Source organism: Microbacterium sp. JZ37 (genome assembly GCF_035188445.1).
In the GTDB taxonomy this organism is placed as follows: Bacteria; Actinomycetota; Actinomycetes; order Actinomycetales; family Microbacteriaceae; genus Microbacterium; species Microbacterium barkeri.
This window is the reverse complement of sequence record NZ_CP045253.1, coordinates 2844285-2901628: the sequence shown is the minus strand read 5'-3', so window position 1 is coordinate 2901628 and position 57344 is coordinate 2844285. Positions and strand designations below refer to the sequence as shown.

General features: G+C 71.1%; 50 protein-coding genes and 1 tRNA gene (2 of these 51 cut by a window edge). 38 read left to right on the top strand and 13 right to left on the bottom strand.

What is annotated here, in order from left to right; all coding sequences use genetic code 11:
- The 7 genes from GC092_RS13445 to GC092_RS13415 form a co-directional block, all read left to right on the top strand.
- Positions 1–484, top strand: the final stretch of a protein-coding gene (locus tag GC092_RS13445; protein ID WP_324012540.1) for a LacI family DNA-binding transcriptional regulator. 533 nt of this gene lie to the left of the window's left edge; 484 of the gene's 1017 nt are visible here — the last part of the coding sequence; the start codon falls outside the window, past its left edge; its stop codon occupies positions 482–484.
- Positions 481–1293, top strand: a complete 813-nt coding sequence (locus tag GC092_RS13440) for a DUF6807 domain-containing protein (protein WP_271173178.1) — start codon at positions 481–483, stop codon at positions 1291–1293. Before GC092_RS13445 ends, GC092_RS13440 begins: the two co-directional genes overlap by 4 nt.
- Positions 1290–2423: a Gfo/Idh/MocA family protein gene (locus GC092_RS13435; RefSeq protein WP_324012536.1), complete on the top strand. Its 1134-nt coding sequence runs from the start codon at positions 1290–1292 to the stop codon at positions 2421–2423. The genes GC092_RS13440 and GC092_RS13435 overlap by 4 nt, the downstream gene beginning before the upstream one ends.
- Positions 2424–2470: 47 nt before the next feature.
- On the top strand, positions 2471–3649 hold the full coding sequence (locus GC092_RS13430) for a Gfo/Idh/MocA family protein (RefSeq protein ID WP_324012535.1): 1179 nt from the start codon (positions 2471–2473) through the stop codon (positions 3647–3649).
- The gene (locus GC092_RS13425; protein WP_324012532.1) at positions 3646–4341 is read left to right on the top strand and encodes a ThuA domain-containing protein; all 696 of its coding nucleotides are present in this window, start codon (positions 3646–3648) and stop codon (positions 4339–4341) included. Before GC092_RS13430 ends, GC092_RS13425 begins: the two co-directional genes overlap by 4 nt.
- The gene (locus GC092_RS13420; protein ID WP_271173174.1) at positions 4320–5414 is read left to right on the top strand and encodes a Gfo/Idh/MocA family protein; all 1095 of its coding nucleotides are present in this window, start codon (positions 4320–4322) and stop codon (positions 5412–5414) included. Before GC092_RS13425 ends, GC092_RS13420 begins: the two co-directional genes overlap by 22 nt.
- A gap of 82 nt (positions 5415–5496) precedes the next feature.
- Complete coding sequence (locus GC092_RS13415) at positions 5497–6642, top strand: AI-2E family transporter (protein ID WP_324012529.1); 1146 nt, start codon at positions 5497–5499, stop codon at positions 6640–6642.
- A 6-nt stretch (positions 6643–6648) separates the two neighbouring features.
- On the opposite strand, the gene GC092_RS13410 is transcribed toward GC092_RS13415, so the two are convergent.
- The gene (locus GC092_RS13410; RefSeq protein ID WP_271173172.1) at positions 6649–7212 is read right to left on the bottom strand and encodes a TetR/AcrR family transcriptional regulator; all 564 of its coding nucleotides are present in this window, start codon (positions 7210–7212) and stop codon (positions 6649–6651) included.
- 92 nt (positions 7213–7304) lie between these two features.
- On the opposite strand from GC092_RS13410, the gene GC092_RS13405 reads away from it, so the two are divergent.
- Positions 7305–8147, top strand: a complete 843-nt coding sequence (locus tag GC092_RS13405; protein ID WP_282979027.1) for an alpha/beta fold hydrolase — start codon at positions 7305–7307, stop codon at positions 8145–8147.
- A 75-nt stretch (positions 8148–8222) separates the two neighbouring features.
- Here the strand turns inward: GC092_RS13405 and pgm are convergent, their stop codons facing one another.
- A complete protein-coding gene (gene pgm, locus GC092_RS13400; protein WP_324012527.1) occupies positions 8223–9866 on the bottom strand; it encodes a phosphoglucomutase (alpha-D-glucose-1,6-bisphosphate-dependent) in 1644 nt (547 codons plus the stop codon).
- A gap of 81 nt (positions 9867–9947) precedes the next feature.
- On the opposite strand from pgm, the gene pheA reads away from it, so the two are divergent.
- Positions 9948–10916: a prephenate dehydratase gene (gene pheA, locus GC092_RS13395; protein ID WP_282979023.1), complete on the top strand. Its 969-nt coding sequence runs from the start codon at positions 9948–9950 to the stop codon at positions 10914–10916.
- A gap of 383 nt (positions 10917–11299) precedes the next feature.
- Here the strand turns inward: pheA and GC092_RS13390 are convergent, their stop codons facing one another.
- The gene (locus GC092_RS13390) at positions 11300–12352 is read right to left on the bottom strand and encodes an LLM class flavin-dependent oxidoreductase (RefSeq protein ID WP_324012523.1); all 1053 of its coding nucleotides are present in this window, start codon (positions 12350–12352) and stop codon (positions 11300–11302) included.
- A 74-nt stretch (positions 12353–12426) separates the two neighbouring features.
- Positions 12427–14514, bottom strand: coding sequence for an acyltransferase family protein (locus tag GC092_RS13385; protein ID WP_324012521.1), 2088 nt, complete (start codon positions 14512–14514; stop codon positions 12427–12429).
- A gap of 95 nt (positions 14515–14609) precedes the next feature.
- Here GC092_RS13385 and GC092_RS13380 point away from each other — a divergent pair, with 95 nt between their 5' ends.
- Positions 14610–16382 (top strand): cation:proton antiporter, encoded by a 1773-nt coding sequence (locus tag GC092_RS13380; RefSeq protein WP_324012518.1) that lies wholly within the window; start codon positions 14610–14612, stop codon positions 16380–16382.
- A gap of 70 nt (positions 16383–16452) precedes the next feature.
- Here GC092_RS13380 and GC092_RS13375 read toward each other — a convergent pair whose 3' ends face one another.
- From GC092_RS13375 to GC092_RS13360, 4 genes are all read right to left on the bottom strand, one after another.
- Positions 16453–17847 (bottom strand): dicarboxylate/amino acid:cation symporter, encoded by a 1395-nt coding sequence (locus tag GC092_RS13375; protein ID WP_324012517.1) that lies wholly within the window; start codon positions 17845–17847, stop codon positions 16453–16455.
- Positions 17848–18077: 230 nt separating this feature from the next.
- Positions 18078–18311 carry a helix-turn-helix domain-containing protein gene (locus GC092_RS13370; protein ID WP_282979007.1) on the bottom strand — a complete coding sequence of 78 codons (234 nt, stop codon included), beginning with the start codon at positions 18309–18311 and terminating at the stop codon, positions 18078–18080.
- Positions 18308–18928, bottom strand: coding sequence for a hypothetical protein (locus GC092_RS13365; RefSeq protein ID WP_324012516.1), 621 nt, complete (start codon positions 18926–18928; stop codon positions 18308–18310). The genes GC092_RS13370 and GC092_RS13365 overlap by 4 nt, the downstream gene beginning before the upstream one ends.
- A complete protein-coding gene (locus GC092_RS13360) occupies positions 18928–19545 on the bottom strand; it encodes a hypothetical protein (protein ID WP_324012515.1) in 618 nt (205 codons plus the stop codon). The genes GC092_RS13365 and GC092_RS13360 overlap by 1 nt, the downstream gene beginning before the upstream one ends.
- A gap of 362 nt (positions 19546–19907) precedes the next feature.
- Between GC092_RS13360 and GC092_RS13355 the strand changes: the two genes are divergently transcribed.
- From GC092_RS13355 to GC092_RS13340, 4 genes are all read left to right on the top strand, one after another.
- A complete protein-coding gene (locus GC092_RS13355; protein ID WP_271173147.1) occupies positions 19908–22433 on the top strand; it encodes an ATP-dependent Clp protease ATP-binding subunit in 2526 nt (841 codons plus the stop codon).
- 97 nt (positions 22434–22530) lie between these two features.
- Positions 22531–23034, top strand: a complete 504-nt coding sequence (locus GC092_RS13350) for an amino-acid N-acetyltransferase (protein ID WP_271173146.1) — start codon at positions 22531–22533, stop codon at positions 23032–23034.
- 12 nt (positions 23035–23046) lie between these two features.
- Positions 23047–23700 (top strand): hypothetical protein, encoded by a 654-nt coding sequence (locus GC092_RS13345; protein ID WP_324012510.1) that lies wholly within the window; start codon positions 23047–23049, stop codon positions 23698–23700.
- Between the two features lie 251 nt (positions 23701–23951).
- Entirely contained in the window at positions 23952–24365 is a 414-nt protein-coding gene (locus GC092_RS13340) for an SseB family protein (protein WP_324012509.1), read from the top strand.
- Between the two features lie 22 nt (positions 24366–24387).
- Here GC092_RS13340 and radA read toward each other — a convergent pair whose 3' ends face one another.
- Positions 24388–25746: a DNA repair protein RadA gene (gene radA / locus GC092_RS13335; protein ID WP_271173143.1), complete on the bottom strand. Its 1359-nt coding sequence runs from the start codon at positions 25744–25746 to the stop codon at positions 24388–24390.
- A gap of 178 nt (positions 25747–25924) precedes the next feature.
- Here radA and GC092_RS13330 point away from each other — a divergent pair, with 178 nt between their 5' ends.
- The 14 genes from GC092_RS13330 (at position 25925) to GC092_RS13265 (ending at position 42221) form a co-directional block, all read left to right on the top strand.
- Positions 25925–27574, top strand: coding sequence for a TIGR04028 family ABC transporter substrate-binding protein (locus GC092_RS13330; protein ID WP_324012508.1), 1650 nt, complete (start codon positions 25925–25927; stop codon positions 27572–27574).
- 7 nt (positions 27575–27581) lie between these two features.
- Positions 27582–28544, top strand: a complete 963-nt coding sequence (locus GC092_RS13325; RefSeq protein ID WP_271173230.1) for an ABC transporter permease — start codon at positions 27582–27584, stop codon at positions 28542–28544.
- Entirely contained in the window at positions 28541–29380 is an 840-nt protein-coding gene (locus GC092_RS13320) for an ABC transporter permease (RefSeq protein WP_271173141.1), read from the top strand. The genes GC092_RS13325 and GC092_RS13320 overlap by 4 nt, the downstream gene beginning before the upstream one ends.
- Positions 29377–31026 (top strand): dipeptide ABC transporter ATP-binding protein, encoded by a 1650-nt coding sequence (locus GC092_RS13315; RefSeq protein ID WP_324012507.1) that lies wholly within the window; start codon positions 29377–29379, stop codon positions 31024–31026. The genes GC092_RS13320 and GC092_RS13315 overlap by 4 nt, the downstream gene beginning before the upstream one ends.
- Positions 31023–32090, top strand: a complete 1068-nt coding sequence (locus GC092_RS13310) for a putative FMN-dependent luciferase-like monooxygenase (RefSeq protein ID WP_324012505.1) — start codon at positions 31023–31025, stop codon at positions 32088–32090. The genes GC092_RS13315 and GC092_RS13310 overlap by 4 nt, the downstream gene beginning before the upstream one ends.
- Positions 32087–32689, top strand: a complete 603-nt coding sequence (locus tag GC092_RS13305; protein WP_271173138.1) for a CMD domain protein — start codon at positions 32087–32089, stop codon at positions 32687–32689. Before GC092_RS13310 ends, GC092_RS13305 begins: the two co-directional genes overlap by 4 nt.
- Entirely contained in the window at positions 32686–33309 is a 624-nt protein-coding gene (locus GC092_RS13300; protein ID WP_271173137.1) for an alkylhydroperoxidase domain protein, read from the top strand. Before GC092_RS13305 ends, GC092_RS13300 begins: the two co-directional genes overlap by 4 nt.
- Complete coding sequence (locus tag GC092_RS13295; RefSeq protein WP_324012503.1) at positions 33306–33953, top strand: VOC family protein; 648 nt, start codon at positions 33306–33308, stop codon at positions 33951–33953. The genes GC092_RS13300 and GC092_RS13295 overlap by 4 nt, the downstream gene beginning before the upstream one ends.
- Positions 33954–34059: 106 nt before the next feature.
- Positions 34060–36498 (top strand): glycoside hydrolase family 2 protein, encoded by a 2439-nt coding sequence (locus tag GC092_RS13290; protein WP_324012502.1) that lies wholly within the window; start codon positions 34060–34062, stop codon positions 36496–36498.
- A 200-nt stretch (positions 36499–36698) separates the two neighbouring features.
- Positions 36699–38402 (top strand): ABC transporter substrate-binding protein, encoded by a 1704-nt coding sequence (locus GC092_RS13285; RefSeq protein WP_324012501.1) that lies wholly within the window; start codon positions 36699–36701, stop codon positions 38400–38402.
- A 40-nt stretch (positions 38403–38442) separates the two neighbouring features.
- Positions 38443–39432 carry an ABC transporter permease gene (locus GC092_RS13280; protein ID WP_324012499.1) on the top strand — a complete coding sequence of 330 codons (990 nt, stop codon included), beginning with the start codon at positions 38443–38445 and terminating at the stop codon, positions 39430–39432.
- A gap of 1 nt (position 39433) precedes the next feature.
- Positions 39434–40447, top strand: coding sequence for an ABC transporter permease (locus GC092_RS13275; protein WP_271173132.1), 1014 nt, complete (start codon positions 39434–39436; stop codon positions 40445–40447).
- Positions 40444–41331, top strand: a complete 888-nt coding sequence (locus GC092_RS13270) for an ABC transporter ATP-binding protein (protein WP_324012497.1) — start codon at positions 40444–40446, stop codon at positions 41329–41331. Before GC092_RS13275 ends, GC092_RS13270 begins: the two co-directional genes overlap by 4 nt.
- Complete coding sequence (locus GC092_RS13265; RefSeq protein ID WP_282978989.1) at positions 41328–42221, top strand: ABC transporter ATP-binding protein; 894 nt, start codon at positions 41328–41330, stop codon at positions 42219–42221. The genes GC092_RS13270 and GC092_RS13265 overlap by 4 nt, the downstream gene beginning before the upstream one ends.
- Before the next feature lie 74 nt (positions 42222–42295).
- On the opposite strand, the gene GC092_RS13260 is transcribed toward GC092_RS13265, so the two are convergent.
- Positions 42296–44407, bottom strand: a complete 2112-nt coding sequence (locus GC092_RS13260; protein WP_324012494.1) for a glycoside hydrolase family 36 protein — start codon at positions 44405–44407, stop codon at positions 42296–42298.
- Between the two features lie 113 nt (positions 44408–44520).
- Here GC092_RS13260 and GC092_RS13255 point away from each other — a divergent pair, with 113 nt between their 5' ends.
- The 9 genes from GC092_RS13255 to GC092_RS13215 all read left to right on the top strand — a co-directional run bounded on the left by GC092_RS13255 (position 44521) and on the right by GC092_RS13215 (position 52845).
- Positions 44521–45672, top strand: a complete 1152-nt coding sequence (locus GC092_RS13255) for an ROK family protein (protein WP_324012493.1) — start codon at positions 44521–44523, stop codon at positions 45670–45672.
- A 79-nt stretch (positions 45673–45751) separates the two neighbouring features.
- Entirely contained in the window at positions 45752–47902 is a 2151-nt protein-coding gene (locus GC092_RS13250; RefSeq protein ID WP_324012491.1) for an alpha-galactosidase, read from the top strand.
- A 52-nt stretch (positions 47903–47954) separates the two neighbouring features.
- Positions 47955–48995, top strand: a complete 1041-nt coding sequence (locus GC092_RS13245; RefSeq protein ID WP_324012490.1) for an alpha-hydroxy acid oxidase — start codon at positions 47955–47957, stop codon at positions 48993–48995.
- Positions 48996–49040: 45 nt separating this feature from the next.
- A tRNA-Ser gene (locus tag GC092_RS13240) sits at positions 49041–49131 on the top strand.
- 113 nt (positions 49132–49244) lie between these two features.
- The gene (locus tag GC092_RS13235; RefSeq protein ID WP_324012488.1) at positions 49245–49460 is read left to right on the top strand and encodes a hypothetical protein; all 216 of its coding nucleotides are present in this window, start codon (positions 49245–49247) and stop codon (positions 49458–49460) included.
- A 102-nt stretch (positions 49461–49562) separates the two neighbouring features.
- On the top strand, positions 49563–50639 hold the full coding sequence (locus GC092_RS13230; RefSeq protein ID WP_324012486.1) for a DUF4238 domain-containing protein: 1077 nt from the start codon (positions 49563–49565) through the stop codon (positions 50637–50639).
- A gap of 230 nt (positions 50640–50869) precedes the next feature.
- A complete protein-coding gene (locus GC092_RS13225) occupies positions 50870–51685 on the top strand; it encodes a DUF6988 family protein (protein ID WP_324012485.1) in 816 nt (271 codons plus the stop codon).
- A gap of 388 nt (positions 51686–52073) precedes the next feature.
- On the top strand, positions 52074–52289 hold the full coding sequence (locus tag GC092_RS13220; RefSeq protein WP_324012483.1) for a hypothetical protein: 216 nt from the start codon (positions 52074–52076) through the stop codon (positions 52287–52289).
- 106 nt (positions 52290–52395) lie between these two features.
- A complete protein-coding gene (locus GC092_RS13215) occupies positions 52396–52845 on the top strand; it encodes a hypothetical protein (protein ID WP_324012481.1) in 450 nt (149 codons plus the stop codon).
- Positions 52846–53082: 237 nt separating this feature from the next.
- Here GC092_RS13215 and GC092_RS13210 read toward each other — a convergent pair whose 3' ends face one another.
- The 3 genes from GC092_RS13210 to GC092_RS13200 form a co-directional block, all read right to left on the bottom strand.
- Positions 53083–54378, bottom strand: coding sequence for a type II toxin-antitoxin system HipA family toxin (locus GC092_RS13210; RefSeq protein WP_324012480.1), 1296 nt, complete (start codon positions 54376–54378; stop codon positions 53083–53085).
- Positions 54375–54986, bottom strand: coding sequence for a helix-turn-helix transcriptional regulator (locus GC092_RS13205; RefSeq protein WP_324012479.1), 612 nt, complete (start codon positions 54984–54986; stop codon positions 54375–54377). The genes GC092_RS13210 and GC092_RS13205 overlap by 4 nt, the downstream gene beginning before the upstream one ends.
- A gap of 929 nt (positions 54987–55915) precedes the next feature.
- On the bottom strand, positions 55916–56908 hold the full coding sequence (locus GC092_RS13200; RefSeq protein ID WP_324012477.1) for a LacI family DNA-binding transcriptional regulator: 993 nt from the start codon (positions 56906–56908) through the stop codon (positions 55916–55918).
- A 100-nt stretch (positions 56909–57008) separates the two neighbouring features.
- Between GC092_RS13200 and GC092_RS13195 the strand changes: the two genes are divergently transcribed.
- On the top strand, positions 57009–57344 hold the beginning of the coding sequence (locus GC092_RS13195) for an MFS transporter (protein ID WP_324012474.1). It continues 1002 nt past the right edge of the window; only the first 336 of its 1338 coding nucleotides appear in the window; it begins with the start codon at positions 57009–57011; its stop codon lies off the right edge, out of view.

The following is a 57344-nucleotide window of genomic DNA, read 5'->3' as shown; positions in this document are numbered from 1 at the left end:
GCAGCACCTCGTCGACCTCGGGCACGAGCGGATCGCGTTCCTCTCCGGCCCCGAGGCGTCGCGATCGAACCACGAGCGCCTGCGCGGGCTCATCGCCTTCCGCGAGGCGCACCCCGACATCGAGATCCGGGAGCTCGCGTGCGGGTCGGGCTTCGAGGACGGCTACCGCGCGTGGGACGCCGTGCGCAGCAGCGGCGCGACCGCCGTGCTCGCCTTCAACGACATCGTCGCCCTCGGTCTCCTCGGCCGTCTCGACGAGGAGGGCGTTCGCGTGCCGGACGACCTCTCCGTGACGGGCTTCGACGACATCCCCTTCTCGCGGTACTCCGCGCCGCCGCTCACGACGATGACGGTCGACCTGCCCGGGGTGGGGGCGGCCGTGTGGCGCGAGCTGCACGACGAGATCGGCGGGGGGCTGCGCCGCGACCCCGTCGTGTTCACGCCGGCTCTGACCGTGCGCGCGAGCACGGGGCCCCGGCCATGATCGCCCTGCACGCGGGCGACGCGGCGGTCGCGCGGTACCGGGAGGGGCTCGACGTCGCTCCGCGCCTGTCGCCGCGCCCGTATCTCGAGGCCGTCACGCTCGGCGGCGAGGCCGTGACCGCGGTCGGGCCGGCCGACCACCTTCACCACCTGGGGGTGAGCCTCGCGATCCCCGACGTCTCGCGCGCCTCGTTCTGGGGCGGTCGCACGTTCGTCGCCGGGCGGGGCTCGACGATGCTCGACAACCACGGCGTCCAGCGCGTGCTCGCGCGGGATGCCGACGGCGACGGCGTCGAGGAGGAGCTCGCGTGGGCGGGCCCGGATGGCGCGGTGCTGCTCTCCGAGCGGCGCGCGCTGCGCATCGCCCCCGACCGCGACGGATGGCGGATGTCGTGGCGGTCGACCCTGACTGCGGGCGCCGGCGGAGCCGAGTTCGGCAGCCCGCACACGAACGGACGCGACGGCGCGTTCTACGGCGGGATCTTCTGGCGCACGCCCTTCGCCCGCGCGCACGCCGTGTGCGCCGACGGCGAGGGCACGGACATCGCGCACGGGTCCCGCTCGCCGTGGCTCGCGATCGTCGGCGACCGCGCGACCGTCGTCGCCGCGACGGACAGCGGGCTGCCGTGGTTCGTCCGCACCGGCGGGTACGTGGGATTCGGGCCGGCCGTCGCGACCGTGCGACGGCGCGTGCTCGCGCCATCCGAGACGCTCGAGCTCGACCTCTCCGCGGTCGTCCTCGACGGGCCGGTCGCCGCCGACGACGCGGCGCGCATCGCGGAGCGGATCCGCACGGAGGTGAGGGCATGACCGTCGAGACGCCGCGCCTCGGGATCGTCGGAATCCACGGCCACGGGGCATCGCACGTCCGCCGCGCGCTCGCGCTCGAGGAGCGCGGCGTCGCGCGCCTCGTCGCGGTCGCCGACCCGACGCCGCCCGCGCCGGGGGCGCTGCCCGCGCACGTCGTCCACGACGACGATGCGGAGGGCATGCTCGCGCGGGGCATCGTCGACGTCGCGATCATCTCGACGCCCATCCACACCCACGCCGCGATCGCGGCGGCCGCGCTCGATGCCGGGTGCGACGTGCTGCTCGAGAAGCCGCCGACCGCGACCTTCGACGAGTTCCACGCGCTCGCGGCCCACGCCGCGGCGCGGGGCGCGCGGGTGCAGGTCGGGTTCCAGAGCCTCGGGTCGGAGGCCGTGCCGTACGTGCGCGGCCTGGTCGCCGACGGCGCGATCGGCGAGGTGCTGCGCTACGGCGCGACGGGAGCGTGGGTGCGCGACGACCGCTACTACGCGCGGGCGGCGTGGGCGGGGCGGCGCCGCATGGGCGGCGTGGTCGTCGCCGACGGGGCGCTCACCAACCCGCTCGCGCACGCGTCGGCGACGGCGCTCGCTCTCGCCGGCATGCAGCGCGCGGACGACGTCGACGGCATCGCGCTCGACCTCTTCCACGCGAACGACATCGAGGCCGACGACACCTCGGTCGCGCGGTTCGCCCTGCGCGACGGGCGGACGCTCACGACGGCCGTCACGCTGTGCGCCGCGCAGCGCGAGGAGCCCTGGGTGGAGGTCGTGGGAGCGCAGGGCACCGTGCGCCTGTACTACACGCTCGACGTCGTGCAGCTCGTCCGCGGCGACGGGCGTCCGCCCGTCACGCGCGCGTTCGGCCGCGAGCCGCTCCTCGAGAACCTGCTCGACGCCCGCGCGGGCCGCGCGCCGCTCGCCGTGCCCCTCGCGGAGACGGGCGCGTTCATGCGCCTCGTCGACGCCGTGATGGCCGCTCCCGAGCCGCGCGCGATCCCCGCCGAGCACTGGATCGAGGCCGTCGACGATGCCGGCCGTCATCGCGTCGTCCGGGGCGTGGAGGCCGCGCTGCACGACGCCCTGCGCACGCAGCGGACGTTCACCGAGCTCGGCGCGCCCTTCATTTGTTGACAGCCCCGCTATATGGCACGATGGCTCCTGAATGGAGAGGAGACGCCATGACCTCGACGCTGCGGGTGGCACTCATCGGACACGCCTTCATGGGCCGTGCACACGCTCACGCCTGGAGGACCGCACCGCGGTTCTTCGACCTCCCGGCCCGACCCGAGCTGGCGGTCGTCGTCGGCCGCTCTGCCGAGCGCGCGGAGAGCGCCGCGCACGAGCTCGGAGCCGCGGAGTGGTCGGACGACTGGCGCGCCGTCATCGCGCGCGATGACATCGACATCGTCGACGTCTGCGCGCCGGGCGACGTGCACGCCGAGGTGTCGATCGCGGCGCTCGCCGCAGGCAAGCACGTGCTGTGCGAGAAGCCGCTCGCCCGCACGCTGCCGGAGGCCGAGCGGATGGCCGAGGCCGCGCGCACCGCGCCCGCGGGCACGCGCGCGATGTGCGGCTTCAGCTACCGCCGCACACCCGCGCTCGCCTACGCGAAGCGCCTCGTCGCGGACGGCCGCCTCGGCACCATCCGCCACGTGCGCGCGCAGTACCTCCAGGACTGGCTGACCGACGCCGACGCGCCCCTCACGTGGCGCCTCGACAAGGAGGTCGCGGGGTCCGGAACGCTGGGCGACATCGGAGCGCACATCATCGACACCGCGCAGTGGCTCCTCGACGAGCCGCTCGAGGCGGTCTCCGCGCAGCTGCGCACGTTCGTCGCCGAGCGCCCGGTGCTCTCGGAGCAACGCGGTCTCGGCGGACGCGCGGCGGCCGACGCCGAGCGCGGCCCGGTGACGGTCGATGACGCCGTCGCGTTCACCGCGTCGTTCGCGAGCGGAGCCCTCGGCGTGTTCGAGGCCACGCGCTTCGCGCTCGGGCACCGCAACGCGAACCGCATCGAGATCAACGGCGACCGCGGATCCATCGCCTTCGACTTCGAGCGGATGAACGAGCTCGAGTTCTACGACGCGGCCGACGCCGACGGCGAGCAGGGCTTCCGCCGCATCCTCGTGACCGAGCCGACCCATCCGTACGTCGACGCGTGGTGGCCCGCCGGCCACGGCCTCGGCTACGAGCACCTCTTCACGCACCAGGTCGTCGACCTCGTCACCGCCATCGCCGAGGAGCGCGACCCGTCGCCGAGCTTCGACGAGGCGCTCAGCGTGCAGCGCGTCCTCGACGCGGTCGAGCGCAGCGCAGCGGCCGACGCCGTCCTCACGCAGGTCGGGGGAGGCGCGTGACCCGGGCACTCGTCGTCCGCGGCGGATGGGACGGGCACAAGCCCGTCGAGTCGACGGACCTCTTCCTCCCCTTCCTCGAGGAGCGCGGCTACGACGTCCGCGTCGAGGAGTCGACCGCGGTCTACGCCGACGCCGATGCGATGGCGCAGACCGACCTCATCCTGCAGAGCGTCACGATGTCGACGATCGAGCCCGAGGAGCTCAAGGGGCTCATCGCCGCGGTGCGCGCGGGCACGGGCCTCGCCGGATGGCACGGCGGGATCGCGGACTCGTTCCGCAACAGCTCGGACTACCTGCAGCTCGTCGGCGGCCAGTTCGCGACCCACCCGAGCAAGGAGCCCGGCGAGCTCGTCGGCGACGCGAGCGACAACTACCTGCCGTACACGGTCGAGATCACCGAGCTCGGCCGCACGCACCCGATCACCGCGGGAATCGACGACTTCGCGCTCGAGACCGAGCAGTACTGGGTGCTGCACGACGACCTGAACGACGTGCTCGCGACCACGACGCACCCCGTGCGCCCGTGGCATCCGTGGCACCGGCCGATCACGTCGCCCGCGGTCTGGACGCGGCAGTGGGGCGAGGGGCGGATCTTCGTCGCCACGCCCGGCCACAGCCCGGACGTCCTGCAGGACGAGAACGTCCGCACGATCATCGAGAGGGGCCTGGTGTGGGCGACGCGCACGGCGTAGGCATCGTCGGACTCGGCAACATCTCGCGGCAGTACCTCGACGCGCTCGCGGGCCATCCCGAGATCCGCATCGTCGCGGTCGCCGACCTGTCGGAGGAGCGCGCGGCCGCGGTCGCCGCGGAGACCGGCGCGGAGGCGGTTCCGGCTGCCGAGCTCGTGCGGCACCCCGCGGTGCAGACGGTGCTCAACCTGACGATCCCGGCCGCGCACGCCGAGATCGCGCACGCCGCGATCGAGGCCGGCCGCGCCGTGTACGGCGAGAAGCCGCTCGCGGTCTCGGTCGACGAGGGGCGGGGGATCGTCGAGGCCGGCGCGCGCTCCGGCGTCGCGGTCGGCTCCGCACCCGACACGGTGCTCGGCACGGGTGTGCAGACGGCCCGCCGCGCGGTCGACGACGGCCTCATCGGGCGACCCGTCGCGGCGTCGGCGACGATGATCACGGCCGGCCACGAGCGCTGGCACCCGAACCCCGACTTCTACTACCAGCCGGGCGGCGGCCCGATGCTCGACATGGGCCCCTACTACGTCTCGGCGCTCGTGACGCTGCTGGGGCCGGTGGTCGCGGTGAGCGGTGCGGCATCGCGCCTCCGCTCCGAGCGCGTGATCGGATCCGGTCCGCGCGCGGGCGAGACCATCCCGGTCGACGTCGACACGCACGTGACGGGCATCCTCGAGCACGCGAACGGCGCGATCTCGACGATCGTGACGAGCTTCGACGGCACGACGACGACCGCGTCGCCGATCGAGGTGCACGGCACCGACGGCACGCTCCTCGTGCCCGACCCCAACCGGTTCGACGGCGACGTCGTGCTGCACCGGCCGGGCGCCGAGCCCGAGACGCTCGCCGTCTCGGGCGGCTACGACGGGGCAGGACGCGGCGTCGGCCTCGTCGACTTCGTGCGGACCGCCCCCGGGGTCGAGCCGCGCGCGGGCGGCGCGATGGCGCTCCACGTGCTCGACATCATGACCGGCATCCTGCGCGCGGCCGAGCAGGGCGGGCGCGTCGAGCTCACCACGACCACCGCGCGCCCCGAGGCCGTTCCCTTCACCGCGCGGGAGGACTGGCACAGCTGATCCGCAGGGTCAAGCTCCCGGGACTCGCGCGCGGCGTCCGGCAGGATGGTGACGACGCGTTCGCGACGACAGGGGGAGCACGATGTTCAGACGACGCACGCCTCAGGCGCCGGCGCCCGCGCCGGTCGTGACCGACGGCCGCACGCCGCGCCGGCTGTGGTCCGACGGGTTCGGCACGCTCGCGACGCGCGCGGTGCAGATCATCGCGGTGGTCATCCTCGCCGCGGGTCTCGTCTACGCGTCGCAGACGCTGTCGGTCGTCGTCATCCCCGTGCTCCTCGCGCTGATCTTCGCGTGCGCGTTCGAGCCCCTCATGGGGTGGTTGCGGCCGCGCCTCGGGCCGTCGTTCTCGACGGCGATCGTGCTCCTCGCGATCGTGCTCATCATCGGCGGACTCGGATGGGCGATGGTCTCGGCCGTGCGCAGTCAGTGGAGCGAGCTGTACGCGCAGGCGCAGGAGGGCTTCCTCCAGGTGGTCGCGTGGGTCAACACGCTGCCGTTCGCGCCCGACCAAGCGCAGATCGACGAGTGGATCGCGTCGGTGACCGACTTCTTCACGAGCGCGCAGTTCGGCTCTGGCGCGGTCGCCGGGGTCGGCGCCGTCGCGAACTTCGTGACGGGCTTCGTGCTCATGGTCGTCGTGCTGTTCTTCTTCCTCAAGGACGGCCCGCAGATCTGGTCCTTCCTCACGCGGCCTTTCGAGGGCGAGTGGTACGCGCGCGTGCAGCGCGCGGGAGCCAAGTCGGTGGACACGTTCGGCGCCTACGTGCGCGGAACGGCGGCCGTCGCCGCGGTGGACGCGATCGGCATCGGCATCGGGCTGTTCGTGCTCGGCGTGCCGCTCGCCTTCCCGCTGACGATCCTCGTGTTCCTCCTCGCGTTCATCCCCATCGTCGGCGCGACGGTCGCGGGCATCCTCGCCTCGCTCGTGGCGCTCGTGGCGAACGGTCCGATCGTCGCGATCATCGTCATCGCGATCGTCGTCGTCGTGAACCAGCTCGAGGGCAACCTGCTGCAGCCCATCCTCATGGGGCGGGCGCTCAAGCTGCACTCCCTCGTCGTCCTGATCGCACTGGCCATCGGAACCGTGCTGGGCGGCATCCTCGGCGCGATCCTCGCCGCGCCGTTCGCCGCCGTGGTGTGGGGCATCGTGCAGGTCTGGGACGGACCGGCCACGCCCGCGCGCTGGGCGCGGCGGAAGGACCGGAGGGTCGGCGCGCGGGCGTGAGCGCGCTCAGCGCGCCGTCGCGGCGTCGATGAGCACCTCGGCCGCAGCGCGCGCCTGAGCCGCGACCTGCGGGTCGCCCGAGATGGCGGCCGTGCTCTGCGCGCCCTCCGCGAGGATCGAGAGCTGCGCCGCGAGGGCGGCGGGGGCTCCCGACGCCGCCACGAGCGCCGCCATGTGCTCCTGGAACGACGCCTTGTGCTCGCGGACGATGCGGGCGACCTCGGGATGCGTTCCGCCGAGCTCGCCGAAGGCGTTGATGAACGCGCAGCCCCGGAAGTCCCCCGTGCAGAACCAGTCCTCGAGATAGCGGTAGACCGCGAGCAGGCGCTCGCGCGGATCGTCGCCGGCGGCGGCGATCGCCCCGTCGAGCGCCGACTCCCACTGGCGATGCCGACGGTCGAGCACGGCCGCGACGATGTCGTTCTTGGCGGGGAAGAGCGCGTACAGGCGCCGCAGCGACACGCCGGCCGCCGAGCGCAGCTCGTCCATGCCGACAGCCGCGTATCCCTTGCGGTAGTAGAGCTCCTCGGCCGCGGCGAGGATGCGCTCGCGTGCTTCTTCCTCGGTCATGCGCCCAGTCTACTTGACACGAGAACGATCGTTCTCTAGCGTGGACCTCACCAGCGAGAACGACCGTTCTCGGGGATCGAGAGGAAGAGATCATGGGCTACATCACCGTCGGCGACGAGAACAGCACCCCGGTCGAGCTGTACTACGAGGACCACGGGTCCGGGCAGCCGGTCGTGCTCATCCACGGCTACCCCCTGAACGGGCACAGCTGGGAGCGGCAGACGCGCGAGCTTCTCGCGCAGGGCTATCGCGTCATCACCTACGACCGCCGAGGGTTCGGTCAGTCGTCGAAGGTCGGGGCGGGCTACGACTACGACACCTTCGCCGCCGACCTGAACACGGTGCTCGAGACGCTCGACCTGCGCGACGTCGTGCTCGTGGGCTTCTCGATGGGCACGGGCGAGCTCGCGCGCTACGTGGCCCGCTACGGGCACGAGCGCGTCGCGAAGCTCGCGTTCCTCGCGTCGCTCGAGCCGTTCCTCGTCGCCCGCGACGACAACCCCGAGGGTGTTCCGCAGGACGTGTTCGACGGGATTGCGGCCGCCGCGAAGGGCGACCGCTTCGCGTGGTTCACGCAGTTCTACCGCGACTTCTACAACCTCGACGAGAACCTCGGATCCCGGATCAGCCAGGAGGCCGTGACCGCCAGCTGGAACGTCGCGATCGGCAGCGCTCCGGTCGCGGCCTACGCGGTCGTGCCCGCGTGGATCGAGGACTTCCGCGGCGACGTCGAGGCCGTCCGCGCCGCCGGCAAGCCGACGCTCATCCTGCACGGCACGAAGGATCAGATCCTCCCGATCGACGCGACCGCCCGCCGGTTCCACGAGGCCGTCCCCGAGGCGGACTACGTCGAGGTCGAGGGCGCTCCGCACGGTCTGCTCTGGACGCACGCCGACGAGGTCAACGCGGCGCTCAAGGACTTCCTCGCGAAGTAGCCCGCGCGCGACGACGGCCCGCCCCGATCGGGGCGGGCCGTCGTCGCGTGCGGTGCCGTCGTCTCGCGCGGTGCCTCAGCCGCCGAGGGCCGCGGTCACGACCGCGCGCGCCTCCTCCTGCACCCGGCGGAGGTGCTCCTCGCCCTTGAGCGACTCGGCGTAGAGCTTGTAGACGTCCTCGGTGCCCGACGGGCGGGCGGCGAACCACGCGTGCTCCGTCTGCACCTTGAGGCCGCCGATCGCCGCGTCGTTGCCGGGAGCGTGCGAGAGCTTGGCCGTGATCGGCTCGCCCGCGAGCTCGGACGCCGAGACGTCGTCGGGGGAGAGCGCCTTGAGGGCGGACTTCTGCTCGGGGGTGGCCGGGGCGTCGACGCGCTGGTAGGCCGACGAGCCGTACTCGGCCTCGAGTTCGGCGTAGCGCTGCGAGGGCGTCTTGCCCGTGACGGCGAGGATCTCAGCCGCGAGCAGGCACAGGAGGATGCCGTCCTTGTCGGTCGTCCAGACCGAGCCGTCCATGCGGAGGAACGACGCGCCCGCGGACTCCTCGCCGCCGAACGCGACCGAGCCGTCGAGGAGGCCCGGGACGAACCACTTGAAGCCGACGGGCACCTCGAGCAGGCGACGCCCGAGCGCCGCGGTCACCTTGTCGATCATCATCGACGAGACGAGCGTCTTGCCGACGGCCGCGTCCGACGACCATCCGGGACGATGCGAGAACAGGTAGTCGATCGCGACGGCGAGGTAGTGGTTGGGGTTCATGAGCCCCGCGTCGGGCGTGACGATGCCGTGCCGGTCGGCATCGGCGTCGTTGCCCGTGAGGATGTCGTACTCGTCTCGACGTGCGACGAGCGAGGCCATGGCCGACGGCGACGACGGATCCATCCGGATCTTCTCGTCCCAGTCGAGCGTCATGAACTTCCAGGTCGGGTCGACGTCGGGGTTCACGACGGTGAGGTCGAGGCCGTGCATCTCGGCGATGAGCGCCCAGTACTCGACGGACGCGCCGCCGAGCGGGTCCGCGCCGATGCGGACGCCGGCCTTGCGGATGGCCTCGACGTCGATGATCGTCGAGAGGTCGCGCACGTACGCCTCGCGGAAGTCGTACTGGCCGAGCGAGTCGAGGTCGATGTCGGCGTGCTTGACGCGCTTGACGGCGTCGAGGCCGCTCGCGATGAGCGCGTTCGCCCGGTCGGCGATCCAGCCGGTCGCATCGGTGTCGGCGGGGCCGCCGTGCGGCGGGTTGTACTTGAAGCCGCCGTCGGCCGGCGGGTTGTGGCTCGGCGTCACGACGATGCCGTCGGCGCGGCCCGGGTCGTCGGCGGCGCGGCCGCGGTTGTACGCGAGGATGGCGTGGCTCAGCGCGGGGGTCGGCACCCACGAGTCGCGCGCGTCGACGCGCACGTCGACGCCGTTCGCGACGAGCACCTCGATCGCGCTCCGCTCGGCGGGCAGCGACAGGCCGTGGGTGTCGCGCCCGAGGAAGAGCGGGCCGGCGATGCTCTGCTCGTTGCGGTAGTCGACGATCGCCTGGGTCGTCGCGAGGATGTGGTTCTCGTTGAAGCTCGTCGAGAGGCTCGAGCCGCGATGGCCGCTCGTGCCGAACGCGACCTGCTGCGCGGGGATCGAGGGATCGGGTGCGCGGTCGTAGTAGGCGGAGATCAGCTCATCGACGTCGATGAGGTCGGATGCTTCAGCGGGGAGTCCGGCACGGCTCGTCATAGGGCAAGTCTGCCCCGTCGAGGCCCTCCATGCACAGTTCTTCGTCTCGGAGTCGTCGCAGAGCCGTCTAGGCTGATCGTCATGTCGACGGATGCCCCCGAACGCCGGACGTACAGCTATCTGGGGCCTGCCGGCACCTTCACCGAGGCCGCGCTCGCGCAGGTCCCCGAGGCGCGCGGCCAGATCTGGCGCCCGGTGAGCAACGTCGGGCAGGCGCTCGCCGACGTCGTCTCGGGACGCAGCGACGCCGCCATGATCGCGATCGAGAACTCGATCGAGGGCGGCGTCTCGAGCGCGCAGGACGCACTCGCGACCATCCCCGGGCTCCGGATCGTCGGCGAGTACCTCGTGCCCGTGCGCTTCTGGCTCGTCGCGCATCCCGGGGCGTCTCTCGACGACATCCGCGCGCAGAAGCCGGTCGGCGTCGCGGGCCATCCGGTCGCCTACGCGCAGTGCCTCGGATGGCTGGCCGAGAACATCCCCGATCACGAGCACGTCGTCGCGTCGAGCAATGTGGCGAGCGCCGTGGGGATGCTCGACGGCTCGCTGCCCGCACAGGTCGCGATCGTCGCGCCGGGCGTCGCCGAGCACCACGACGTCGAGGTGCTCGCGAAGGACATCGGCGACAACCCCGAGGCCGTCACGCGCTTCGTGCTCGTCACGCGCACGGTCGCGCCGGCCGCGCCCACCGGAGCCGACAAGACGTCGCTCGTCGCCGAGCTGCCGAAGGACGAGCCCGGAGCTCTGCTCGAGCTGCTCGAGCAGTTCTCGACACGCGGGATCAACCTGAGCCTGCTCGAGTCGCGCCCGATCGGCGACGCCCTCGGGCGGTACCGCTTCGTCATCGACGCCGACGGGCACGTCTTCGACGAGCGGATGGCCGACGCGCTGATGGGCCTGCGGCGCTTCAGCCCGAACGTGGTGTTCCTCGGCTCGTACCCGCGCGCCGATCGCCAGGTCGTCCATTACCCGCAGCGCTATGGGGACGAGGCGTTCGTCGAGGCGCGGGACTGGCTCCGCGGCCTCCTCGCCGGCGAGCCCGAGGCGTAGCCCCCCGTTCTCGGCCGTCCGGGTCGCCGGGGCTGTTGGGGTCGTTCGGGTCGTCGGGTCGTTCGGGCCGGCTGTCCAGGTCGCGGTTTGCGGCCTTCCGGGGCCTCCGGAGGACGGTTTGTGCGACCTGGGCGGGTGGCCGGTTGGGGTCGGCTGTCCGGGTCGCGGTTTGCGGCCTTCCGGGGCCTCTGGAGGACGGTTTGTGCGACCTGGGCGGATGGCCGGTTGGGGCTCGGTGTCCGGGTCGCAGTTTGCGGCCTTCCGGGGCCTCCGGAGGACGGTTTGTGCGACCTGGGCGGATGGGCGATCGTTCGGGTCGCGGTTTGCGGCCTTCCGGGGCCTTCGGGGGACGGTTTGTGCGACCTGGGCGGATGGCGGTTCGTTCAGGCCAGCGCGGCAGCGAGCAGCTCGACCGTCTCGAGGCGACCGGGCGCCGCGTCCAGCGGGTCGGCGTCGTACGACCCGGCGGCGGGCGAGATCATGATCTCGTCGACACCGTGCTGAGCCGCGAACGCGCGCAGCTCGGCGGCCACGGTGTCGGGCGTGCCGACGAACCAGCGCGAGCGTGACTGCTGGATGAACGACTCCTCGAGCGCATCGGATGGCGCCGCGAGCGCCTCGTCGATCGTCTCGATCGGGCGCATGGGCTTGTTCGTGCGGAGGCGTGCGAACTGGCGCAGCTGGGGGAGTGCGCGCCGCTCGGCCTCCTCCGGCGTCTCGGCGACGACGACGTTGGCCGTGACGAACGACTTCGGTGCGTCCAACCACGCGCTCGGCTTGAACTGGCTGCGGTAGAGGGCCATCGCGCGCTCGAGTCCGTCGCCCGCGAAGTGGTTGGCGAAGACGTAGGGCAGTCCGAAGCTCGCGGCCAGCTGCGTGGAGTAGTCGCTCGAGCCGAGCAGCCACACCTCCGGAGCGCCGGTCGCGGCCGGCGTCGCGTGCACGGCGTACTCGCCGCCCGAGGTGAAGCGCACGGTCGCGCCCTCCGGGCTCATGATCGCGAGGATGTCGGTCACGTGATCGGGGAACCGCTCCGCCTCGCTCGTCGTGCCCGAGCGGCGCAGGAGCTGCGTGATGACCGGGTCGCTGCCCGGTGCGCGGCCGAGGCCGAGGTCGATGCGCCCGGGAGCGAGCGCCTCGAGGGCCGCGAACTGCTCGGCGACGATGAGCGGCGCATGGTTCGGCAGCATCACGCCGCCCGACCCGATGCGGATGCGCGCAGTGCGCGCGGCCGCCGCCGCGATGAGCACGGGCGGCGTGGTCGACGCGACCGCGGGCATGTTGTGGTGCTCCGCGAACCAGTACCGGCGGTATCCGAGCTCATCGGCGCGCTGCGCCATCTGCAGGGAGGCGGCGATCGCCTGGGAGCTGGACTGCCCCGTGCGGACCGAGACGAGATCGAGGATGGACAGAGCGGGAGCGGGTGCGTCGGACATCGCTCGAGACAACCGCGCCGTGGGCGAGCGTATTCCTCCGCCCGCCTCGGGCGCGGCATCCTCTCGTTACCGCCCTACAGTCCCCAGTCGTCCGCGACGCGCGGGGCGATGTGGCGGACCCAGGGCGTCGACAGGTGGCTGTCGTCCTCGTAGACCGGGTACTCGTCGACGACGAGCGGGCAGCGTCCGTCGAGGCAGGCGTACCTGACGACGTCGATGTACTCGGCGCCGACGTCGGCAGCCTCCACGGCGGCCTTCGTCAACGCGTTGCTGTCGTACTCGAGACCGCCCGGCGCCGAGATGCACGAGGCCTGCGTGGCGCCGGGTGCGGTCAGGCACTCGGCAGGGCCGGGGCGCGTGGGCACGTCGCCGAGCACGCGGATGTCATCGGTCACGCCGGCGAGCTCGGCGACCGACGCCTCGACCGCCGCGGACCACTGGTCGGGCGCGCTCACCCCTCCGCGGCCATCCTGCAGGAAGAGCATGCCGCGCGCGGTCGTGAAGATCGTGTCGGGTCGCAGCTCGGCGAGCTCCGCGCTCGTCCAGCTGCGGAAGGCGTCGCACTCCTCCTGCGTCATCGCCTTGGCGGCCTGGTAGACGGGGTAGTGCGCGCAGGCGAGCTTGGCGAACATCCGCACCTGGTAGCCGCGCTCGCGGCCGATCTCGTCGAACGCCGGCAGCCACATCGCCGCGTGCGAGTCGCCGACGAGGGCGATGACGCGGTCGGCGCTCTCGTCGCCGAAGACGCACTCGGGGGCGCTCGTCTGGCCATCCGCCGCGAAGCATCCCTCGCCGACCGCACCCCAGTTGTCCTTCGTGAGCGCCGAGCCGTCGATGGACGGAGGGATGGGCGCGCCCTCGTCGGCGAGGCGGAGTGCGGTCTCCAGCTCCCACGCCACGTCGGGGGTGCCGCCGAGCTGGGTGAAGCCGCTCGTCTCGCCGCTCTCGAACCACGCGGCCGCCGCGCGGTCCGCCGCCTGGTCGCGGTAGCCGGCCAGAGCCGTCGCCGTGAGCGCGCCGACGAGCACGACGGCGACGGAGGCGGGCCAGAGAGCGAGCGCGCGTCGCCCCTGCGAGATGAACGGGACGCGCCGGTGATGGAACGGCACCTCGACGAGGTGGTAGCTGACGGCCGAGAGAGCCACGGCGACGCCCACCGCGAGCGCCCCCGACGCGAGAGGCGGCGTTTCGTCGGGAAGGATGGCCGGCACGAGCAGGATCGCCGGCCAGTGCCAGAGGTAGAGCGAGAACGACACATCGCCGATCCATCGCAGGGGGCGCAGCGACAGCAGGCGCCCGACGAGGCAGCGCGGACCCGAGGCGAGCAGGAGCACGGTGCCGATCGTCGGCACGAGGGCCTGCCATCCCGGGAACGCCGAGCCGGCGTCGAACGCGACCGCCGCGACGGCGATGAGGATGGCGCCGAGCAGGCTCGTGAGGGCGCGCCACGGTGCGCGGAGGGTGGCGGGCAGCACGCACGCGAGCAGCGCGCCCGCGGCGAGCTCGTACGCGCGAGCCGGGGTGTTGAAGTAGGCCGCCGCGGGGGAGGAGGCCGTGTAGAGGAGCGACCAGGCGAGCGAGCCCGCGAACACCGCGGTCGCCGCGATCGTGAACGCCCGCCGCGACAGACGCGTGAGGACGAGCATCGCGAGCAGCGGCCAGACGAGGTAGAACTGCTCCTCGACCGCGAGCGACCAGTAGTGCTGCAGGAGCGACGGCTCGCTCGAGGAGAAGTAGTCCGTGCCCTGCGCCGCGAGGTGCGCGTTCGCGAGGAACACCGCCGACCACCGCGCGTCTGACGTCGTCTGCTCGACCTGCGTCGTGGGCAGGAGTGCGGCCGCGGCCGCGAGCACCGTGAGGATGACGACGGTCGCCGCGGGGAGGATGCGCCGCGCGCGCCGCACATAGAAGTCGGCGATGCTGATCCGACCCGTGCGCTCGTGCTCGCGCAGGAGAAGGCCCGTGATGAGGTAGCCCGAGATCACGAAGAACACGTCGACGCCGATGAAGCCGCCGTCGAGGCGCGGCACGCCCGCGTGCGCGAGGACGACGAGCCCGACCGCGATCGCGCGGAGCCCCTGGATGTCGGTGCGCCAGGTGCCGCGCCGCGCGGGCTGGCCGGTCGCGGGCACGCGCGTGTCGGGGGCGGCTGTCGTCTGCATCGCGAGAGACCATACGACGTCGAGCCGAGGAAGTCCGGCAAGCGCGGGCCGGCTCTGCCCGGGGTGTTCGCACGCGGGGAGATAGCCTCGGGAGTATGGGCGTCGAGGTGTTCGTGATTCTCGTCTGTTCCGTCGCGGTCGCGGCTTTCGCCCGATGGCGAGGATGGCCGGCGCCGCTGGTCGTGACCGCGGTCGCGCTCGCGGCCTCGCTGCTGCCGTTCGTGCCGACGGTCGAGATCGACGGTCACCTGCTGCTCAACCTCACCCTGCCCCCGCTGCTCTACTCGGCCGCGCTCGAGGTGTCGTTCGTGAGCTTCAAGCGATCGCTTCCGCACATCCGCCGTCTCGGCGTCGGCCTCGTCGTCGTGACGGCCGCGGCCGTCGGTCTCGTGGCGTGGCTCATCATGCCCGAGCTCACGATCGCCGGCGCGCTGCTGCTCGGCGCGATCGTCGGGCCGCCCGACGCCGTGTCGGCGGCCGCGATCGCCCGGAAGCTCGGGCTGCCTCGCCGCGTGATGACCGTGATGTCGGGTGAGAGCCTCATCAACGACGCGACGTCGCTCACGCTCGTGCGCGTCTTCGCGGCCATCGTCGCGGGAGCGACCGTGACGGTGTGGGATGGCGTCGTCGAGTTCGCGCTCGCGGTGGTCGTCGGCGTCGCGGTCGGCCTCGTGTTCGGCATCGTGCTGCACCAGCTGCGCCTGCGGATCAGCGACCCGGTCGTGACGGGGACCGTCGGCCTCCTCGTGCCGTTCGGCGCCTACGCGGTCGCCGAGCAGCTGCACGGATCGGGCGTCCTCGCGGTCGTCGCGATGGGGCTGTACGTCGGCTTCAACGCGCCGAAGACGCGGTATGTCACGCGGCAGCAGGATGGCCCTCTGTGGTCGTCGATGGACTTCCTCCTCGAGAGCTTCGTCTTCGCGTACATCGGCCTCCAGCTGCCCGACGTCGTGCGCGAGCTGGGCGGCGTCTCGGGCGTGCAGACGATCGTGCTCGCGCTCGCCGTGCTCGTCGTGGTCCTGCTCGTGCGCCCGGTGTTCGTGTACGCGAGCTATGCGTGGGGTCAGATGTGGCAGCGGCTCCGCCTGCTGCGGTGGAAGCACGCGGCCGAGGAGTTCCGCGCGAACCCCGACAGTCCGCGGGCGCGGATGGTCCGCCGGCAGCGCGAGCGCCTCGAGCGGCACGGTCGCCCCGTGACCGAGAAGACCATCCGCCAGCGGATCATCGAGCCCCCGATGTCGGTGCAGGAGCGGGCGGTCGTCTCGTGGGCCGGCATGCGCGGCGTCGTGACGCTCGCGATGGCGGCGGCCCTGCCCGACCTCACCGAGGGCGGGATGTCGCACGGGAACGTCGAGGTGCTCATCGTGTGCGCGTTCGTCGTCACGGTCGGGACGCTGCTGCTGCAGGGCCTCACGCTCGCGCCGCTGATCAAGGCGCTCGGCGTGAACGCCGACGCCGAGCGCGCCGCGGATGCCCGCCAGCTCGAGGCCATCCGCCGGCGCAGCGCCGAGGCCGGGCGCGAGTACCTGCGCGTCAAGCAGCAGGAGTGGGCGGAGCTGTACGGCGAGGACTCGATCGACAAGTTCAACAAGGTCGCCCGGTCGCTGCTGCGGGTCGAGAAGAACGCCGACAAGGCCGAGCGGGCGCTCGAGCGCGCGGAGGGGGCGCCGCCGATCCTCAAGCGCCCCAGTTACGAGAGCGTGCGCGACCTGTCGAAGGGGTGGCTCGAGGTGCGCCGCCAGGTGCTGCTTGAGGAGCGCGATCGCGGCAACCTCAGCGAGGAGGTCATGCGCGAGCTGATCACCGCCATGGACGCCGAGGAGCTCGCGCTCGACACCCGCGGGAACCTGCGCCCGCCGACCCGCTGACGCGCGACCATGGAGGACGACGAAGGCGGCCATCCGATCGGATGGCCGCCTTCGTGCGGAGATCAGGCGATCAGGCCTTGGCGCCGACGGGCTCGGCGTCTTCGCGCTCGGACTCGTCGATGAACGGCAGGCCCGCGCGCTCGGCGTCGTAGAGCTCCTCGTCGAGGATCCCTTCGCGCTTCGCGACGATCGCGGGGACGAGCGCCTGGCCGGCGACGTTGACCGCCGTGCGGCCCATGTCGAGGATCGGGTCGATCGCGAGCAGCAGGCCGACGCCTTCGAGGGGCAGGCCGAGCGTCGAGAGCGTCAGCGTGAGCATGACGGTCGCGCCGGTCGTGCCCGCGGTCGCGGCGGATCCGACCACCGAGACCACGACGATGAGCAGGTACTGGATCAGGGTGAGCTGGACGTCGAAGAACTGCGCGACGAAGATCGCGGCGATCGCGGGGTAGATCGCGGCGCAGCCATCCATCTTGGTCGTGGAGCCGAACGGGACCGCGAACGATGCGTACTCGCGCGGGACGCCGAAGTTGCGCTCGGCGACGCGCTGCGTGAGCGGCAGGGTGCCGATCGACGAGCGGCTGACGAAGCCGAGCTGGACGGCAGGCCACACGCCCGTGAAGAACTGCTTGATCGAGAGGCCGTGCGTCTTCACGAGGATCGGGTAGACGACGAAGAGGACGAGCGCGAGGCCGATGTAGATCGCGAGGGCGAACCACGCGAGCGACGTCAGGCGTTCCCAGCCGTACTCGATGACCGCGTTGCCGATGAGGCCGAGCGTGCCGATCGGGGCGATGCGGATGATCCACCACACGACGCGCTGGATGACCTTCAGAAGCGACTCGGTGAAGACGAGGAACGGCTCGGCCTTGCGGCCGGCGCGCAGCGCGGCGGCGCCGACGACAGCGGCGACCACGATGATCTGCAGGATGTTGAAGTTGACGCTCGAGGTGAGAGCGCCGTCCTCGGCGGCGTAGGTCGAGACGCTCAGACCGAGGAAGTTCTGCGGGATGAGGCCGAGGAGGAAGTCCCACCACGAGCCGACACGCGATGGCTCGGAGGTCTCCAGGCCCGCGCCCGCGCGGTTGCCCGGCTGGAGGAGGAGGCCGAGGCCGATGCCGATGACCACGGCGATGAAGGCCGTGATGGCGAACCAGAGGATGGTCTGGCCCGCGAGGCGCGCGGCGTTCTGCACGCGACGCAGGTTGGAGATGCTCGCGACGATCGCCGTGAAGACGAGCGGCACGACGGCGGTGCGCAGGATCGTGACGTACGAGCTGCCGATCGTGTCGAGGGTCGCGGCGAGCGGGTTCGGCTCGCCGTCTGCGCTCGCGCCGATCGAGCGGCCAACGAGGCCGAGCACGATGCCGACGACGAGGGCGGCGATGATCTGGAAGCCGAACGAGGTGTAGAAGGGGCGCTTCGCCTTGACGGGGCGCGCCGACGCGGTGCTGCTGCTGCTCATGATCTCCTGTGGCGGCGGGGATCTCCCACCCGGCACGAGGGTCTACTTTAAATCCGCCCGAATAGGTGAAGGGCCGATGAGGCGCAGGAAGTCGTCACGTGACGACATGTGTCGGGGATGGTGGATGGCGCGGGGCGCGACGGTCAGACCGCGCTGCGGCGAGTGACTATCGACTCGCGCTTCCCGGAGCCCCGGACGCTCTCGACTGAGGGCACGTCCTCGCGACGCGCTCAGCGGTCGGCGCGGACGAGCAGATCCCCGATCTCGCAGTCGAGCGCCTGGCAGATGGCGATGAGGGTCGAGAAGCGGATGGCCCGAGCCTTGTCGTTCTTGAGGATCGACAGATTGACGATGCTCACGCCGACGATCTCGCTCAGTCGTGTGAGCGTCATCTCCCGTTCGGCGAGGAGTTCGTCGAGTCGGCAGTGGACGCCGGTCTCCTCGTCGTCAGCGGCGGGCGTCACACGAGGCCTTCCGTGTCGCGCTGAAGCCGCTCGCCGACGGCGAAGGCGCGAGCGACAGCACCAAGTCCGAAGAAGAGGAACAGCTGCAGGAAGTCCATCGGCTCGTTGGCCGCGACGTACGCACCGTCACTGATCTGCTCGGTGGCGGCGGCTGTGATGTACGAGCGCAGGAACGACCCGGCGACGAGGTCGAGGCCGATGGCTCCCGCCATCACCACCAGCTGGACCGTGTTGTCGCGCGTGAAGGCCCTGCCGCGCGCGAGATTGAGGACGACGAATGCCGCGCATGCGAGCGCGCCGAGCAGGCTCAGTGCGTGGATCGACACCTCTGCGATCAGCGCGGCGTACGGCGCTGGGGGAAGCCCGCTCAGGAAGAGGGTCGCGCGGTCCACCGAGACATCGACGCCGGAGCCGTCAGGACCGAGCGGCAGTGTGGCCACCTCTTCGGGAAGTCGAACGGTGACCGGCACATCCGCGTTCGGGATGATCCGCGAGAGCCGCAGCACGGCGTCCACGATGACGCCGCACGCAAGTATGACGGCGAAGACGATGATCCCGAGGAACGTCCAGCGATCGCTCTGGGGGAAGAGCTCAGGACGGGAAGTCGAGACGCTCATCACACGAGTCCTTCTGTGTCGCGCTGAAGCCGCGCGCCGATCGTGAGCGCGGCAGCGAGGAGGAACAACAACGTCGGGGTCACCAGGGCGCCGGCGGGGAATTCGAACATGAGGATCGCGAAGCCGAAGTTGTGGAGCCCGAGTGCCTCGGTCGCGGCTGCCGCCGCGAGGCCGCGCAGGAGCGGCGTCAACAGAGCCGCCGCGAAGGACAGCAGTGCGGCGACGAGGGCGACAGTCGCGGTTCCGGGCAAGAGCGGGCGGTGGGAGGCGAAGCGCCGGCCGAGGATGAAGATGAGCACGCAGATCGCCAGAGCGGAGCTCGCCGAGAGAAGGACGCCGAGCGCGAGGGGGACGCGCACGGACCACGGGGCCCCGACGACCGTGACCTCAGCCTCCGTGAAGATCGAAGACGGCACCTGCTTGAGTCCGTCCTCGAAGAAGACCGCGTCGTCCGCGATCGGGACGTGCACCGGGATGGCGCGTGCGAAGACGCCGTTCACAAGCTGCCAGACCATCCAGACGATCGTGAGCGCGAGCGCACCCAAGCTCAGCCAGGCGACCAACGAGATGGCCCGACGGTCTCCGCGCGTGATCGGAGAATCCGAGTTCGACGGCATTCTGACTTCCCCTCGTAACGAAAATCGATAACAACGATAGTCGTTAAGGTGGGCGGGGTGCGCCAGGGGTGCGGTGTCATCGTGACCGTTCTGTGATGAGGGAGGGGTGGGGCATTTCGTCTCGGTCGCTTCGCTCCCTCGCTCAATGACCGGGAGAGGAGGGACGCTCACGGGCGCAATGCCCGGGAGTGGGCATTTCGTCTCGGTCGCTTCGCTCCCTCGCTCAATGACCGGGAGGTTGGTCAAGGCGCTATGCCCAGGGCGAACACGGCTCCTCGAGCGACGGGCGCTCGTTACGGTGGAACCACGACGCGTCGACCGTCCTTTATCGACGCGTCCTGGCCTCGGCCCTGAGGAGTGACATGTTCGAGAGATTCACCGACCGTGCCCGTCGTGTGGTCGTCCTCGCCCAAGAAGAGGCGAAGATGCTCAACCACAACTACATCGGCACCGAGCACATCCTGCTCGGGCTCATCCACGAGGGTGAGGGCGTCGCTGCCAAGGCGCTCGAATCGCTCGGCATCTCGCTCGACGCTGTGCGCGAGCAGGTGCAGGACATCATCGGCCAGGGGCAGCAGCAGCCGACGGGGCACATCCCGTTCACGCCGCGCGCCAAGAAGGTGCTCGAGCTGTCCCTGCGCGAGGCTCTGCAGCTCGGCCACAACTACATCGGCACCGAGCACATCCTCCTCGGCCTCATCCGCGAGGGCGAGGGCGTCGCGGCCCAGGTGCTCGTGAAGCTCGGCGCCGACCTCAACAAGGTGCGCCAGCAGGTCATCCAGCTGCTCTCCGGCTACCAGGGCAAGGAGCCCGTGGGCGTCGCGCCGAGCGGGCAGGAGTCGCAGCAGGCGGCACAGGGCGGCTCGCAGGTGCTCGACCAGTTCGGCCGCAACCTCACGCAGGCCGCGCGCGAGAACAAGCTCGACCCGGTCATCGGGCGCGAGAAGGAGATCGAGCGCGTCATGCAGATCCTGTCGCGCCGCTCGAAGAACAACCCCGTCCTCATCGGCGAGCCCGGCGTCGGCAAGACCGCCGTCGTCGAGGGCCTCGCGCAGGCGATCGTCAAGGGCGATGTGCCCGAGACGCTCAAGGACAAGCAGCTGTACTCGCTCGACCTCGGCTCGCTCATCGCCGGCTCGCGCTACCGCGGCGACTTCGAGGAGCGCCTGAAGAAGGTCACCAAGGAGATCCGCACGCGCGGCGACATCATCGTCTTCATCGACGAGATCCACACCCTCGTGGGTGCGGGCGCCGCGGAGGGCGCGATCGACGCGGCCTCGATCCTCAAGCCGCTCCTCGCTCGCGGCGAGCTGCAGACGATCGGCGCCACGACGCTCGACGAGTACCGCAAGCACTTCGAGAAGGACGCGGCCCTCGAGCGCCGCTTCCAGCCCATCCAGGTCGCCGAGCCCTCGCTGCCGCACGCGATCAACATCCTCAAGGGCCTGCGCGACCGCTACGAGGCGCACCACAAGGTGCAGATCACGGATGGCGCGATCGTCGCGGCCGCGAACCTCGCGGACCGCTACGTGAGTGACCGCTTCCTCCCGGACAAGGCCATCGACCTGATCGACGAGGCCGGCGCCCGCCTGCGCCTGTCGATCCTGTCGTCGCCGCCGGCTCTGCGCGAGTTCGACGAGAAGATCGCGAAGGTCCGCGAGGCGAAGGAGGCCGCGTCGGAGGAGCAGGACTTCGAGAAGGCCGCCGCTCTGCGCGACGAGGAGAAGGCGCTCCTGGGCGAGCGCTTGCGCCTCGAGAAGCAGTGGCGCTCGGGTGACGTCGCCGCGCACGCGGTCGTCGACGAGGGCCTGATCGCCGAGGTGCTGGCCCAGGCCACGGGCATCCCGGTGTTCAAGCTCACCGAGGAGGAGACCAGCCGCCTCGTCTTCATGGAGAAGGCGCTGCACCAGCGCGTCATCGGCCAGGAGGAGGCGATCGCTGCGCTGTCGAAGACCATCCGCCGTCAGCGCGCCGGCCTCAAGGACCCGAAGCGCCCCTCGGGCTCGTTCATCTTCGCCGGCCCCACGGGCGTCGGGAAGACCGAGCTCGCGAAGGCGCTCGCGGAGTTCCTCTTCGACGACGAGGGTGCGCTCATCTCGCTCGACATGTCGGAGTTCGGCGAGAAGCACACCGTCTCGCGTCTGTTCGGCGCCCCTCCCGGGTTCGTCGGCTTCGAGGAGGGCGGCCAGCTCACCGAGAAGGTCCGTCGCAAGCCGTTCTCGGTCGTGCTCTTCGACGAGATCGAGAAGGCGCACCCCGACATCTTCAACTCGCTCCTCCAGATCCTGGAGGAGGGGCGTCTGACGGATGGCCAGGGCCGGGTCGTCGACTTCAAGAACACCGTGATCATCATGACGACGAACCTCGGCTCGTCGGCGATCGCGGGCGGTCCGGTCGGCTTCCAGGTCGAGGGCAACACCCAGACGACCTACGAGCGGATGAAGGGCAAGGTCGACGAGGAGCTCAAGCGCCACTTCAAGCCCGAGTTCCTCAACCGCGTCGACGACATCATCGTCTTCCCGCAGCTGTCGAAGGACGAGCTCATCCAGATCGTGGACCTGTTCACGAAGCGTCTGGCGGAGCGCCTGCTCGACCGCGACATGACGATCGAGCTGTCGCAGGCGGCCAAGGAGCGTCTCATCGAGGTCGGCTTCGACCCGGCGCTCGGCGCCCGTCCGCTGCGTCGCGCCATGCAGCGCGAGGTCGAGGACCGGCTGTCGGAGCAGCTGCTCAACGGCCAGCTCGAGTCGGGCCACCACATCAAGGTCGACCTCGTCGACGGCCAGTTCACGTTCCACAGCGCACCCCGCGGCGAGAAGGTCGCGGTCGGCGTGAACACGGGCGGCGACATCTCGGCCACGCCCGACCTCGCGGCGCTCGGCGACTGACGGAGACGGCCAGGGGCGGAGCCTTCGGGCTCCGCCCCTTTCGCGTGCCCGCGGCGCGCTCAGCGGAGCCTGAGGTGCGCCGTCCTAGGGTGGGAGGATGACCGAGTTCACGGTGCGCGCGGCGCGAGCGGCCGACATGGAGCAGGTGCACCGGATGCTCGAGCCGTACGTCATGCGGCGGATCCTGCTCGGCAAGGACCTCGTCGTGCTCTACGAGGCGACGCAGGAGTTCCTCGTCGCGGAGGACGCGAGCGGGCGGGTCATCGGCTGCGGTGCGCTTCACGTCATGTGGGAGGATCTCGGCGAGATCCGCACCCTCCTCGTGGAGGACGGATGGCTGCACCACGGCGTCGGCCGCGCCATCGTCGACGGGCTCGAGCGCAAGGCGCGCGACCTCGGCCTCACGCGACTGTTCTGCCTGACCTTCGAGGTCGACTTCTTCCGCCGGCGCGGCTTCGAGCCGATCGGCGAGCAGGTCGTCTCGCCCGACGTGTACTCGCAGCTCGTGCGCAGCCCCGACGAGGGCGTCGCCGAGTTCCTCGATCTCGCCCACGTGAAGCCGAACACGCTCGGCAACACCCGGATGCTCAAGCACCTCTGAGAGGATGCACCCGTGAGCCAGCGTCGCCGCCCCTCGAAGGCCGTCTACCGACGGCGTCGTCTCATGGTGCTGCTGCTGGCCGTGCTCGTGATCGGCGGGATCGTCTGGCTCGCGATCGCGCAGCCATGGCAGGCGCTCTTCGCGGGCCCCGCGGCGACCCCTGCCCCCGCGGCGACGACCGAGGCGCCCGCCGCGGCCGAGCCGAGCGAGGAGCCCACGCCGACGTCGACGCCCACGCCGACCGAGCCCGCGGCACCGGGGGAGTGCGACCCCGCGAAGCTCGAGGTCGTCGGGCTCGCCGACCAGGGCGAGTACGCGGCCGACCAGCAGCCCCGCTTCTCGATCGAGCTCACGAACACGGGCGACGTCGACTGCGTGCTCAACGTCGGCACCACCACGCAGCGCTTCACGGTGACGAGCGGCGCCGACACGTGGTGGACCTCGACCGACTGCCAGAGCGAGCCGAGCGACATGGAGGTCACGCTCGCCGCGGGCCAGACCGTGACGAGCGCCGAGCCGGTCGTGTGGGACCGCACGCGGTCGAGCGTCGACACGTGCGACAGCGACGCGCGGCCGGCCGCTCCGGGCGGCGGCGCGTCGTACCACCTCGAGGTCGAGATCGCCGGAGTGACGTCGAAGCAGACGACCCAGTTCCTGCTGCGCTGACGGTCTCCGGCGGACACGCCCGAGGCGCGGTGTCCCCCGAAAGGGGGACATACAGGACGAAGCGCGCCGCGTAAAGTCGTACGTGACTCCGAAGATGATCCCAGAGCTGTCCCCAGCAGCTCGCCGCACATCGTGTCCCCAGCACGGCGGCATCGAATATCGGAGGGATCAGCCCCTCACCTCCCGGAACCCCGGAGGCGAGGGGCCCCTCATTTTCCCTCCTCACGGCGCGGCTCCGTAGGGTGGAGGGCATGGCCTCCTCGAAGCGCAAGAAGTCCGTCGCGGCCGACCCCTCGGCGTTCCGCTCCGAGGCGCTCGCGCAGGCTCTCGAGAAGCAGGACATGGCGGCGGTCGCCCTCGCCCTCCGCAACGGCAACACCGTCGTGCCGCTGCTCTCGCCCGGGCCGAAGGACGACCCGCTCGACGGCGGCGAGGTGTGGACGTACCGCGACGCCAGCACGGGCCAGGTCGCGCTGCTGCTCTTCAGCGATGCCCGGCACAAGCCCGCGAACCTGCCGCCCGCGGTCGGCGTCTACTCGCCCGCCTGGCTGCGCGCGTTCCTCACGCAGCACCGCCGCACGATCACGTCGGTGTTCCTCGACATCGCGGGCCCGCACCCCATGCAGGCGACCCCCGACGACCTGCTCGCGGCGCTCGAGGCCTGAGCGGGTGGCGCGGCGCGCCTGATCAGAAGTCGGCGAATCCCGTGTGCTGCGGGACGAGGTGCAGCGACCGCATGTCGTTGAGCGCCGATGTGAGCTTGCCCGAGCGGTCGTCGACCACGCGCGTGTAGCCGAGACGCGCCGCCTCGGCACGTCGCTGTGCGCCCTGCGTGACCGGACGCACGTCGCCCGCGAGGCTGAGCTCGCCGACGGCGGCCACGTTGCGGGCGATCGCATGGTTCCGCACCGATCCGGCCACGGCGATCGCGATCGCGAGATCGGCGGCGGGCTCGGTGAACTTCACACCGCCGACGGTCGACACGTACACGTCGAGCTCGCTCGTCTTGATGCCAGCGCGGCGCTCGAGCACGGCGAGCACCATCGCCACGCGCGACGGATCGACGCCGTGGACGACGCGGCGCGGGTTGTTCGCCGACGTCGGAACGGTGAGCGCCTGCACCTCGACGGGGAGCGCCCGCCGCCCCTCGAGGGCGATCGAGATGCACGTGCCGGGCTCGGGGCTGCCCTGCGAGAGGAACAGCGCACTGGGATCGGGCACCTCGACGATGCCGTCGCCCGCCATCTCGAAGCAGCCGACCTCGTCGGCCGCGCCGAAGCGGTTCTTGAGCGCGCGGATGAACCGCAGGCTCGTCTGCCGGTCGCCCTCGAAGTGGCACACGACGTCGACGAGGTGCTCGAGGAGGCGCGGGCCGGCGACCTGGCCGTCCTTCGTGACGTGCCCGACGAGGATGACAGGGAGGTCGCGCTCCTTCGCGACGCGGATGAGCGTCGACGCGACCTCGCGCACCTGCCCCGGCATGCCCGCCGCGCCGTCCGACAGGGACGACGAGATCGTCTGCACCGAGTCGATGATGACGAGTGCGGGCTGGACCGCGTCGATGTGCCCGAGGATCCGCGCGAGATCGGTCTCGCTCGCGAGGAACAGCTCGTCGTGCAGCGCACGGGTCCGCTCGGCGCGCAGGCGCACCTGCCCGGGCGACTCCTCGGCACTCACGTAGAGCACGCGGCGCCCCTCGCGCGCCGACTGCGCCGCGACCTCGAGCAGCAGGGTCGACTTGCCGACGCCGGGCTCGCCGGAGAGCAGGATGGCCGCGCCCGGCACGATGCCGCCGCCGAGCACACGGTCGAACTCGCCGACGCCGCTCGCGCGGCGCGGCGTCTCGGCCGTGCTGATCGACGTGATCGGACGCGCGGACGCGGTGGGGATCATCGGCGCGACGCGGCGGCCCGCGTCGGCGGGCGCCGCCGCCTCGGACACGGTGTTCCACTGCTGGCACTCGCCGCAGCGCCCGACCCACTTGGGGCTCGTCCAGCCGCACTCGCTGCAGACGTAGGCGGGCGGGGCGGGGCGCTTCGAGACCATGCTCCTCAGCGTACGAGGGGGCACCGACATCCGATCGACCGGCGCGTGCGGGAATCCCTACCGGATCGACAGACTTTACGCTGCATGAAGCGCGTCAGCGCCCATCGGCTCCGCCTGTGGTGGACTGGATCCATCGGCCCCCGAGCCGATGCCCTTGCCCTGTCCCGAGGAGACTCCCATGTCCCGATTCCCCCGCGCCGCGCTCGCCGCGGCATCCGTCGTCACGGCAGCAGCGCTTCTCGCCGGCTGCTCGGGCGGCACGGCCCCCACGGAGTCCGCCGGCTCTGGCGAGCCCCAGCAGGGCGGCACGCTCACGTACCTCGAGCCGCAGACGTGGCTCACCCTCTACCCGCCGGCCGGAGGCTTCTACCCCAACGGCGGCATCATCAACAACATCACCGACCGCCTCCTCTACCAGAACCCCGAGACGCTCGAGCTCGAGCCGTGGATCGCGGAGGACTGGGAGGTCAACGAGGACGCGACCGAGTACACCTTCACCCTGCGCGAGGGCGTGACGTACTCCGACGGGTCGCCGCTCGACGCCGAGAACGTCGTGCGCAACATCGACCTCTTCGGAAAGGGCGACCCCGACCGCGCCCTCACCGTGTCGGAGGCCATCAACAACTACGACCGCGGAGAGGTCGTCGACGAGCGCACGGTGAAGTTCCACTTCACGGCGCCCTCGCCCGGCTTCGCGCAGGCGGTCTCGACGATCAACTCGGGCCTGCTCTCGAACGAGACGCTCGAGCGCACGGGCGAGGAGTTCGGCCCGGGCAACGCGACCGAGATCATCGGCAGCGGCCCCTTCGTCGTCGCCGACGAGGAGATCGGCACCGAGATCTCGCTCGAGGCGCGCGAGGACTACGACTGGGCGCCGCCGTCGCTCGAGCACCAGGGCCGCGCGTACCTCGACGGCATCGACTACCTCGTCGTGCCCGAGGACAGCGTGCGCGTCGGCACCGTGACGGCTCAGCAGGCGCACATCGCCCGTCAGATCGAGGCGCCCGACGAGCCGCAGTTCGCCGCCGACGGCCTCTCGCTGCACGCCGCCGCGACGAACGGCGTCAACAACGGCCTGAGCTTCCGCTTCCGCGACCCGCTCCTCGAGGACATCCGCGTCCGCCAGGCGCTCATCGCGGGCATCGACCGCGAGGAGATCGTCGAGACGCTCTTCACGGACAGCTACCCGCTCGCGACCGGCGCGCTCGCCGAGACCGCGCTCGGCTACACCGACACCTCGGAGTACTACGAGTACGACCCCGAGAAGGCCGCCGACCTGCTCGACGAGGCGGGCTGGGAGCTCGGCTCCGACGGCGTCCGCGAGAAGGACGGCGAGAAGCTCAGCCTCACGTTCAACGAGGCGCTCCCGCAGCCGCGCTCGAAGGAGGTCGTCACGCTCATCCAGCAGCAGTTGGGCGAGCTCGGCGTCGAGGTGAACCTCCTGCCGGGCGACCAGGCAGCGCAGGACGCCGCTCGCGGCGAGGTCGGCACGCTGCAGGTGTACCACTCGATGGTCGGCCGCGCCGACTTCGACGTCCTGAAGTCGCAGTACCACTCGGGCAACCGCAACACGCTGCTGAACGGCTACCCCGACGGCTCGGTCGGCGACGAGGAGCTCGACGCGCTCCTGCAGGAGATCGCCTCGAGCCCCACCGAGGAGGGTCGCGCCGAGGCGTCGGCCGCGGCGCAGCAACGGATGGCCGAGCAGGCCTACATCCTGCCGATCTTCGAGGAGCCGCAGGTGTTCGGCTACGTCGACGCCGTGCAGGGCTTCCGCACCGAGTCGGTCGGGCGTCCGCTGTTCTACGACACGTGGCTCAGCAAGTAGTCCCTTGCTGACCTACGTCCTGCGACGCGCCGGGCAGGCGCTGCTGGTGCTCGTGCTCGCCTACACGGCGGCGTACGTGCTCCTCGCGGCCCTGCCCGGCGACGCCGTGCTCGCCCGGTACGGCAACCCCGATCTCGGCCTCACGCCCGAGCAGCTCGAGCAGATCCGCGCCGCGTACGGCGTGGACCGCCCGCTCGTCGTGCGCTACCTCGAGTCGGCCGCGGGCTTCCTCCGCGGCGACTTCGGCTTCTCGGTGCAGAGCGGCGCCGCCGTGTCCGACCTCATCGCCGTGAACCTGCCCGCGACGCTGACCCTCGCGGTGCTCGGGCTCGGCGCGGCGATCTTCCTCGCCGTCACGATCGCGTTCACGGCGACGTACGGCGGATGGCGGTGGCTGCGTCGCGCGTTCCGCTCGATCCCGCCGTTCTTCGTCTCGCTGCCGGTCTTCTGGGTGGGCATCATCCTCATCCAGATCTTCTCGTTCCAGCTCCGGCTCATCCCCGCGATCGGCGCCGACCCCGTCCAGTCGCTCATCCTGCCTGTCGCGACCCTCGCCATCCCGATCGCCGCGCCCCTCGCGCAGGTGCTCATGCGCAGCATCGACGAGGTGCGCGAGCGCCCGTTCGTGGCGGTGGTCCGCGCTCGCGGGGCGAGCACGTCGTGGCTGCTCTGGCGCAACGTCGCCCGCAACGCGCTCCTGCCGACCCTCACGATGGCGGGCCTGCTGTTCGGCGAGCTCGTCGGCGGCGCGGTCGTCACCGAGACCGTGTTCGCCCGCAACGGCATCGGCCAGATCACGGCGCAGGCCGTCGCGAACCGCGACACCCCCGTCCTCCTCGCGGTCGTCGTCATCTCGACGGTCACGTTCGTCGTGATCAACCTCGTCGTCGACCTGCTGTACCCCGTGCTCGATGCGCGGCTGCGCACGCGCGCGTCGGCGCGCCCCGCGCGGAAGGGAGCCGTCCGATGACCGCCATCGCCCCCGGCCGCGCGCGCCGCGGCCTCGGCCGGTCGCTCGCGCGCCCCGGCTTCATCATCCCCGTCGTCGTCCTCGTCGTCGCGCTCGCCTGGGCGATCGCGCCCGGCCTCTTCACGGGCATCAGCCCGACCGACACCGTCGCGCCGTCGCTGCAGGCGCCGAGCGCCGCGCACTGGTTCGGCACCGACGCGACGGGGCGGGATGTCTTCGCGCGCGTCGTGCACGGCGCCTCCCAGTCGATCAGCGGCGCGCTCATCGCGGTGCTCGTCGGCCTCGTCGTCGGCACCGCCCTCGGCGTCACCGCCGGCGCGACCGGCGGCGTCGTCGACGAGGTGCTCATGCGCATCGTCGACGTGCTGCTCGCCATCCCCGCGCTCCTGCTCTCGCTGAGCGTCGTCATCCTGCTCGGCTTCGGCACGACGAACGCCGCGATCGCCGTCGGCGTGACCTCGATCGCCGTGTTCGCGCGCCTCGCGCGGTCGGAGGTCGTGAGCGTGCGCGTGAGCGAGTTCGTCGAGGCCGCGTACGGCTCGGGCGGGACCTTCCTCAGCGTGCTGTGGCGGCACATCCTGCCCAACTCGCTCACGCCCGTGATCGCCCTCGCCGCGCTCCAGCTCGGCTCGGCCATCCTGCAGATCTCGACCCTCGGCTTCCTCGGGTACGGCGCCCCGCCGCCCACGCCCGAATGGGGCCTCCTCATCGCAGAGGGCCGCGACTACGTCGCGACCGCGTGGTGGCTGACCGTCCTGCCCGGCGCCGTCGTCGTCGCGGTCGTGCTCGCGACGAACCGGCTGAGCCAGGCCATCCGAGGAGGCGAGCCGGCATGACGGAACCGCTGCTGTCCATCCGCGACCTCGCCGTGCAGTACCGCACGGCGCACGGCCCGGTCGACGCCGTTCGCGGCGTCTCGTTCGATGTCGAGGCCGGCAAGGTCACGGCCCTCGTCGGCGAGTCGGGCTCGGGCAAGACGACCGTCGCCCAGTCGGTGATCGGCCTGCTCGCCTCGAACGGGCACGTCTCGCGCGGGAGCATCCGCCTCGCCGAGCGGTCGGAGGGCCCCACCGAGCTCGTCGGGCTGAGCGAGCGCCGGTGGCGCCATCTCCGCGGCCGCTGCATCGGGCTCATCCCGCAGGACCCGGGCAACTCGCTCAACCCCGTCGCGACGATCGGCGCCAGCGTCGGCGAGGCGCTGCGGATCCACGGCTGGCGCGATCGTCGCAAGATCGAGGCGCGCGTGCTCGACCTGCTCGAGCGCGTCGACATCGACGACCCCGAGACGCGTGCGCGCCAGTACCCGCACGAGCTGTCGGGCGGGATGCGCCAGCGCGTGCTCATCGCCGCCGCGCTCGCGCTCGAGCCCGAGCTCGTGATCGCCGACGAGCCGACGAGCGCGCTCGACGTGACCGTCCAGCGCACCGTCCTCGACCTCCTCGACCGCCTCCGCGAGGAGAGCGGAACGGGCATCCTCTTCATCACGCACGACCTCGCCGTCGCGGCCGACCGCTCCGACGACATCGTCGTCATGCGCGGGGGAGAGGTGCAGGAGGAGGGGCCGTCGGCGGCCGTGCTCACGGCGCCGCAGTCGCCGTACACGCGCACGCTGCTCGCCGACGCGCCGTCGCTCGCTCAGGTCGTCGAGCGCACGCCGCCCGCGGTCGACCCCGGAGCGCGTCCGCTCGTCGAGGTGACCGGTCTCCGCCAGGAGTTCGCCCGCGGGGCGGGGCGGGCGCCGCTCGTCGCCGTCGACGACGTGTCGTTCGCGATCCCGAAGGGGACGACGCACGCGCTCGTCGGCGAGTCCGGGTCGGGCAAGACGACCACGGGGCGCAGCATCGCCGGCTTCAACCGCCCGACCGCGGGGTCCATCCGCGTGGGCGACGTCGATGTGACCGCGCTGCGGTCGGCGCGGGAATTCCGCCGCACGACCCAGCTCGTCTACCAGAACCCGTACGGCTCGCTCGATCCGCGCCAGACGATCGCGAGCATCCTCGCCGAGCCGCTCGAGAACTTCGGCCTGGGCGACCGGGCGGAGCGCGCGGACCGCGTCGCGCACCACCTCGAGCTCGTCTCGCTCGCGCCGGAGATCGGACGCCGCCGGCCGCGCGAGCTCTCGGGCGGGCAGCGGCAGCGCATCGCGATCGCCAGGGCGCTCATCCTCGAGCCGGAGCTCGTCGTGCTCGACGAGGCCGTCTCGGCGCTCGACGTGACCGTGCAGGCGCAGATCCTGCGCCTGCTCGCGCGCCTGCAGAGCGAGCTCGGGCTCACCTACGTCTTCATCTCGCACGACCTCGCTGTCGTGCGGCAGATCGCCGACACCGTGTCGGTGCTGCAGCGTGGCCGGCAGGTCGAGCACGGCACGGCCCAGCAGGTGTTCGACGACCCGCAGGACCCGTACACACGGCAGCTGCTCGCCGCGATCCCCGGGACGACGTTCCGCGAGGCCGACGGGCACGCGCAGGAGGGAGCACGATGACCGGACCGCGTCTGGGATTCTTCTCGCGCCTTCTCGAGGAGGCACCGGCCGCGGACCGCTACCGGTTCGCGCTCGAGCAGATCGCGCAGGCCGAGGAGTCCGGCTTCGCGTCGGCGTGGATCGCGCAGCACCACTTCGGCGAGCACGAGGGCGGGCTCCCCTCGCCGTTCGTTCTCCTCGCGGCGGCGGCCGAGCGCACGACGCGCATCGGCCTCGGCACGGCCGTCCTCACCCTGCCGATCGACGACCCGGTGCGCGCCGCCGAGGACGCGGCCGTGCTCGACCGCCTGAGCGACGGGCGCGTGCAGCTCGGCGTCGCCTCGGGCGGCACTCCGTCGTCGTTCGCCGCGTTCGGGCAGGATGCGGCGCGCCGTCGCGAGATCTTCGCCGACCACTTCGCGGTCTTCCTCGATGCGCTCGAGGGGCGCGGCATCCGCGGCACCGCGTCGCGCATGTACCCCGACGGCGGCGATCTCGCGCGGCGCCTGTGGCAGGCGACGTTCTCGGTCGACGGAGGGCGCCGTGCCGGCGAGCGCGGCGACGGACTCATGCTCTCGCGCACGCAGCCGCGCACCGAGGGAGCGGCCGACGCGCCCCTGCACACGGTGCAGCTGCCGATCATCGAGGCGTACCGACACGCGCTTCCCGACGGCGCGCCCGCGCGCGTCCTCGCGTCGCGCACGGCGGTCGTCGTCGACCCCGAGAACCGCACGCGCGTGCTCGAGCTCGCGCAGGATGGCCTGCGCCGGCTCGCCGAGACCATGTTCGGCCTCGACGCCGGCCGGCTCGGGATCGACGAGCTCGTGCGCATCACCGACACCCACATCGGCACGGTCGACGAGGTCGTCGCGACGCTCGCGGCCGACGAGGCGATCTCCGCCGCGACCGATGTGTCGTTCCAGGTGCACTCGGTCGCGGCGCCCCACGAGCTCACGCTCCGCTCCCTCGAGCTCCTGGCGACCGAGGTCGCCCCGCGGCTCGGGTACGCGACCGGCGCCGACGCGGCGTCGTCGCTGCGCACCGCGCACCATCCGCTCGTCCCCGCAACCGAAGGAGCCTCATGAGCCAGAACGCGGACATCATCGATCTGCTCGCGGGCGTCGCCCCGGGCAGCGCGCTGTCGGCCATCCGAGACCAGCGCCCCCAGGCGCGCGAGAACGCGCAGCGCAGCTTCGAGGCGCTCCTCGAGCCGGCCGACCCCGGCACGTTCCCGCTCTCGGAGCGGTACGCGGTCGCCGCCTTCGTCGCCCGCCTGCACGGCTTCGACGCCGCGACCGACTTCTACGCCGATGTGCTCGGCGACGAGGCGCCCGAGCTCGTCGCGCCGGTCGACGCGGCCGCCGCGAGCGGCGCGACGACGGGTCCGTACGGGGTCTACCGCGAGCCCGGTCTCGCGGGCGAGAGCCGCGAGGGGCTCGTCTGGACGGCCGACGCCGGAGCACTCGGCGAGCGGCTCGCCGCCGCGCTCACGCACGCGCACCTGCTCGTCTTCCGCCCGCGCGAGGCGCGGCCGGAGGCGCTCCAGGCGCTCGTCGACGCGGGCTGGAGCGCAGACGACATCGTCACGCTCTCGCAGCTCGTCGCCTTCCTGTCCTTCCAGCTCCGCGCGGCCTGGGGCCTGCGCGTCCTGGCCGCCCACCCCGCAGAAGGGAGCGTCGCATGAGCGAGCTCGTCACCGCGTACCCCGACCTCGCCCGCCCCGAGGCGTTCACGCAGCAGGGCCTCGGCTGGGTGCCGTGGCTCCTGCCCGTCGCCGAGGACGAGCTGACCGACGCGCAGCGCGAGGCGCTCATCGAGCCGGCGCGCGCGAAGATGCCGTACTTCCGGCTGCTCGCGCGCGATCCCGAGGCGCTCAGGGCCCGCACGCTGACCGACCTCGACATCTTCTTCAACGTCTCGAGCGGCGTCGGCCGAGCCGAGCGCGAGCTCGCGGCGGCGGCCACATCGCGGCACAACGGCTGCGTGTTCTGCGCGCACGTGCACGCGGCAGCGGCGACGCGCGAGTCGGGCCGGGAGGACGACGTGCAGCGCCTCCTCGACGAGGGTGTCGGCGCCGATCTCGGCGACGACACCTGGAACGCGATCGTCGCGTCGTCGGTCGCGCTCGCCGAGACGCCGCTCGCGTTCGACGGCGACGACGTCGCCCGCCTCCGCGAGGCCGGCCTCGACGACGCCGAGATCGTCGACGTGATCAACGGCGCCGCGTTCTTCAACTGGGCGAACCGGCTCATGCTGTCGCTCGGCGAGCCCGAGGTGCCGGCCCGACGTCGCGGCGGCGCATGAGCATCCCGCGGCTCCTCGACCACGTCGTGATCGCAGGACCCGATCTCGACGCGCTCGTGCGGTGGTTCGCGCAGGAGACCGGGGTGAGCGCCGCGCCCGGCGGCGTGCATCCCACGGGCACCGCGAACGCGCTCGTCGCCCTCACGGTCGCCGGAGAGCGCGGCCCGCAGTACATCGAGCTCATCGGCCCCGACCCCGATCGGAAGGACGCCGCGCTCCCGACGAAGTTCGGCATCGCGGGCCTCACCGCGCCGAGCGTGCAGACGTACGCCGTGCACCCCGACGACCTCGACGCGACGGTGGCCGCGGCGCGCGGGCGGGGGTACGACCCGGGCCCGATCGAGCCGCTGTCGCGGCGCACACCCGACGGGGAGCTCCTCGAATGGCGCCTCACGCGGGGCGAGGACGTCCGGCTGGACGTGCCGTTCCTCATCGACTGGGGCGCGACCGCGCAGCCCGGACTGTCGGCCATCCCCGCGATCGAGCTCGTCTCGCTCGTCCGCGTGGAACCCGACCCCGCGCCCCTCCGCCGTGAGCTCGACGCCCTCGGCCTGGGCGACGGCGTCGCGGAGGTCGCGGAGGGCGCTCCCGCCGGCTACCGCCTCACGCTGCGCCGCGACGACGGGCGCGTGGTCGTTCTGTAGCGGGTCGTCCGCCGGGTTTCCCTCTCGCGTTGTGCGCCATAGTTTGTAAGACTATGGAACTAAGTACAGCGCTCCGCCGAGTGGGCGCCCGAGGCGAAGGAGCCGCATGACCGTCATCCCGCTGTCCGAATCCTGGACCGTGACCGCCCTCTCCGGCCCCGCGCCCGAGGGCGTCGCCGGCCGGGCCATCCCCGCGACCGTTCCGGGGTCGGTGCACCTCGATCTGCTGCGCGCGGGTCTCATCGACGAGCCGTTCGACGGCGACAACGAGACGACGCAGCAGTGGATCGGCGATGTCGACTGGCGCTTCGAGACGACGTTCCGGTGGCATGAGGACGGCTCGGAGCGCCGCGACCTCGTCGCCGAGGGGCTCGACACGCTCGCGACGATCACGCTCAACGGCGTCGAGATCGGCCGCACCGAGAACCAGCACCGCAGCTACCGCTTCGACATCGGCGCCGCGCTCGTCGAGGGCGAGAACGCGCTCCGCATCGACTTCGACGCGCCCGTGCCCGCCGCGCACGAGCGCTCGGAGCGGCACGGGGCGCGCCCGCACGTGAACCACCATCCCTACAACGCGCTGCGCAAGATGGGCAGCAGCTTCGGGTGGGACTGGGGCATCGACGTCGCGGCGTCGGGCATCTGGAAGCCGATCCGGATCGAGACGTGGTCGACCGCGCGCATCGCGTCCGTGCGCCCGCTCGTCGACGTCGAGGGCACGACCGGCGTGCTCGAGGCCCACGTCGCGATCGAGCGGGCCGACGGTCTCCGCCGCGGCCCGCTGCGGGTCGAGGTCGAGATCGCCGACCGCGTCGAGCAGGTCGAGGTCGCGCCGGGGGAGAGCTCCGCACGCGTCCGCGTCGAGGTGCCCGACGCCGACCTGTGGTGGCCCCGCGGCCACGGCGCGCAGCCGCTCTACGACGTCGCCGTGCGCCTCGCGGATGTCGACGCGTGGCAGGGGCGGGTCGGCTTCCGCACCGTGCACGTCGACATCGCTCCCGATGAGGACGGCAGCCCGTTCGCCCTCCACGTGAACGGCCGGCTCATCCACGTCCGCGGCGCGAACTGGATCCCCGATCACGCGTTCCTCACCGAGATCGACCGGGACCGGTACGCGCGCCGCATCGCCGACGCCACCGAGGCCAACATGAACCTCCTGCGCGTGTGGGGCGGCGGGATCTACGAGTCCGACGACTTCTACGACCTCTGCGACGAGCAGGGCGTGCTCGTCTGGCAGGACTTCCTCCTCGCGTGCGCCGCGTACGCCGAGGAGGAGTGGCTCTCGCGCGAGATCGAGGCCGAGGCGCGCGAGGCCATCACGCGCCTCTCGCCCCATCCGTCGCTCGTCGTCTGGAACGGCAACAACGAGAACATCGTCGCCTACGCCGACTGGGGGTGGCGCTCGAAGCTCGGCGGACTCACGTGGGGCGAGGCGTACTACCGCCGGATGTTCCCCGCGCTCCTCGCGGAGCTCGACCCGACGCGCTTCTACTCCGCGGGCAGCCCGTACTCGTTCTCGTCGTACCTCAGTCCGAACCTCGACCAGTACGGCACCGTGCACATCTGGGACGTGTGGAACACCAAGGACTACGCCGCATACCGCGAGTGGAAGCCGCGCTTCGTCGCCGAGTTCGGGTTCCAGGGGCCGCCCGCGTGGACGACCCTGACCGATGTCGTGCACGACGCGCCGCTCGACCCCCAGGGGGAGCAGATGCTCGTGCACCAGAAGGCGTGGCAGGGCAACATCAACCTCGAGCGCGGGTACGGGCCGCACCTGCCGGCCCCGAAGACGATCGACGACTGGCACTGGGCGACGCAGCTGAACCAGGCGGCCGCGCTGCGATTCGGCATCTCGTACTTCCGGTCGCTCGCGCCGTACAACACCGGGACGATCGTGTGGCAGCTGAACGACGACTGGCCCGTCATCTCGTGGGCCGCCGTCGACTTCGCCGAGCGGCGCAAGCCGCTCTGGTACGCGCTCAAGGCCGTCTACGCGCCGCGGTTCGCCACGATCCAGCCGGCTGAAGACGGGCTCGCGGCGGTGCTCCTCAACGACGCCGACGAGGCGTGGAGCGGCGACCTCGTCGTGCGCCGGCTCGCGTTCGACGGCACCGTGCGGGCCGAGGCGGTCATCGCCGCCGAGGTCGAGGCGCGCGGTGCCGCCACGGTCGCCCTGCCGGCCGAGGTCGCGGCAGCGGACGACCCGACCGGCGAGGTGCTCGTCGTCGATGCGCCCGGCTTCGGGCGCGCGCTGCACGACTTCGCCGAGGTGGTCGAGCAGTCGCTCGATCGCGCGCCGCTCGAGGTGCGCGCCGAGCGGGCGGATGGCGCGGTGCGGGTGCGCGTGACGGCGCGCTCGTACGTGCGCGACGTCTTCCTCCTGGCCGATCGCGGCCACCGCGATGCCGCCGTCGACACAGGGCTCGTGAGCCTGCTCCCCGGCGAGGAGCACGTGTTCACCGTGACCGGAGCGCCCGAGGACGTCGACCCTTCGGCGTTCACCGCTCCGCTCGTCCTCCGGCACGCGGGAGACCTCAGGGCCTGACACCGCGCCATCCCTCGCCCGCCCACGCCGCAGCTCTGCGGCGTGGGCGGGCTCTTTGTTCCATTCGTTACGAAACGCCCTTGACCGAGTTCGTTTCAGTGCGTAACAATGGTCGCAACGGGAGCCCGCCTCCCGGAACCCTGGTCTCCAGGGCTCGTCGACGCCGACGGCCTCCGCCGCGGCGTGAGGAAAGGACAACGATGTTTCTTCGCACAGCACGCGGACGCCGCGCCTCCCTGGCGCTCGCCGCAGGGGCCGCCGCCCTCGGCCTCGCCCTCACCGCCTGCGCGCCCTCGGGCGGCGCCTCGGGCTCCAACGGCGGCTCCGGCTCCGCCGACACCCTCGTCGCCTACACCGGCCAGTCCGGCGACTACCAGATCAACTTCAACCCGTTCTCGCCCTCGAAGATCGGCGGCCTCGGCACGATCTACGAATCCCTGTTCTTCGTCACCAACGCGAACACGAACGACTACGTGCCGCTGCTCGCGACCGAGTACGCCTGGAACGAGGACGGCACGCAGCTCGACATCACCCTCCGCGACGGCGTGACCTGGACCGACGGCGAGGCGTTCGACGCCGACGACGTCGTCTTCACCTTCGAGCTCATCCGCGACAACCCGGCGCTCAACACGGGCGGCTTCAACGGCGAGGTCACCAAGGTCGACGCGACGCACGTCTCGATCGCCTTCCCCGAGCCCGCGTTCGTCACCGGCCCGGAGTTGCTCGGCAAGACCTTCATCGTGCCCGAGCACCTGTGGGGCGACGTCGACCCCACGACCGACGTCATGGCCGAGCCGGTCGGCACGGGGCCGTACGTCCTCGGCGAGTTCAAGCCGCAGGCGTTCACGCTCTCGGCCAACGAGGACTACTGGGGCGGCGCTCCCGCCGTGAAGAACGTCCGCTACCTGTCGCTGTCGGGCAACACGGCCGGCGCCGACGCGCTCGCCGCGGGCACGATCGACTGGCAGACGGGCCCCGTGCCCGACATCGAGAACGTGTCGGAGAACTACCCCGGCTACGAGGCGATCACGGTGCCCATGAACCAGATGGCGCTCCTGTCGTGCTCGAACGCCGACCTCGGCTGCGAGGGCCCCCAGACCGACCCGGCCGTCCGTCAGGCCATCTACTACGCCATGGACCGCGACCAGCTCAACGCCCTCGCGTTCCAGGGCACGGCGAGCGAGATGTCGCCGACGTTCGCCCTGCTGCCCGCGCAGGAGCAGTTCATCTCGGCGGAGATCGACGAGAAGGTCGCGCCCGCGAAGGCCGACCTCGACAAGGTCGACGAGATCCTCACCGGCGCGGGCTACGAGAAGGGCTCGGACGGCATCTACGCGAAGGACGGCGTCAAGCTCGAGCTCACCGTCGAGGTCGTGACGGGCTGGACCGACTACATCACGGCGATCGACACGATGTCGCAGCAGCTGAAGGCGGCCGGCATCGGCCTCTCGGCCTCGCAGTCCTCGTGGAACGAGTGGACCGACAAGAAGAGCAAGGGCACGTACCAGCTCGCGATCGACTCGCTCGGCCAGGGCGCGGTGAGCGACCCGTACTACCTGTACAACAACTTCCTCTCGTCGGCGAACACCGCCGAGGTCGGCCAGGCGGCTCCCGTCAACGTGGCGCGCTTCAGCGACCCGGCCGTCGACGAGGCGCTCGCGGTCCTCAAGCGCACGAACCCGGACGACACCGCGACGCGGCAGGAGCAGTTCGACGTCATCCAGGCGGCGATCGTCGAGGACATGCCCTACATCCCGATCCTGACCGGCGGCACGACGAGCGAGTACAACGTCGAGAAGTTCAGCGGATGGCCGACCGAGGACGACCTGTACGCGTTCCCGGCCGTGTGGGCATCGCCCGACAACGCCGAGGTCTTCAAGGCCCTCGAGCCGACGGGCAAGTGACCGTGGCCGAGGAGGAGTTCGAGACGGGAGGCGCGACCTCATGAGCTATTTCCTGCGCAAGCTGGGCTTCTACCTCGTCGCCCTGTGGGCGGCGCTGACGCTCAACTTCCTCATCCCGAGGCTGCTCCCGGGCAACCCCGTCGACATCCTGCTCGCCAAGCTCCAGCAGCGCGGCGGCACGGTGACGGCGGAGACCCGGGCGGCCTACGAGCTCCTCCTCGGCGGCAACACGTCGGAGCCGCTCATCGTGCAGTACGGGAGCTACCTCGTGAACGTGCTGCGCGGCGACCTCGGCCTGTCGGTGACCTACTTCCCGGCGCCGGTCACGGAGGTCATCGGGCAGTCCCTGCCGTGGACGATCGCCCTCATCGGCATCGCGACGGTGCTCTCGTTCGTCATCGGCGTCGGCCTCGGCGCCCTCGTCGGGTGGAAGCCCGGCACGTGGCTCGACTCCCTCGTGCCGGCGACCACCCTGCTGGCCGCGGTGCCCTACTTCTGGCTCGCGCTCATCCTCGTCTACTTCTTCGCGACCCTGCTCGGGATGTTCCCCTCGCAGGGCGGGTACGACGTGGCGCTCAACCCGGGGTGGAGCGCCGAGTTCATCGGCTCCGCCGTCTACTACGGCTTCCTGCCGGCGCTGACGATCGTCATCGCCTCGCTGGGCGGATGGCTGCTGGGCATGCGCAACATGATGGTCTCGACCCTCTCGGAGGACTACATCCTCACCGCCCACGCGAAGGGCCTGCCGGCGTCGCGCATCCTGCGCAGCTACGCGGCGCGCAACGCCGTGCTGCCGTCGATCGCGGGCTTCGCGATCTCGCTCGGGTTCGTCGTCGGCGGGTCCGTCGTCACCGAGCAGGTGTTCTCGTACCCCGGGATCGGATCGAAGCTCCTGTCGGCGGTCACGAACAACGACTACGCGCTCATGCAGGGGCTGTTCCTCTTCATCACCCTCGCGGTGCTCGGCGCGAACCTCGTCGTGGACCTCTTCTACGGCCTCATCGACCCCCGCACGCGGGCCCGGAGCTGACATGACCAACATCGCCCCCAGGACAGAGCCCTCCGTCGCCGAGGCGACGGAGGCGATCGTCTCGCGCACCGCGCGCGAGCAGCGCGCCGACCGCGTGCGCCGCTCGCGCTCGGCGCTGCGGCAGATGCTCCCCACGATGACGCCCTGGCTCGCGCTCGGGCTCGCGCTCATCGGCGGCATCACCCTGTTCGGCCTCATCGCCCCCTTCTTCGTGGGCGACCCGAGCGCCATCCGCGACATCGGGCTCACGCCGCCATCCGCGGAGTTCCTCCTCGGCACGACCCAGACCGGCCAGGACGTCTTCGCCCAGCTCGCGATCGCGACGCGCGGGTCGCTCGAGATCGGCCTCATCGTCGGCGTGCTCGCGACCGTGCTGTCGGCCTTCTTCGGCATCCTCGGCGCGTACATCGGCGGCTTCGCCGACGAGGCCTTCTCGCTCTTCTCGAACGTGTTCCTCGTCATCCCGGGCCTCCCGCTCGTGATCGTCATCTCGGGCTTCGTGCCCGCCGAGGCGCGCGGGCTCTGGACGATCGCGGTCGTCCTCGCCGTGACGAGCTGGGCAGGGTCGGCGCGCGTCCTGCGGGCCCAGACCCTGTCCATCCGCAGTCGCGACTACGTCGCGGCGTCGAAGGTCGCCGGCGAGCGGGCGTGGCGCGTGATCGCGGTCGAGATCCTCCCGAACCTCCTGCCCGTGCTCGCGTCGCAGTTCGTCTTCGCCGTCATCGCGGCGATCCTCGGCGAGGCCGGCCTGTCGTTCCTCGGCCTGGGCGCGTCGAACTCGTCGACGCTCGGCACCATGCTCTTCTACGCGCAGAACGGGTTCGCCCTGCCGCTGGGCGCATGGTGGTGGTTCGTTCCGCCGGGCCTCGTCATCGCGCTGTTCGGGATGGGCCTGTCGCTCGTGAACTTCTCGATCGACGAGATCATCAACCCCAAGCTCAAGAACGTGCGCCTCCACGCGCGTCGCGAGCGTCGCGCGCGCCGTGAGGCCCGCAGGAAGGAGCGTGCGGCATGAGCGCGACGACAGCGCGCCGGCCCGTCCTCACCATCGACGACCTCTCGGTCGTGTACGAGGTGGAGCAGCCCGTGACAGCCGTGAAGGGCGCGTCGTTCGAGCTCGCGGCGGGGGAGATCCTCGGCCTCGCGGGCGAGTCGGGCTGCGGCAAGACGACCCTCGCCTACGCCGTGAACCGGCTGCACAAGCCGCCGGCCCGCATCGCGAGCGGCAGCATCGTGTTCCACGACCGAGAGGGCGGCGACGTCGACCTGCTCGCCCTCGCCGACGACGAGCTGCGCGCCTTCCGCTGGTCGAAGCTCTCCATGGTGTTCCAGGGCGCGATGAACGCGCTCAACCCGGTCATCAGCATCCGCGCGCAGCTCGAGGACGTGCTCGTCGCGCACCGACCGCGGATGTCGAAGGCCGAGCGGCGCGAGCGCGCGGTGGATGTCCTGCGCCGCGTGGGCGTGGATCCGTCGCGCCTGACGTCGTTCCCGCACGAGCTCTCCGGCGGCATGCGCCAGCGGGTCATGATCGCGATGGCGATGATCCTCGAGCCCCAGGTCATGATCATGGACGAGCCCACGACGGCGCTCGACGTGGTCGTGCAGCGCGACATCCTGCGCGAGATCGTGCGCCTGCGCGACGAGCTGGGCTTCGCGGTGATCTTCATCACGCACGACCTGCCGCTGCTGCTCGAGATCAGCGACCGCATCGCGGTCATGCTGCGCGGGGAGATCGTCGAGCTGCGCGCGGCCGACGACATGTACCGCGATCCTCACCACGAGTACACGAGGAAGCTCCTCGGCTCGTTCCCCAGCCTCAGCGGGTCGCGCGGGGCGTTCATCCGATCCGGCGTCGACGAGTCGCCGGTCGCCGACGGAGCGGAGGCTCGAGCATGACCACGGTGCGCGTCACGGACCTCGTGAAGGAGTTCAGCGTGCGGGAGGGCCTGCGCCGCAGGCGGTTCCGCGCGGTCGACCGGGTCTCGTTCGAGCTCGTGCCCGGGCGCACGGTCGCGCTCGTGGGCGAGTCGGGGTCGGGCAAGTCGACGATCGCGCGGATCCTCTCGAAGCTCGAGCACCCGACGTCGGGCGAGATCGACGTGCGGCAGGCGGATGGCCGACCGGTCGCCCCGGCCGAGTACCGGCGCCACGTGCAGATGGTCTTCCAGGATCCGTTCGCGTCGCTCAACCCGTTCCACTCGATCGAGCACCACATCGCGCGGCCGCTGCGGATCCACCGGCGCACGCGCGGCGCCGACGAGACGCACGAGCGCGTGATCGAGATGCTCGAGCGCGTGAACCTCGATGCGTCGTTCGCATCGCGTCGCCCGCACGAGCTCTCGGGCGGGCAGCGGCAGCGCGTGGCGATCGCGCGGGCGCTGGCCCCCGGGGCGCAGGTCGTGCTCGCCGACGAGCCGGTGTCGATGCTCGACGTGTCGATCCGGCTCGGGGTGCTGAACCTCCTCGGCCGGCTGCAGCGCGAGGACGACCTCGCGGTGCTCTACATCACGCATGACCTCGCGACCGCACGGCACTTCTCCGACGAGATCCTCGTGCTGTACAAGGGGCGCGTCGTGGAGCGCGGCCCGGCCGACGCGGTCATCCTCGACCCGCAGCACGACTACACGCGCCTGCTCGCGATGGCCGCGCCCGACCCCGAGCGGGTGGGCAAGGTCGTGAGCGGCGAGGCGGCGCCCGACCGGGCGAAGCTCGACAACTCCGTGTGCTTCAACCACTTCACGGGCGAGTGGGAGGGCGCGCGCACCGCTCCCGCCAACGCGGCCTGACAGACCCTGCATGTCTCGTTTTCCCTGGCTTTCCCGACCGGATGGCCGCGGGAAGCGAGACATGCAGAGGGGTGCTACGCGATCCAGACCTCGAGGACGCGCGCGGAGGGCTCGGACGTCGGGGCCGTCATCTCGAGAACGCCGGTCTCGGCATCCCAGCTCCACGACCATCCGCCCTCGCCCGACGGGAAGAACGGCGCGACCTCGAGGGCACGTCCGCGCGCCCAGGGCAGCGACAGCCGTGCCGACGCGTCGCCGCGCCGCCGCCACACCGAGACGTAGGCATGGCCGTCGAGCGCGAGGCCGAGGGAGACCCAGTCGTCCTCCCACGCCGGGAGGCCGAGCGGCCAGATCGGCCGGCGCGACCGGATGTCGCCGAGCACGGCCTTGTGCGCCGCGACCGCATCGCGGACCGCCGCGCGCTCGTGCGGGGCCATCCGGTTGAGGTAGCCCGACAGGTACATGCGGCCGAGCACTCCGTTCACCAGCGCGAACGTGCGCTCCTCATCGGTCATCCCGGCCTGCGGATAGGCCCAGTTGCCGGCCTGCTCGGGGAGGATGGATGCGGGCGCCGCCGCGGCGATCGACGCGTACGCCACGGGGTCCTGCTGGTCGGAGGTCGACTGCAGGTGCAGGCGCGAGAGCATCGCGTAGTCCATCCGCATGGCGCCCGACGCGCAGTTCTCGATGAGGAGATCCGGATGGCGCGCCTGCACGCCGTCGATCCAGTCGAGAACCGCGCGCGCGTGCTCGAGCAGCCCGTGCCCGGGCGCGAGGCCGTCGCGGTCGGTGCCGGGGCCGGTCATCGTGTTCTCGTCCATCTTGATGAACGCGACCCCGTACTCCCCGACGAGCCGGTCGACGACCGCGTCGAGGTGCGCGCGGGCCGCGGGGTGCCGCAGATCGAGCAGGTGCCGCCCGTGCTCGGCGATGCGCACGCCGCCGCGCGAGAAGAACGCGGCGTCGGGCAGCGTCTGCGCGAGCGGCGACCGCACGCCGATCACCTCGGGCTCGAGCCACAGGCCGGGGGTCATCCCGCGCGAGCGGATGTACGCGGTCGCCTCGCCGATGCCGCCCGGGAAGCGCGCGGTCGACGGCTCCCACGCGCCGACGCCGTCCCACCAGTGCCCGTCGGCGTACCAGCCGGCGTCGATGCAGAACGTGTCGGCTCCGGCCTCGGCCGCGGCGTCGATGAGCGGCAGGAGCTTCTCGGTCGTCGGGTCGCCCATGAGCGTGTTCATGTAGTCGTTGAAGACGAGGGGCAGCGCATCGTCGGCGTCGCGCGGGCGGCGGATGGCGCGGCGCTGGTCGGTGAGCGCCTGCAGCGCCGCCTCCACGCCGCCCTCGGCGACCGCGATCGACACCGGCGCGGAGGTGAACGTCTCCCCGTCGCGCAGCCGCACGGACCACTGGTGCTCCTGGTCCGTCGGGCCGGACAGCAGCAGGTAGGCGCCGTGCCCGTTCTCGCCGAGCTCGGCGACCCACGGTCCGTTGTGCTCGATCTGCCACGCGAGCGCGTAGTCGTCGCGCGCGGACGCGATGACCCCCGTGGGCGCCTTCTCGCCGCTAGACCACGACCCGCGGTTCCCGAGCGCGAGGCGCGTGCGGGGCGGCTGGTGGTTGTGCGCGGCGCGGCCCACGTCGACGAGGCCCGCCTCGCGCAGCGGCTGCACGCGCCACCTGCTCTCGGCGATCCAGTCGCTGTCGGCGTGCGCGACGACGATGTCGTCGACGGATGCCGCGCGCGCGTCGGCGAGGAACGAGCCGGTCGCGAAGCTCGACACGAAGTCGACGACGAGGTCGCCGTCGACCGCGACCTCGGTCCACGCCCGCAGCGCCGGTGCGGACGCGTGCGCCGCGAGCACGCTCGTGACGCGGAGCCCCCGCGACGCGTCCTCCTGTCGCACGCGCAGCTCGCGCCATCCGTCCTGCTCCGACTCCTCGTGGCCGACGTAGCGCAGCGCGTGCCCGATCACGGTGTCGACGTGACGGAAGCTGCCGGGGAACCGGCCGTGGCCGAACGCCGACAGCTCGACGAGAGGCTGCTCGCCGTGCCCCTCGGGCAGCACGGGAGCGGGCGCCGGAGACCCGGATGGCCGGATCGCGAGCACCGAGACGGGCCCGTCCTCGGGCAGGGCGAGGGCGACGTGGACGCGCTCGGCGCGCCAGTGCAGGGTCTCGGGCACGACGGATCCTCCGTGATCTCGGGTGTCGCGGCGGGGCGCGGCCGCGTGTGTACTGTGATCTTTCCAGCGCGGGTGGCCGAGCACAAGCGAGTATGTTCAGAAGGGTGACAAACATGGACGTCGAGGACACGGCGCTCGCGGGCGGCGAGATCGGCGAGATGTCGCCGGCGATGCGGGCGGCGCTTCTCGAGGTGCTCATCCACGGCGAGCTCCCGCGCGCCGAGATCGCGCGCCGTCTCCACCTCTCCCGGGCGAGTCTCACCCGCATCACGCGCTCCCTCGTCGACGCCGGTCTGCTCACCGAGGGCGGCACGCGCCTCATGGCGCAGACGGGGCGTCCGTCCGAGATGCTGCATCTGCGCGCGTCGGCTCGCCACTTCCTCGGGATCAAGCTCACCGGCGACACGCTCTACGCGGTCGTCACCGACCTCTCGGCGTCCGCCGTCGAGAGCACCGAGCGTCCGCTCGCATCGCGCGAGCCCGCGGATGTCGTCGCCGAGATCGCCGACGTGGCGCGCGGATACGCGGCGGACTACCCGACGCTGACGTCGGTGGGGATCGCGATCGCGGGCCGCGTGAGCCAGGGCGCGGACGGGGCGCTCGTCGAGCGGTCGTTCTTCCTCGACTGGACCGACGTGCCGCTCGGGGCGCTCGTGCGCGACGCGACCGGGCTTCCGTGCGCCGTGGAGAACGACGTGCAGGCGCTCACGGCGACCGAGCACTGGTTCGGGGCGGGGGCGGGCATCGACGACATGGTGCTCATCACGGTCGGCGCGGGCATCGGCTGCGGACTGGTCGTGAACGGCCGGCCGGTCGACGGCGCGCACAATCGCGCGGGCCAGATCAGCCACCTCATCGTCGACGAGGCCGGGCCGCGGTGCGGCCTCGGCCACCGCGGCTGCGCGTCGAGCCTGCTCGTGAACAGCGCGATCGTGAACGCCTACCGGCGCCCGGGTGTCGAGTACGAGGGCGTCGTCGAGGCCGCGCGCGCGGGCGACGAGCTCGCGCTCGCGGCGTTCGCCGACGCGGGTCGCGCGCTCGGCGTCATGATCGCGACGGTGGCGAGCCTCGTCGACCCCCAGAAGGTCGTCGTCACGGGAGACGGCATCGCCGTGGTCGAGCTCGCGGGCGACGCCCTGCGCGCCGCGCTCGACGAGCGGCTCGACAAGGACGCCGCTCCGGTCGATCTCGACGTGCGGACGTGGGACTTCTCGGAGTGGGCGCGCGCGGGGGCCGGGCTGGCCATCCGCGCACTTCTCACGTGAGCGTTTGTTTCAGCATTTGACAAAGTGAGCCCCGCGCGGGAACCTGGTCTCTGACGATGCCGTCGAGACGGAGGCCCGCATGACCATCACCTCAGCTCCCGTGAGCGCACCCCCGCGCACGACCACGCTGTTCCGCGCCGCGGGCGCGGCGCTCATCGTGGCGTTCCGCGGCGAGGATCTCCCCGAGGTCCTCCACTGGGGCGCGGATCCGGGAGCAGTGGACGAGGCCGCGCTCGCCGCGCTGGACGCGGCATCCGCCCGCCAGGTCACGGCGAGCGCGCTCGACGAGGCGTGGCCGCTCACGGTGCTCCCGACCGAGCGCGACGGATGGCAGGGGCGCCCGGGCATCGCGGGCACGGTCGACGGCGCGCCGCTCCTGCCGGGGTGGCGCGTGGAGTCGGTCGAGAGCGATGACCGCGGCTTCGCCCTGCGGGCATGCGCGGACGGCCTCGTGCTCGAGAGCGCCCTGCGGTTCGACGCCGCGGGCATCCTGCGCGTCGACCACCGCGTCGAGAACGCGGGCGACGCCGTCGTCCACCTGGCCGCCCTCGATGCGACGCTGCCGGTTCCCGCGCGCGCGAGCGAGCTGCTCGACCTCGCCGGCCGCTGGACGCGCGAGCGCTCGCCGCAGCGCCGGCCGGTCGCCATGGGCTCGCACGCCCGCGACTCGCGGCGCGGGCGGACCGGGCATGACGCCCCGACGCTGACCGTCGTGGGGACGCCCGGCTTCGACGATCGCACGGGCGAGGCGTGGGCCGTGCACCTGGCCTGGAGCGGCGACGCGGTGTACCGCACCGACCGCCTCGCCGAGGGGCGGAACGTGCTCGGAGCGGGCGAGCTGCTCCGCACGGGCGAGATCGTGCTCTCGGCGGGCGAGGCGTTCGCTGCGCCGACGGCCTGGTTCGCGTGGAGCGACCGCGGGCTCGACGGGATCTCCTCGCGTTTCCACCGCTCGCTGCGCGCGCGCCCCGGCCATCCGCGCACGCCGCGACCGGTCGTGCTCAACACGTGGGAGGCGGTCTACTTCGACCACGAGCTCGAGCCGCTCATCGCACTCGCGGATGCCGCTGCCGAGGTCGGCGTCGAGCGGTTCGTCCTCGACGACGGCTGGTTCCTGGCTCGGCGCAGCGACGGGGCGGGGCTCGGCGACTGGGCCGTCGATCCGGCCGTCTGGCCCGAGGGCCTGCACGCGCTCGTCGACCACGTGCGCGCTCGCGGCATGGGCTTCGGGCTGTGGGTCGAGCCCGAGATGGTCAACCCCGATTCCGATCTCGCGCGGTCGCACCCCGAGTGGGTGCTCGCGCCATCCGATCGCGCGACGCGCACCTGGCGTCACCAGCACGTGCTCGACGTCGCGCGCCCCGAGGTGGCCGAGTGGCTGCTCGCGACCCTCGGGGCCCTGCTCGACGAGTACCCGATCGAGTACCTCAAGTGGGATCACAACCGCGATCTGCTCGAGGCCGTGCACGCGGGGCGCGCGGGCGTCGACGCGCAGACGCGCGCGGTCTATGCGCTCCTCGACGAGCTGCGCCGCCGCCATCCGCACGTCGAGATCGAGTCGTGCTCGTCGGGCGGCGCGCGCGTCGACCTCGGCATCCTCGAGCGGACCGATCGCGTGTGGGCGTCGGACACGAACGACCCGCTCGAGCGCACGCGCATCCAGCGCTGGACCGAGCTGCTCCTGCCGCCCGAGCTCATCGGCAGCCACGTCGGCCCGACGCAGGCGCACACGACCGACCGCGTCACCGACCTGCGGTTCCGGATCGCGACGACGCTCTTCGCGTCGGCCGGCATCGAGACCGACATCACGCGCTTCACGGCCGACGAGCGCGCGCAGCTCGCCGAGTGGATCGCGGAGTACAAGCGCCTCCGCTCCCTCATGCACACGGGCGAGCTGCTGCACGACGCTGTCGCCGACGAGGGGGCCGCGCTCACGGGGGTCGTGTCGGAGGACCGCGCGCACGCGCTCTACCGGCTCACCCGCGAGGCGACGGGGGAGTGGGCCGTGCCGCCCGCGCTGCGCCTCCCGGGTCTCGACCCGTCGCGGACCTATCGCGTCGAGGTCGTCCGCGCGCTCACGACGGGCCACCTGCTCGACATGCGGCCGGTGCCGTGGGTCGCGGAGGGCTCGGTGACGCTGCCGGGCTCGCTGCTGTCGACGGTCGGCGTGCGCACGCCGCTGCTCGCCCCGGCGTCGGCGCTCGTGCTCGAGGCGACCGCGGTCGCGTGAGGCGCGCGGGAGGGGGAGCGGGTGGAGCGCGCGTCGCGGGTACGGTGAGCGGATGACCCGTGCGGAGATCGAGCGGCTGCGCGAGCGCGCGCGGGCGCTGCTGCCCGCGCACGTGTTCGACTACGTCGCGGCGACGGCGGATGGCTCGAGCGAGGCCGAGGCGGATCGCTGGGATGCCGTGCGGTTCCGTCCGGCCGCCCTCCGCGGCGAGCTGGATGCTCAGGTCGCGACGACCGTTCTCGGAACGCCGGTCGACCATCCGATCCTCCTCGCGCCGATGGCGCAGCAGGTCGCGGCGCATCCCGACGGCGAGATCGAGATGGCGCGCGCGGCCGCGGCGTCGGGCACCCTGATCGGCGTCTCGACGAACACGGCGATCCCGTTCGCGCGCATCGCCGAGCAGGGGGCGCCGTGGTGGTTCCAGACGTATCTGCTCGCTGAGCCCGCTCTGACCTGGGCGCTCGCCGAGCGCGCGGCGGAGGCCGGGGCCGCGGCGATCCTGCTCACCGTCGAGCTCACGGCGCTGCGCGTCGAGCCGCACGTCGAGCCGGTGAACTGGCCCGATGGGCCGGCTCGCGAACGGCTCGCCAACCTCACGGCCGACGAGCGCGCCCTGCTCGGCGACCGCCCGGCGCGCAATCCGGGCCTCGATGACATCGCCCGACTGCGCGACGTGACCGGCCTGCCGGTCGTCGTGAAGGGCGTGCTGCGCGGCGACGACGCGCGTCGCGCGGTCGACGCGGGCGCGGCGGGCGTCGTCGTCTCGACGCACGGGCACCGGCGACTCGCCGGCTCGATCTCGGCGGTCGACGCGCTCGGCGAGGTGGTCGAGGCGGTCGGCGCGGACGCCGAGGTGTCTGTCGACAGCGGCATCCGCGACGGGCGTCACGTGCTGGCGGCCCTGGCTCTCGGTGCACGGGCCGTCTTCGTCGGGCGTCCCGCCTGGTGGGCGCTCGCGGCGGACGGGGCGGATGGCGTCGCGCGGCTGCTCGACGGGATGGCCGACGAGCTGCGGTTCGCGCTGCTCCAGGCCGGGGTCGCGACGGGCGCCGAGGCGAGCGCGGCGCGACTCGCCCGGGTGACGGGATGGTGAACGCTCGATTCGCGTCTGGGGCGCAGTTGTCCTAAGCTTGTCCGCGGTGACGTGTCCGAGCGGCCGAAGGTGCAACTCTCGAAAAGTTGTGTAGGGTAACCCCCTACCGTGGGTTCAAATCCCACCGTCACCGCCATCCGAAACCCCCTCCTTGTGAGGGGGTTTCGTCTTGGGCGCGGCGGGTGGCCTGGGTGATTGCGAGGGTGTCGTCTAGCGGGCGGGTTTCTGCGATGTCCGTGAGCCTCTGGGGTGGCCTGGGCGCCGCTCAACGACTCCAAGGACGACAACGGTCGTACCCCGATCCATCTCGTGGTGGATCTTCGTGAGCTGGGAGGCAACAACGAGCACCTCGATGCGCCCGTAGCGAGCGTTGGTCGGTTGGGAGCCTGGATCGTGATCTCGCCGGTCGCCTCGCTCGGTGCGCGTCTGATGTGGATGATCGACATGGCTCGAGCTTTGTCCTGAGGGATGCGCGCAGGGAACTCGTCCCGGATCGCTACCGGTGACGGCGGATAGCCTCCAGCCAGACGACGAGCCGGTGTCGGAGGTGCCTGTCATGATGCACTCGTGGGACGTCTGTATCAGTTAGCCAGCGATGCCGGCGCAGAGCGATTGGCGCGGCAGTGGTATGAGTCGGTTGACTTTAAGCGTCAGGTCGGCGCGCGGCATCACATTGTCCCGCGCACCATTTTGCGCCGGTTCGCCAATAGCTCGAACCAGATCCGCTTGCGAGATCGCATAACGAGCAAGGTGCGCGTCGTGTCCGTGGGCGACGTGGCGGTCAAGGACTTCTACACGTTCATCGATCTCGACATGGCACCCAACGGTGCAATGGAAGTCTGGCTCAGCGAGGTCGAGGCTGAGTTTGCTCGCGTGATCCGTCCTTACCTGTCGACGTCGGCTTTCGGACGTGCTCAGCCGCCAACAGGTATCGACCGTTTCGCACTCGATACGTTCGTCGCGGTGCAGGCCGTGAGAGGGATGCGAACACGTCGCGCCATGGAACTGATTGCGGATTACGGGATGAAGCTCGTCAACCAGGACAAGATTAGCCCTCAGGAGATCCAGGACCTCGAGATCGTGCCGCACCAGAACGAGCACATCCAGTTTATCAATCGGGCCAGCGAGGATCTGGCTGAGCATCTGTCCCACCGGCCCGTGTCCGTGGCGCAGTTGGACGGCTCGTTGCTGGTCGTCGGGGATGAGCCCGTCGTGCTCACTCCCCGTGACGGTTCGCCGGAAGGCGACTTGCGTGAACGGATTCGGATCAAGGGTGAACACGTCCCTCCCGAGAACCTTGTTCAGGTCTCCAGCGGTCGCGGCGTCGGGTTTCGTGACGCCGACGAGGTGATCCTTCCTCTCGGCCCCCGCCACGCCCTTGTGTACGGCCCAATCGGCGCGCGATGGAATTCCGTGGTATGGAACATCGGGGGCGGCGAAGCGGTAAAGATCGCGCGGAAGGCGAACCTGCTTCAAGCACGGAATGCCTTTGGTTGGGTTGCCGCTCACCCCGATGGTCCGCATCTCGCGCAGATCCCCTGGCCGAAGCCGGCGCCTGCCGTCACTATCTACGACGACCAGAGTCTCCCCGCCACCGTGGTGAACGCGCGACCCCACGCACGACCGCATCGGTTCTCGAGATAGCTCCATATGCAGCGCCGTCCGCGTACTGCCGGCGACCGACGTATCCTCAGAGCCAGCCTCCTCCGCGCGAGCGCCTTGTCGGCCGGCCTGGCCATCGACGACGCTGCTATCGAGGGGCACACGCACGGCGTGGCGCTACGCGCGCGATGGGCCTTCTGCACGGGCGGTGAGCTTGCCGGTTGCTCCTGTAGTGGACCTTTCGCGCGTGGACGCGAACTAGGCTTCGACGCGTGGTGCTCAATGAAGCGGAACTGCAAGCGCTTGTCGACGACATGCAGAGCAATTGGCGAGAGATCGGTGCGCCGCGCCCGTTGCACCAACCTGCTGCGCGTCGAGGAAAGAAGTTCGCAGGGCACGATGCGGCTCGAATCGCCTCGGTCTGGGGCCTCGCGCGACATGTTTACTCCACGGCCGCTGCCGTCAGCACACTCATCCGTGCCAATCAGATCACCGCCGCGATTCCGCTGGCGAGGCTCGCCTACGAGAGCGCGATTACCGCTGCGTGGCTCGTGCAGAGTGCGGAGGACCACGGAGTTCGCGCCTTCCTCCACGAATACACTCGCACCCGTTCGTCCCTGCAGAAGGACGCGCTTCAAGCGGCCTCCGCGGTGTTCCGAGAGGGAGCCGGCACGATTGCGGATGCAGACCCAACCGCTCACGCGGGCTCGTTTGACAGTGCACGTCGGTTCGGAGACATCTGTCAAGATCTGTCGCCGGCAGGACCGGACGCCTTCATCATCTATCGGCTGTTCTCCGGCTTCAGCCACGCGAGCCCGCGGCTCGCGGACCTCTATTTCCACGCCTTGAGTCCAGCGGCAGAGTTGCCCGCATACCGTGAGGAGCCGGACGTACCCCTTCCGGCGGATCTGCTCTTGTTCTTCACCGCTGCATCGATGCTGTGGAGCGCGCGAGCATTCTCTTTCCTGACGCAGGACAAGGCGCACCGAAGTTATCTCCGCAGCTGCGCTCGGCTCCTAGAGATCACCGACGAGCTGCACCTGAGCGACTCCTACCGGCAGCGGCACGCGAAGGCACGTCGGAGCTAGTAAGGGGATGCCCACGATGACTGCTTCTGATGACGGACCGCCCCTGGGTACGCCGTCCGTGGGCGACCGTTGATTCCTCTACGTGTGGGAGACATCTCGAGGTTGGCTGCGTCGATGCAACCGTCCTAGCGCGAGCGTGCCGCTCCCCTTCGCGCTGCCGGTGTCGTTTGAGCGCTATCGCTCGTGTCATCTCGGCCCAGCGCTGACGATGTGAATGTCCTCGCTGCCCGGTACCGTCTGCGGAGACGGCTGCAGGGTGAGCCGCACCCCTAATTCGGAGGAGTGACATCAGCAATGAGATCAGCTGGTCGGTGAAGGAGATGGGCTGTCCGTCATCGGTGCGGCGACCGACGTTGAGCGCTTCACTCTCTTCGCGGGCCTCGACCGCGTGCCGTCGCGCAAGCCCGACCTGGAGCGCCTGCGCTCGTTCTCTGGCGCTGGCGGAGCGGCGCCGGGCGTAGCCGCCGACATCGCGCAGAACTCAGGGCGATGGGTGACACTCACGAAAGAGTCCGCCAAGGCCGTGCCGCATTACGGCCTCATGGCCTCCAAGACGCCCGGTGTGAGCCACGCGATGATCGGCCAGCCAGGCGAGGTCAAGTAGAGGCTGCAGATCGCTCAGGCGCCGGCGACACTCCTCAGCGTCGGTCTGACGGCGCTCGAGGAAGCGCTTACGGTTCGCAAGCAGTAGGACCCGTCTCGGAGATCACGTGGTCGAAGGCGCAGGCGACGGACCTGACGATCGCGCGCACCCAGGCGTACGCGATCCGCCGGTGAAGCCGAGCAACCAGGTAGCGACTCGCGTCCTGGACTTCCGCGAACGCCTCGGCATCGAAACGGGCTACGAGGCTAAGAACGCGAAGCGATGGAGTGAGGCGTTTGTCGAGCCTGGCGAGAAGGTGCGGGTCTCGGAAACTTCAGGCGCGGCGGCCGCTGCCCGCTTCAGCACGCCGACCGTCGACCGTGCCACAGAGGCGTTCCGCGCTGTCAACATCGAGGGCGACGGCATCGCGGATAAACCCAGCGTCGCGGCCGCAGCGGAAGAGGCTAGTGCCGCGCTCAAGGGCGCTGCTGCCGGGGTGGCCGGCGCGTCTGGCATGCTCTTCGCGCGCAAACAGGCTGACTCGGCCACGGACGGAGCTACGGCTGACGAGTGTTGACACCTTTCGTGCGTTGCGTGCTCCGTACGAGTGATACGAAAGCGCGTAGGTCGCGGAATCCCCATGTTTCCGTGCGCCGCGGGAGGCTTACTTTCTTAACGGCGCCGCCAACGGTACGCCCTCGGCCGCGTCTACGTAAGCACCTACTCCGGCCTGACACCGACGCGCGGGTTGCGCTTGATGCGCATGGTGCTCAGTAGAATGCCGGCCTTGTTTCGCTCCTGCGAAGGGGGACGGTCAGGCGAGGGCGTCGATGACTCGGCGGGTCTGCGTGTAAGTGGCGTGCGGGTAGAGCATCACGGCGCGGAGTTCTTTCAGGTGATCGGGGAGCTGTTCGATGACGACCGCGACGGCGGGCTGGAGGCCCGTGGCGATCTGGAGGGCGAACTCCCGCAGGTGTCCTTCAGCAAGCCCTGCGTCGGCTTCGAGGCGTCGGATGCCGTCGGCGTTGAAGGTGCCGAGGGTGTTCGCTCCGTCGACGGCGAAGGCGAGCTCGACGTTGTCGAAGACGGCAGGGTCGTGGGCGAGGACTTGCTCTTGTAGCTTGAACGGGAGCGAGCTGTTGAGGTCGTAGAAGGGGGCGAGCACGCTCCGACCCGGCACATGTGTGAGGGAGTAGTTCTTGGAGTGGCCGTCGTTGTGACCGATGATCCAAGAGAAGACGTGCAGCTTTGCGAACCGCTCCTTAGCCGTCTTGGCGTCGGCGGCGTTGAGGTTGCGGTCGAAGACGGTGAAGATGTCGCGGTAGCCGGGGCCGCCGTCGGACTCGTACTTCTGAACGTGCGGCGTCCCGGTGGCTTGCGCCAGGTCCTCCTGGTGGAGTCGGCCGATGGCGCCATTATCGTCGAAGCGGTCGAAGCGTTCCACGATGAGGACGTGCTCGCCGTCGAACTCGGCGATCACGGATGCGGCCGCGTCGATCCCGAGCAGGGTCGCGACCTGCAGGGTGATGTGCTCGGTGACGTCGGATCCGGGCAGTGGCTGGATGCCCGGCTTGAAGATGTGTGTCGACGGCTGCCGCCCAGACGGCTCGAGCCACTGGTTGTCGCGAAGGGCGAGCGCGAACTTCCCCTGAGCGCCGCCGAGCGAGAACCCCTCTTCGACGGCGCGGTGCTGCAGCCAGTCGGAGTCATCTCGACGGATCTGCCGGATCCGGTCGCCGATCTCCTTCTCGGTGAGCGGGGTCAGGTTCTCCTCCTGCCTGGGTGATACGCCTGCGGGGTAGAACTCGAGCGCGCCGGCGACATCGGCGCCGTAGACAGAGAGCAGGTCGAAGGTGCTGTCGCTGGTCAGCTTCGCTTCCCGTGCCCAGCGGGAACGAACGTCAGCGCGGTCGGGCAGGAGGTTGTCGAGGAACCGCTTGGTGTCGTCGTTCCCGAACGGGGTGGTGACGACGGGGAGCGTCACGGAGATGGGGACGGGGCTGTCCGTCTCGACGTACTCGGGCAGGTAGCGCAGCTGCAGGTTCTCGCCTCGCCTGGTGATTGTGGCGACGTGGGCGTCGTAGAGGTACACATCGAGGGCGCGGATCATTCGACACCCCCTGCGGAACCCGCTGGGGGCTCCGCGGTGGCCGGGGATCCGGCTTCCACCGCTCGCGGCGGATTCATGAGGACGGAACCGGGGATCGCGAGACGCTCGGTGAGCCCGCGGGAGGCTTCGCGGATGGAGGCGAGTGCCGCGGGGTCGAGGTTGGCCTCGACCAGCTTGAGGATGCCGGAGGTGTCGATCTTGGGCGGGAGTGAGGGACCGATCTGGGGCGGCGAGCCAAGGACCTGCTTGTTGAGCGCCTCGAGCGTGTCCGAGCCGATCAGCGGTGCGATGCGCTTGGTGAGTGCATCGGCCGCGGCCTGGGCGGCGCCCCTCGTGGCGACTGCGGCGGGAGCAACGGGGCGGCGGTCGGTGGTGGCGTCCAAACGGATGCCGAGGTAGTCGAGGATGCCCAGCACCGTGTCGAATGATGTGCCACCGTTGCCGCGTTCAAGGCGGGCGAGGGACTGACGGGTGATGCCGACGGCGCCGGCGACGTCCTGCTGAGTAAGGTTCCGTTGGACGCGGGCGTTCTTGACCAGGCGGGCGAGGTCTGAGGGTGTCTGCAACTTCACGTTGACCGCCTCCCATTCGTGTTCGAAAAATAGCACCGCCAGTTGTTGTTAGAAAAATCTACCACTGCGTAGATGTAAGGTAAATAGAACATCTCACCGATGTGCAAAAAATGCAACATGTCACAGTGAGTCTCCGGCGGCTTAATGAAGGAGAGCCCTCGCTGCGACCTGGCAGTCGAGGCGGAAGGGCTAGAGAGTCATCGACGGCCACCACATCGGCCGCGACCTCGACGACGGCGGCGGCCGCGGCTCGGCCGCGACAGTGGCGCGGCTGTCTTGGGAGCATCCTCCACCTGTTCTCAGCTGCTCCGGGAGGTGTCCAACTTCCGCGAAATCGCGTGGCTTCAGCCGCGCATGAAGATGGTATAAAAACCAGATCAGGGTCCAATTCCACCGTTGCCACCGTCCGAAGTGCCCTCCTTGCGAGGGGGTTCCGCCGTTCACTGCATGGCGATCTGCATGCGCCGGTTGAGGTCGTCGAGCTCCGCGCGCAGCTCGGACGCCGCCCAGGCACGGCCTCGATCGCGGCCTGCACGAGCACCGGCGGATCATCGTGGTTGAGGGATGCGATCAAGGTCGTCCATGAAGGTCCGGAACGCGTTCCGGCACCGGTGGTGCGTGAAGAGCGTTTCGGGGGGGTCCCGCCGATTCCGATCGCATGTCGAGAGTGAAAAGGCTGCGCGCCGCGACGTCGGCGATGAGTCGGTGCAACGCGGTGCTCGCGGCGACCATGCTCGAGGGCCACGAGTTCGACCGACTCCCGGCGAGCGCGCGCGCATAGTCCACCGCGCTCGCGGTGATCCGCTCGATCTTCGACGACGCCACCGACTCCATCCGGATCATGAAGCGGCTGAGCGCGGCGGAGTGCTGCTCGTCTTTGACAAGCACAAGGCCGAGCAGTGCTGCAGATGCTCGGCCTTGAGGGGATTCGTCGTGTCGAGGATCGTGCGCCCGGGGCTGTGGCCCTAGGTCGTCTCCCGCTCCACGAGGTGCGCGTCCGTCTCGGGCCCGGCGGCCGGCGGCGTCGATCCCGTGGCGGCGCTGAGGGCGAGCGCGGCGAGGTAGCGGCCGAGTCCGGCGTTGTCGAGACGCACGGTCGACAGGGCCGGCACGACGAGGCGCGCGAGCGGCGTGTCATCATGGCCGATGATGGCGAGCCGATCCGGCACGCTGATGTGCGAGCGGACGGCGGCGCCCAGGATCATCGCCGCGATGTCATCGTTGTAGGCGACGACGCCGTCGACGCCCAGATCCATCCAGCGGGCAAGCTCCTCCGCGGCGTTGGCCTCGGTGATGGGGGAGTCGGCGACGAACCCCGATCTCGTCAGCGAGTGCAGCGTGCGGGACGCGAGGTCGCGGCGCTGCATCACGAGGTCTGCGAGTCGTGGGTCGGCCGAGGCCGCGAAGGCCACACGCCGGCGCCCGCGCGACAGCAGATGCTCGACCTGCAGACGCGGCCCGTCGGCGAAGCCGAGACCTCCTTCGGCAGCCTCATCGCCGCCGGGAAACGGAGGGATGATCTGGTCGACGCCGCTCGCCCGGATCTCGGCGAGCTGCTCCGGCGTGAACGGCGCCAGGCCGATGACGACATCCGGCCGAAGCGTCTCCCAGAGCGGGCGTGCCTGGCCCCCGGGGTGCGGAGTCATCGTCACGAGGGAGTACCCCGCCTCGTCCAGCGCGAGGGACGCCTCGTCGAGGTGGGTCCGCATGCTGTGGTCGAGCGGCCAGTCCGGCAGCACGAGGAGGATGATCCGGCTCTTCCCGCTGGCCAGCGCCCGCGCCGCGGTGTTCGCGCGGTATCCCAGACGGTTCGCCTCCTCGAGCACGCGCGCACGGGTCGCTTCCGGGATGGTCTGACCCGGCGTGTTGTTCAGAACGAAGCCGACGGTGGCGCGCGAGAGGCCGAGTGAACGCGCGACGTCCGCGGCGGTGACTCGCTTCGGTGCGGTTGTCGCCATTCGCTCTCCTTTGGACTTGCGCGCGCTAGTGCACCTACCGTAGCATCCTGGATCAACCACTAGCACGCGCTAGTTTCCCCTCAGACAATGGAGTCTTCCGATGACCCCGACGAACGACGAGCCCCTCGTCACGCCGCTTCCGGCGTCCACTCCCTCTCCCACGGCGAACGCCGTGGAGCTCGACGGAGCAGCGCGCTCCGCTCCCGAACTGCCGAAGGTCGGCCCTCGCTACATCTGGTTCATGGTGCTGGCGCAGTTCGGCGTCTTCATGGCCTTCATCACCCCGCTGGCGATCTCGCTCACGATCCGTGTGAACACGCTCGCGCCCGGTCATCCGGAGTACCTGGGCTACATCACGGGCGCCGGTGCGCTGTTCGTGATGCTCACCGCGCCGTTCATGGGCGTGTGGAGCGACCGGACGCGGACTCCTCTCGGG

What these genes read in the sequence shown, in the direction of transcription:
- GC092_RS13440 (WP_271173178.1), top strand. Translation starts at nt 481, where the DNA reads ATGATCGCCCTGCACGCGGGCGACGCGGCGGTCGCGCGGTACCGGGAG.
- GC092_RS13435 (WP_324012536.1), top strand. Translation starts at nt 1,290, where the DNA reads ATGACCGTCGAGACGCCGCGCCTCGGGATCGTCGGAATCCACGGCCAC.
- GC092_RS13430 (WP_324012535.1), top strand. Translation starts at nt 2,471, where the DNA reads ATGACCTCGACGCTGCGGGTGGCACTCATCGGACACGCCTTCATGGGC.
- GC092_RS13415 (WP_324012529.1), top strand. Translation starts at nt 5,497, where the DNA reads ATGTTCAGACGACGCACGCCTCAGGCGCCGGCGCCCGCGCCGGTCGTG.
- GC092_RS13410 (WP_271173172.1), bottom strand. Translation starts at nt 7,212, where the DNA reads ATGACCGAGGAAGAAGCACGCGAGCGCATCCTCGCCGCGGCCGAGGAG.
- GC092_RS13405 (WP_282979027.1), top strand. Translation starts at nt 7,305, where the DNA reads ATGGGCTACATCACCGTCGGCGACGAGAACAGCACCCCGGTCGAGCTG.
- pgm (WP_324012527.1), bottom strand. Translation starts at nt 9,866, where the DNA reads ATGACGAGCCGTGCCGGACTCCCCGCTGAAGCATCCGACCTCATCGAC.
- pheA (WP_282979023.1), top strand. Translation starts at nt 9,948, where the DNA reads ATGTCGACGGATGCCCCCGAACGCCGGACGTACAGCTATCTGGGGCCT.
- GC092_RS13390 (WP_324012523.1), bottom strand. Translation starts at nt 12,352, where the DNA reads ATGTCCGACGCACCCGCTCCCGCTCTGTCCATCCTCGATCTCGTCTCG.
- GC092_RS13385 (WP_324012521.1), bottom strand. Translation starts at nt 14,514, where the DNA reads ATGCAGACGACAGCCGCCCCCGACACGCGCGTGCCCGCGACCGGCCAG.
- GC092_RS13380 (WP_324012518.1), top strand. Translation starts at nt 14,610, where the DNA reads ATGGGCGTCGAGGTGTTCGTGATTCTCGTCTGTTCCGTCGCGGTCGCG.
- GC092_RS13375 (WP_324012517.1), bottom strand. Translation starts at nt 17,847, where the DNA reads ATGAGCAGCAGCAGCACCGCGTCGGCGCGCCCCGTCAAGGCGAAGCGC.
- GC092_RS13365 (WP_324012516.1), bottom strand. Translation starts at nt 18,928, where the DNA reads ATGAGCGTCTCGACTTCCCGTCCTGAGCTCTTCCCCCAGAGCGATCGC.
- GC092_RS13360 (WP_324012515.1), bottom strand. Translation starts at nt 19,545, where the DNA reads ATGCCGTCGAACTCGGATTCTCCGATCACGCGCGGAGACCGTCGGGCC.
- GC092_RS13355 (WP_271173147.1), top strand. Translation starts at nt 19,908, where the DNA reads ATGTTCGAGAGATTCACCGACCGTGCCCGTCGTGTGGTCGTCCTCGCC.
- GC092_RS13350 (WP_271173146.1), top strand. Translation starts at nt 22,531, where the DNA reads ATGACCGAGTTCACGGTGCGCGCGGCGCGAGCGGCCGACATGGAGCAG.
- GC092_RS13340 (WP_324012509.1), top strand. Translation starts at nt 23,952, where the DNA reads ATGGCCTCCTCGAAGCGCAAGAAGTCCGTCGCGGCCGACCCCTCGGCG.
- radA (WP_271173143.1), bottom strand. Translation starts at nt 25,746, where the DNA reads ATGGTCTCGAAGCGCCCCGCCCCGCCCGCCTACGTCTGCAGCGAGTGC.
- GC092_RS13330 (WP_324012508.1), top strand. Translation starts at nt 25,925, where the DNA reads ATGTCCCGATTCCCCCGCGCCGCGCTCGCCGCGGCATCCGTCGTCACG.
- GC092_RS13320 (WP_271173141.1), top strand. Translation starts at nt 28,541, where the DNA reads ATGACCGCCATCGCCCCCGGCCGCGCGCGCCGCGGCCTCGGCCGGTCG.
- GC092_RS13315 (WP_324012507.1), top strand. Translation starts at nt 29,377, where the DNA reads ATGACGGAACCGCTGCTGTCCATCCGCGACCTCGCCGTGCAGTACCGC.
- GC092_RS13310 (WP_324012505.1), top strand. Translation starts at nt 31,023, where the DNA reads ATGACCGGACCGCGTCTGGGATTCTTCTCGCGCCTTCTCGAGGAGGCA.
- GC092_RS13305 (WP_271173138.1), top strand. Translation starts at nt 32,087, where the DNA reads ATGAGCCAGAACGCGGACATCATCGATCTGCTCGCGGGCGTCGCCCCG.
- GC092_RS13300 (WP_271173137.1), top strand. Translation starts at nt 32,686, where the DNA reads ATGAGCGAGCTCGTCACCGCGTACCCCGACCTCGCCCGCCCCGAGGCG.
- GC092_RS13295 (WP_324012503.1), top strand. Translation starts at nt 33,306, where the DNA reads ATGAGCATCCCGCGGCTCCTCGACCACGTCGTGATCGCAGGACCCGAT.
- GC092_RS13290 (WP_324012502.1), top strand. Translation starts at nt 34,060, where the DNA reads ATGACCGTCATCCCGCTGTCCGAATCCTGGACCGTGACCGCCCTCTCC.
- GC092_RS13285 (WP_324012501.1), top strand. Translation starts at nt 36,699, where the DNA reads ATGTTTCTTCGCACAGCACGCGGACGCCGCGCCTCCCTGGCGCTCGCC.
- GC092_RS13280 (WP_324012499.1), top strand. Translation starts at nt 38,443, where the DNA reads ATGAGCTATTTCCTGCGCAAGCTGGGCTTCTACCTCGTCGCCCTGTGG.
- GC092_RS13275 (WP_271173132.1), top strand. Translation starts at nt 39,434, where the DNA reads ATGACCAACATCGCCCCCAGGACAGAGCCCTCCGTCGCCGAGGCGACG.
- GC092_RS13270 (WP_324012497.1), top strand. Translation starts at nt 40,444, where the DNA reads ATGAGCGCGACGACAGCGCGCCGGCCCGTCCTCACCATCGACGACCTC.
- GC092_RS13265 (WP_282978989.1), top strand. Translation starts at nt 41,328, where the DNA reads ATGACCACGGTGCGCGTCACGGACCTCGTGAAGGAGTTCAGCGTGCGG.
- GC092_RS13255 (WP_324012493.1), top strand. Translation starts at nt 44,521, where the DNA reads ATGGACGTCGAGGACACGGCGCTCGCGGGCGGCGAGATCGGCGAGATG.
- GC092_RS13250 (WP_324012491.1), top strand. Translation starts at nt 45,752, where the DNA reads ATGACCATCACCTCAGCTCCCGTGAGCGCACCCCCGCGCACGACCACG.
- GC092_RS13245 (WP_324012490.1), top strand. Translation starts at nt 47,955, where the DNA reads ATGACCCGTGCGGAGATCGAGCGGCTGCGCGAGCGCGCGCGGGCGCTG.
- GC092_RS13210 (WP_324012480.1), bottom strand. Translation starts at nt 54,378, where the DNA reads ATGATCCGCGCCCTCGATGTGTACCTCTACGACGCCCACGTCGCCACA.
- GC092_RS13200 (WP_324012477.1), bottom strand. Translation starts at nt 56,908, where the DNA reads ATGGCGACAACCGCACCGAAGCGAGTCACCGCCGCGGACGTCGCGCGT.